General features: G+C 44.6%; 44 protein-coding genes (1 of these 44 only partly in view). 28 read left to right on the top strand and 16 right to left on the bottom strand.

What is annotated here, in order from left to right; all coding sequences use genetic code 11:
- The first annotated feature begins 537 nt into the window (after positions 1–537).
- From H6F77_RS19255 to H6F77_RS19240, 4 genes are all read left to right on the top strand, one after another.
- A complete protein-coding gene (locus tag H6F77_RS19255) occupies positions 538–696 on the top strand; it encodes a hypothetical protein (protein ID WP_190490159.1) in 159 nt (52 codons plus the stop codon).
- A 529-nt stretch (positions 697–1,225) separates the two neighbouring features.
- Positions 1,226–1,852: a GNAT family N-acetyltransferase gene (locus H6F77_RS19250; protein WP_309228881.1), complete on the top strand. Its 627-nt coding sequence runs from the start codon at positions 1,226–1,228 to the stop codon at positions 1,850–1,852.
- 385 nt (positions 1,853–2,237) lie between these two features.
- Complete coding sequence (locus H6F77_RS19245) at positions 2,238–2,696, top strand: hypothetical protein (protein ID WP_190490158.1); 459 nt, start codon at positions 2,238–2,240, stop codon at positions 2,694–2,696.
- Between the two features lie 42 nt (positions 2,697–2,738).
- Complete coding sequence (locus H6F77_RS19240; RefSeq protein ID WP_190490157.1) at positions 2,739–3,350, top strand: hypothetical protein; 612 nt, start codon at positions 2,739–2,741, stop codon at positions 3,348–3,350.
- Positions 3,351–3,357: 7 nt separating this feature from the next.
- On the opposite strand, the gene H6F77_RS19235 is transcribed toward H6F77_RS19240, so the two are convergent.
- The 3 genes from H6F77_RS19235 to H6F77_RS19225 all read right to left on the bottom strand — a co-directional run bounded on the left by H6F77_RS19235 (position 3,358) and on the right by H6F77_RS19225 (position 6,978).
- A complete protein-coding gene (locus H6F77_RS19235; protein WP_190490572.1) occupies positions 3,358–4,515 on the bottom strand; it encodes a histidinol-phosphate transaminase in 1,158 nt (385 codons plus the stop codon).
- A 109-nt stretch (positions 4,516–4,624) separates the two neighbouring features.
- Entirely contained in the window at positions 4,625–5,464 is an 840-nt protein-coding gene (locus H6F77_RS19230) for a metallophosphoesterase (RefSeq protein ID WP_190490156.1), read from the bottom strand.
- Between the two features lie 47 nt (positions 5,465–5,511).
- On the bottom strand, positions 5,512–6,978 hold the full coding sequence (locus tag H6F77_RS19225) for a dihydrolipoyl dehydrogenase family protein (protein ID WP_190490155.1): 1,467 nt from the start codon (positions 6,976–6,978) through the stop codon (positions 5,512–5,514).
- A gap of 448 nt (positions 6,979–7,426) precedes the next feature.
- On the opposite strand from H6F77_RS19225, the gene H6F77_RS19220 reads away from it, so the two are divergent.
- The 6 genes from H6F77_RS19220 (at position 7,427) to H6F77_RS19195 (ending at position 17,442) form a co-directional block, all read left to right on the top strand.
- On the top strand, positions 7,427–10,243 hold the full coding sequence (locus H6F77_RS19220) for a PAS domain-containing protein (RefSeq protein WP_309228880.1): 2,817 nt from the start codon (positions 7,427–7,429) through the stop codon (positions 10,241–10,243).
- A gap of 50 nt (positions 10,244–10,293) precedes the next feature.
- Positions 10,294–11,601 (top strand): ATP-binding protein, encoded by a 1,308-nt coding sequence (locus tag H6F77_RS19215; RefSeq protein WP_190490568.1) that lies wholly within the window; start codon positions 10,294–10,296, stop codon positions 11,599–11,601.
- Between the two features lie 189 nt (positions 11,602–11,790).
- The gene (locus H6F77_RS19210) at positions 11,791–12,936 is read left to right on the top strand and encodes a tellurite resistance TerB C-terminal domain-containing protein (RefSeq protein WP_190490154.1); all 1,146 of its coding nucleotides are present in this window, start codon (positions 11,791–11,793) and stop codon (positions 12,934–12,936) included.
- 245 nt (positions 12,937–13,181) lie between these two features.
- Positions 13,182–14,513 carry an ATP-binding protein gene (locus tag H6F77_RS19205; protein ID WP_190490153.1) on the top strand — a complete coding sequence of 444 codons (1,332 nt, stop codon included), beginning with the start codon at positions 13,182–13,184 and terminating at the stop codon, positions 14,511–14,513.
- Complete coding sequence (locus H6F77_RS19200; protein WP_199321423.1) at positions 14,510–16,681, top strand: DEAD/DEAH box helicase; 2,172 nt, start codon at positions 14,510–14,512, stop codon at positions 16,679–16,681. Before H6F77_RS19205 ends, H6F77_RS19200 begins: the two co-directional genes overlap by 4 nt.
- A 164-nt stretch (positions 16,682–16,845) precedes the next feature.
- The gene (locus H6F77_RS19195; protein WP_190490152.1) at positions 16,846–17,442 is read left to right on the top strand and encodes a hypothetical protein; all 597 of its coding nucleotides are present in this window, start codon (positions 16,846–16,848) and stop codon (positions 17,440–17,442) included.
- A gap of 132 nt (positions 17,443–17,574) precedes the next feature.
- On the opposite strand, the gene H6F77_RS19190 is transcribed toward H6F77_RS19195, so the two are convergent.
- A complete protein-coding gene (locus H6F77_RS19190; RefSeq protein WP_206753480.1) occupies positions 17,575–18,195 on the bottom strand; it encodes a cupin domain-containing protein in 621 nt (206 codons plus the stop codon).
- A 38-nt stretch (positions 18,196–18,233) separates the two neighbouring features.
- A complete protein-coding gene (locus tag H6F77_RS19185) occupies positions 18,234–18,800 on the bottom strand; it encodes a sigma-70 family RNA polymerase sigma factor (RefSeq protein WP_190490151.1) in 567 nt (188 codons plus the stop codon).
- Positions 18,801–18,875: 75 nt separating this feature from the next.
- Here H6F77_RS19185 and H6F77_RS19180 point away from each other — a divergent pair, with 75 nt between their 5' ends.
- Together H6F77_RS19180 and H6F77_RS19175 are read left to right on the top strand one after the other, a co-directional pair.
- On the top strand, positions 18,876–19,535 hold the full coding sequence (locus H6F77_RS19180) for a ferritin-like domain-containing protein (protein ID WP_190490150.1): 660 nt from the start codon (positions 18,876–18,878) through the stop codon (positions 19,533–19,535).
- Positions 19,536–19,628: 93 nt separating this feature from the next.
- Positions 19,629–20,051: an acyl-CoA thioesterase gene (locus tag H6F77_RS19175; RefSeq protein WP_190490149.1), complete on the top strand. Its 423-nt coding sequence runs from the start codon at positions 19,629–19,631 to the stop codon at positions 20,049–20,051.
- Between the two features lie 11 nt (positions 20,052–20,062).
- Here the strand turns inward: H6F77_RS19175 and H6F77_RS19170 are convergent, their stop codons facing one another.
- From H6F77_RS19170 to menA, 4 genes are read right to left on the bottom strand one after another with little or no spacing between them, the layout of a single operon-like run.
- Entirely contained in the window at positions 20,063–20,401 is a 339-nt protein-coding gene (locus tag H6F77_RS19170; protein ID WP_190490148.1) for a hypothetical protein, read from the bottom strand.
- A 56-nt stretch (positions 20,402–20,457) separates the two neighbouring features.
- Positions 20,458–21,822, bottom strand: coding sequence for a 2-succinylbenzoate--CoA ligase (locus H6F77_RS19165; RefSeq protein WP_190490147.1), 1,365 nt, complete (start codon positions 21,820–21,822; stop codon positions 20,458–20,460).
- Complete coding sequence (locus tag H6F77_RS19160) at positions 21,807–22,775, bottom strand: o-succinylbenzoate synthase (protein ID WP_190490562.1); 969 nt, start codon at positions 22,773–22,775, stop codon at positions 21,807–21,809. Before H6F77_RS19160 ends, H6F77_RS19165 begins: the two co-directional genes overlap by 16 nt.
- A complete protein-coding gene (menA, locus tag H6F77_RS19155) occupies positions 22,775–23,680 on the bottom strand; it encodes a 2-carboxy-1,4-naphthoquinone phytyltransferase (RefSeq protein ID WP_190490146.1) in 906 nt (301 codons plus the stop codon). The genes H6F77_RS19160 and menA overlap by 1 nt, the downstream gene beginning before the upstream one ends.
- 345 nt (positions 23,681–24,025) lie before the next feature.
- Between menA and H6F77_RS19150 the strand changes: the two genes are divergently transcribed.
- Together H6F77_RS19150 and H6F77_RS19145 are read left to right on the top strand one after the other, a co-directional pair.
- Positions 24,026–25,450, top strand: a complete 1,425-nt coding sequence (locus H6F77_RS19150; RefSeq protein ID WP_190490145.1) for an isochorismate synthase — start codon at positions 24,026–24,028, stop codon at positions 25,448–25,450.
- On the top strand, positions 25,447–26,829 hold the full coding sequence (locus tag H6F77_RS19145; protein ID WP_190490144.1) for a cytochrome P450: 1,383 nt from the start codon (positions 25,447–25,449) through the stop codon (positions 26,827–26,829). The genes H6F77_RS19150 and H6F77_RS19145 overlap by 4 nt, the downstream gene beginning before the upstream one ends.
- Positions 26,830–26,834: 5 nt before the next feature.
- On the opposite strand, the gene H6F77_RS19140 is transcribed toward H6F77_RS19145, so the two are convergent.
- A complete protein-coding gene (locus tag H6F77_RS19140; protein WP_190490143.1) occupies positions 26,835–27,122 on the bottom strand; it encodes an antibiotic biosynthesis monooxygenase family protein in 288 nt (95 codons plus the stop codon).
- A gap of 78 nt (positions 27,123–27,200) precedes the next feature.
- Between H6F77_RS19140 and menD the strand changes: the two genes are divergently transcribed.
- A complete protein-coding gene (gene menD, locus H6F77_RS19135) occupies positions 27,201–28,961 on the top strand; it encodes a 2-succinyl-5-enolpyruvyl-6-hydroxy-3-cyclohexene-1-carboxylic-acid synthase (RefSeq protein WP_190490142.1) in 1,761 nt (586 codons plus the stop codon).
- 160 nt (positions 28,962–29,121) lie between these two features.
- Here the strand turns inward: menD and H6F77_RS19130 are convergent, their stop codons facing one another.
- Entirely contained in the window at positions 29,122–29,340 is a 219-nt protein-coding gene (locus H6F77_RS19130) for a hypothetical protein (protein WP_190490141.1), read from the bottom strand.
- 154 nt (positions 29,341–29,494) lie between these two features.
- On the opposite strand from H6F77_RS19130, the gene menB reads away from it, so the two are divergent.
- The gene (gene menB / locus H6F77_RS19125; RefSeq protein WP_190490140.1) at positions 29,495–30,328 is read left to right on the top strand and encodes a 1,4-dihydroxy-2-naphthoyl-CoA synthase; all 834 of its coding nucleotides are present in this window, start codon (positions 29,495–29,497) and stop codon (positions 30,326–30,328) included.
- Between the two features lie 215 nt (positions 30,329–30,543).
- Here menB and H6F77_RS19120 read toward each other — a convergent pair whose 3' ends face one another.
- A complete protein-coding gene (locus H6F77_RS19120) occupies positions 30,544–30,861 on the bottom strand; it encodes a hypothetical protein (RefSeq protein ID WP_190490620.1) in 318 nt (105 codons plus the stop codon).
- 598 nt (positions 30,862–31,459) lie between these two features.
- Complete coding sequence (locus H6F77_RS19115) at positions 31,460–32,023, bottom strand: DciA family protein (protein WP_190490139.1); 564 nt, start codon at positions 32,021–32,023, stop codon at positions 31,460–31,462.
- A gap of 44 nt (positions 32,024–32,067) precedes the next feature.
- On the opposite strand from H6F77_RS19115, the gene H6F77_RS19110 reads away from it, so the two are divergent.
- The 6 genes from H6F77_RS19110 (at position 32,068) to H6F77_RS19085 (ending at position 39,029) form a co-directional block, all read left to right on the top strand.
- Positions 32,068–33,516, top strand: a complete 1,449-nt coding sequence (locus H6F77_RS19110; protein WP_190490138.1) for a hypothetical protein — start codon at positions 32,068–32,070, stop codon at positions 33,514–33,516.
- Between the two features lie 222 nt (positions 33,517–33,738).
- Positions 33,739–34,530, top strand: a complete 792-nt coding sequence (locus tag H6F77_RS19105) for a PspA/IM30 family protein (RefSeq protein WP_190490137.1) — start codon at positions 33,739–33,741, stop codon at positions 34,528–34,530.
- A gap of 237 nt (positions 34,531–34,767) precedes the next feature.
- Positions 34,768–35,538 (top strand): PspA/IM30 family protein, encoded by a 771-nt coding sequence (locus tag H6F77_RS19100; RefSeq protein ID WP_190490136.1) that lies wholly within the window; start codon positions 34,768–34,770, stop codon positions 35,536–35,538.
- Between the two features lie 145 nt (positions 35,539–35,683).
- Positions 35,684–36,016, top strand: a complete 333-nt coding sequence (locus tag H6F77_RS19095; protein WP_190490135.1) for a thioredoxin family protein — start codon at positions 35,684–35,686, stop codon at positions 36,014–36,016.
- A gap of 106 nt (positions 36,017–36,122) precedes the next feature.
- The gene (locus H6F77_RS19090; RefSeq protein WP_190490134.1) at positions 36,123–37,343 is read left to right on the top strand and encodes an LL-diaminopimelate aminotransferase; all 1,221 of its coding nucleotides are present in this window, start codon (positions 36,123–36,125) and stop codon (positions 37,341–37,343) included.
- Between the two features lie 792 nt (positions 37,344–38,135).
- Entirely contained in the window at positions 38,136–39,029 is an 894-nt protein-coding gene (locus tag H6F77_RS19085; protein WP_190490133.1) for an NF038130 family PEP-CTERM protein, read from the top strand.
- A 67-nt stretch (positions 39,030–39,096) separates the two neighbouring features.
- Here the strand turns inward: H6F77_RS19085 and H6F77_RS19080 are convergent, their stop codons facing one another.
- A complete protein-coding gene (locus H6F77_RS19080; protein WP_190490132.1) occupies positions 39,097–40,923 on the bottom strand; it encodes a M3 family oligoendopeptidase in 1,827 nt (608 codons plus the stop codon).
- Between the two features lie 61 nt (positions 40,924–40,984).
- On the opposite strand from H6F77_RS19080, the gene H6F77_RS19075 reads away from it, so the two are divergent.
- Complete coding sequence (locus tag H6F77_RS19075) at positions 40,985–41,392, top strand: response regulator (protein WP_190490131.1); 408 nt, start codon at positions 40,985–40,987, stop codon at positions 41,390–41,392.
- On the opposite strand, the gene H6F77_RS19070 is transcribed toward H6F77_RS19075, so the two are convergent.
- The gene (locus H6F77_RS19070) at positions 41,340–41,624 is read right to left on the bottom strand and encodes a hypothetical protein (protein ID WP_190490130.1); all 285 of its coding nucleotides are present in this window, start codon (positions 41,622–41,624) and stop codon (positions 41,340–41,342) included. The two genes, H6F77_RS19075 and H6F77_RS19070, sit on opposite strands and share 53 nt — an antisense overlap.
- Before the next feature lie 193 nt (positions 41,625–41,817).
- On the opposite strand from H6F77_RS19070, the gene uvrC reads away from it, so the two are divergent.
- The 5 genes from uvrC to H6F77_RS19045 all read left to right on the top strand — a co-directional run bounded on the left by uvrC (position 41,818) and on the right by H6F77_RS19045 (position 55,826).
- Positions 41,818–43,698, top strand: a complete 1,881-nt coding sequence (gene uvrC, locus H6F77_RS19065) for an excinuclease ABC subunit UvrC (protein ID WP_190490129.1) — start codon at positions 41,818–41,820, stop codon at positions 43,696–43,698.
- Positions 43,699–43,781: 83 nt separating this feature from the next.
- Positions 43,782–45,248 carry a serine/threonine-protein kinase gene (locus H6F77_RS19060; RefSeq protein ID WP_190490128.1) on the top strand — a complete coding sequence of 489 codons (1,467 nt, stop codon included), beginning with the start codon at positions 43,782–43,784 and terminating at the stop codon, positions 45,246–45,248.
- Positions 45,249–45,689: 441 nt separating this feature from the next.
- Complete coding sequence (locus H6F77_RS19055) at positions 45,690–51,773, top strand: hybrid sensor histidine kinase/response regulator (RefSeq protein ID WP_190490127.1); 6,084 nt, start codon at positions 45,690–45,692, stop codon at positions 51,771–51,773.
- Complete coding sequence (locus tag H6F77_RS19050; protein ID WP_190490126.1) at positions 51,763–54,102, top strand: hybrid sensor histidine kinase/response regulator; 2,340 nt, start codon at positions 51,763–51,765, stop codon at positions 54,100–54,102. The genes H6F77_RS19055 and H6F77_RS19050 overlap by 11 nt, the downstream gene beginning before the upstream one ends.
- A gap of 200 nt (positions 54,103–54,302) precedes the next feature.
- Entirely contained in the window at positions 54,303–55,826 is a 1,524-nt protein-coding gene (locus H6F77_RS19045; RefSeq protein WP_190490125.1) for a hybrid sensor histidine kinase/response regulator, read from the top strand.
- Between the two features lie 935 nt (positions 55,827–56,761).
- On the opposite strand, the gene rlmN is transcribed toward H6F77_RS19045, so the two are convergent.
- Positions 56,762–57,671 carry the 3' portion of a dual-specificity RNA methyltransferase RlmN gene (rlmN, locus tag H6F77_RS19040; RefSeq protein ID WP_190490124.1) on the bottom strand. It continues 161 nt past the right edge of the window, so only the last 910 of its 1,071 coding nucleotides appear in the window; the start codon falls outside the window, past its right edge; it ends in the stop codon at positions 56,762–56,764.

The raw sequence follows: 57,671 nt of genomic DNA, 5'->3' as shown, positions 1-57,671 counted from the left end.
ACGGATGAAAAACAGTCTCTCCAACGCATAGATTTTTCCAGCGATCGAGATGGCTTGTGTGGATCAAAAGATGAGGACGGTGGTGATTCCTGCCCCCCAGGAAAGGCTCGTAACAGCATGAGTGGGAACCTACGCTGGCGTCGCCTGCCTATTGCCGAAGACGGGTGTGGGAATCTCCCACACAAATGGTGCACCCCAATATATCTTAAATTTTGAGGAGGGGGCGGGTAGGACGGGGTTTAGGAGTTATGTGGCCGCATATTTGTTCAAAGAACCAAACCTGCCCCTAATGTAACCTCACGGGTGAGATTTTTGAGATGCACCGCTCTTTTACCTCAGAAGGGTCTAGTTAGGGCGGGGGTAGCGATCCAATTACAGAATTTTCAGACCTACAAACCCAACTTGCCCCCCTACTGCGGGCTGACCCACTAGGGCACTTGCCCAATCGGGGGTAATACACTTTTGATTTCCCATTGATATAAATTTACCCCCTCAAAACTGGGTTTACACAAAGCACCAGCAAAGCTCATCAATTGGGTGCGAACCACAATTATGACTGGTGTCGATAGCAAGTGTAAGTTTTGCAATGAATTGGTCAAAAAAATAGACTGTAAGACGAATACCCTGACGGGTGCTGCCAATCCGGAAGTTGGTTGGGAGCAAGTTCGGGGGTTAAACTGTGCCTGCGCTCCTTAAGGTGGATGCACTCCTCCTATAATCGTAATGCAGTCATCTAAGGCTAGCAGCTCTGACCAGGATAGCGTAGGAGCAGAAAGGCTGTTGATCTGAGGATATTCTAGGTTTGAATTAGTTCTTTCCCATCCCTAATAGGGATTTATACTTATTCTTGGAGTGAATTATACACTAATTTACACAATTGCCTAAAATGCATATTCTTATTGCGGCTTAAGTTTCAAGGCGCGATCGCTCCAGGCTAAAAGCAGCGCACCTATCTCGTCGGTTGGTTTGTGTCAACGTCGATGATATCCAGATCGCCAACTACTACGGGAATATAATTGCTATATTTTTTATACTTTTCTCCTCTATTCACTAAGTATTGTTAATAAATATTACGATATCTGGTTTTTCCTATAGTTGCGCGATCGCTGTAAACCCTCTAAGTAGCTTTTTCGTATGGGATTAACAGCATTTCTGATAACCATCTCGAAAAACTACCCAAAAATGGTTTAGGATCGACCCGGCCAGATATCTTATATGGATAGATGTGAACTTCGGCTTTCCTAACCTAACTCACCTCACGCCCGACCCAACCGCACAGCCAGAGCGTGTGTCCCACTTGATTATCCGTGCAGCCAGCCAAAGAGATCTAAGCAGCCTAGCACAGATACTAGCTGATAGCTTCCATCCTCAAAATGGAATCCTACGCTGGGCTTATCCCTTGCTAAGACTGGGAATTTACGAGGATTTACGCAGCCGTCTCCGCTCAATTTCTCCTCATACCATATGTTTAGTGGCCGTTGCTGCGTCTTCTAGCGAAGCCGGAGCGAGTGAATACATAGCAGGCACTGTAGAAATGGCGCTGCGCTCTCCATCTTACTGGCAACCGAAGGTACGAGAATATCCCTATATCTCCAACTTGGCGGTGCGGCGATCCTTTAGACGGCAAGGAGTGGCTATGCAACTACTTCATAGCTGCGAACAAACAGCTATTGAGTGGGGGTTTGGCGACCTATACCTTCACGTTTTGGAAAACAATCATCAGGCACGACAACTATATCTCAAGACTGGTTATCAACTGCATCAAGTCGATCGCAGCTTTGGTTCCTGTGTCTTGGGACAGCCCCGACGATTATTTTTGCGGAAATACTTGACTCCTGGCTCTACCGTCTAGAAGATATGTCCCCCATAAACAAAGCTGTACTTGACAGATTGGTAAAATTGAGGATAAAAAATATGTAATATTATCAATAAAAAAGCTTTTCAGCCATTAAATTTGGGTTAGTGATTAATTGTGTTTCTGAGTCTATCTTCACATTTACTTTAAAAAACTGGCTGTATTCTTTAGCGATACTTTAAAAATGGCCTGGAAATCTCTAATTTAGGGTCTACTGAGGGTAGTAATTAGTGAAGAGACCGCAGTATGCCATAAAATGTAACTACGAGATTACCGATCGGGGGCTTATACTGATATCGATTGTTTAAAAGGGTAATTAGTTGATACTCCCAATTCCCTGTAAGGGATAGGATTATTGGTTCAACGAGGCGAATTACAACTAATGCAGTTACCTACACCCAATCAGAGGCTCTCCTCTCCCCAAACTTCTGACCCCCTTGTTTCCTTGGGTGTTGTGGGTTGGGATGCCTTACCAAACCTAAGATTGGCCTATTGGAAATGGTGCTTTACCTTTAGTTTGGCAAGTGCAAAATCCTTGGGCTGGCTGGTTGTGCTACTACCCCAAAGGCAATTGTTAAAAAAATCTTGGGCAAGAGTTGTAGCAGGCGGATTGGCTCGATTAGTAAAAATTATCAATCTTGCTGGTCGGGCGGCGGGAGAAAGTAGCACACCAAAAGCTGTCAGCTCCTCCATTACCTGCCCCTACAGCCTAACTCGGGGCTGGTACTCTCTGTTGAAGACGCTAGGGGGGGTGCATAAGCATCTGCCTTGTTGGAATAGCTTATCAACAAACCTTGCGGACGCTTTATCCCGATCCGCTGTTGGTCTTCTTGAAGGCTAGGGTTGTGTATGGGTGTCACCGCGCCTTTTTATAAAAATTGAGATGGATAGTGACAATAGACAGTTCTACCAGACGGCTATTGCCGAAGCGGATGCCAAGGAGTGTGCCAATACATGGACTCACGACCAGCCATCGGTCAGCCGCAACTGTGTCGCCTACACGCACGGCTATAGCAGCCTGAAAATAGAAAGCCTGAACCAACGCGGCCAGAAAGGGATGGAGGAATCAACGACGTGTAAAATACTCGCGCAGCTGCAAAGTCAACAGTTGTTAATCGTCAATAGTCGTAAAAGAAATGGCTTGATTCTCTATAAGCGCTACCACGCGGAGTTTGCAGGGCCAGGAGCGGCTGTAGGAGGTTTGTTTGATAAAGATTGTCAGCGAGCGCTGCCTGTGGGAGATTTTTCGTTGGTTAGTCCTGAATCTACCAACGATCGGCAGCGGGCTTATTTGACTCGGCGACAGTGGATTAAACTGACTAAACAAATTACGGATAACCCTGCGCCGCTGCAACGAGCGCAGAAGATTATTGAACAATTTGAGCAGTTCTTTGGCGCAAAGACTGTTGCCCAGTTGCCAGACGAAGCCTTTGCGCTTTTAGTGGGCGTTTTCCCAGAAACAATCCGAATAGCTCGCTACACCGAAAAGGATTAGCCTCAGACTAGGAAAGAGGAATTGGGGACGCAGAGGGGCTAGCTTCTAGAAGTGTTTGGAGTCGTGAGAGCGATCGCGCATTTTCTTCAACACTGCCAACGGTAATTCGCAAACCCCCGGCAATATGGCGCACTAGGGTTCCCTGAGCTTTCAAGTTCTGGGCTAAGTGGGTAAGCGCGTCATCTTTGAAAGGCTCTACCAGCCGCAAATAAATAAAGTTGGCGTCGCTAGGCCAAACTTGTAAAGCTGGATGTCCGGATAAAGCTTGAATTAATTTATCGCGGTTAGCCCTAATTTCGGGAATAACTGCTAGCAACTGCTTGCGGTGAGTTAATGCTAATTGAGCCGCAGCTTGAGTGAAGCTGGGCAAATTATACGGAAGGCGGATTTTTTCTAAAGCAGCAATTAGTTCTGGGTGCGCGATCGCATATCCCACTCGATGCGCCGCCAACCGAAATGCCTTGGAAAACGTCCTCAGCACCACCCAGTTAGGATGCTGCGCTAATTCCCCAGCAACGCTTGTTTGGCTAAATTCAAAATAAGCCTCATCTATGACAACCAGAATTTCTTGAGGCAAACTCCGCAACCATTCCAACTCTTTAGCGGTTAAGGCGTTAGCCGTTGGAGAATTGGGGTGAACAACAAACACCACCCGGATTGGCGGATTCTGGCTTTGCTCAATAGCAGCTTGAGCAGCGGCCAAGTCTATTTCAAAATTAGCTTCAGAACGACCAACGCTGACAACTGGAATTCCCAATGTTTTAGCCAAAATCCCGTACATAGAAAAGGTGGGATTGGCAACGAGAATTGAACCTTCCCCACCCAAACACGTAGCAATCAGTAAAGAGCGAATTAGTTCATCCGAACCATTCCCGACGGAGATGTTTGCTGCGGTAAGTGGCTTATCCAGGGATTCATTGACATATTCCGCGATCGCTTCCCTAATCGCTTCATGTCCTCCATCAGGATATCGATTAGCCTCAATTAGCTGCTGATAAGTCCAAGCCAGCTTTTCTTTTAACTCGCTAGGCAAATCATAGGGACACTCATTAGTATCCAGCCGATCCATAGCAATTGAAGACAAGGCGGGACTCCCTGAAGCCCCACCCGGATGGGGTGTATAAGCGGTAAGTTGGGCGATATCTGACCTGATGAAAGAAAGCATGACTGTGGTAAGGGGTAATGGATAATGGCTAATGGGTAATTGGGCATCGGACATTGGGCACTGGGCATTAGTATTTTTTCTTATTCCCCATTCCCTATCCCCCTATCCCTTATTCCCTATTCCCCATTACCAAAGTAATTACAGTGACTTCGGGCGGACAAAATAAGCGTCCAGGGGGGTAGGTTCCCAAGCCTCGATTAATATACAGCTTGTTTGTGCCTACCTGATGGAATCCCTTAACCCATTCCCAATGCTTAACCACGTCATGATTTTCCTTCATAAAAGGTATCCAACGGCGCAATGGCTTGGGAATAAGCCGCCGCACCCTTGCAAGCAAAAGGGGTGCGGGTGGCAACCCTGGAATCAAAATTTGACCACCGTGAGTATGGCCTGATAGTTGTAAATCTACTCGCCATTGCTGCAAAACTTCTGCCGTATCTGGATTATGAGATAAAACGATGCGGGGTGTTGCGGCATCCAAGCTATCCATTACTGGATAGGGGTTGAAATCACGCGACCAATAATCAGCCAGCCCTACGAGGGGTAATGCCGAACCAAGGGGATAAGCGATTTCATTAGACAGGAGGCGAATGCCAATGCTAGTCAAAGCTGAGGTAATTTCGGCTGCTCCCGCCGGGTAAAAATTATCGTGGTTGCCGAGTACGGCGTAGATACCGAGGCGACTTTGCAGGTTTTTGAGCCGCAATACCAGGTCGTGAATCGGACTTGGGTCGTCGGTTACAAAGTCACCAGTTAAGAAGACTAAATCGGGTTCGGCTTGATTGCTGGCGGCGATCGCGGCAGCTAGCATTTTTTCAGATAGCCGCAGACCGTCGTAGTGGAAGTCCGATATCTGTACTAGCTTTGTGCCTTGTAACTCGGTCGGTAGATTAGCGATCGCAACCGTCAAATTGTCTACACTCAATGGCCCAGATAATATCCACTGCATGAAGCTGACCTCTATTGCCCATATCAGAAATACCAGCTTAACAAACACTAACCCAGCGACCTTCTGAAACGGAAGAACTTCTCCAGCGTTGTCTGAAGTAGCTGATTTTTAGCATATTTTTGCTTAGTTAGTTGTAACGCTGCTTTGCTGTTGACTTCTGCCAGAGTCGGGTAAATGTGAATGATACCGCTTAGAGCAGAAACTTTTAGACCATTGGACATCGCCAAAACAATTTCGTGAATTAACTCACCCGCACTCGCTCCAACCAAATGAGCGCCCAAAATTTCACCATTGCCCCGCACGATTATTTTGGCAAATCCAGCGGTTGCTGCTTCTGCTTGGGCGCGGTCAACATCAGCAAAATCCTGCTTCAAAATGTAAACATCATCGCCGTATTGCTCTCTAGCTTGCTGTTCGGTTAAACCAACACGCGCTAACTCTGGATCGGTGAATGTCGCCCAAGGAATCACCCGATAGTTAGCTTTGCTCAAGGGAAAGAACAGGGCATTTCTAATTACTACGCTGGCTTCATAGCTGGCGACGTGGGTGAATTGGTAGCCACCGATGACATCGCCACAGGCGTAGATGCGGGGATTGGTTGTCTGGAGTTTAGCGTTGACGCGAATCCCTGTTTTACCCTGAGAAGATGCGCCATAACCAGATTCGGCCTTTTGATGTGTCTGTACGCCAGCGGCATCTAAATTCAGGGATTCGACGTTGGGTTGACGCCCAGCAGCGATAAGGATTTCATCAACCTCAATTTTCTCGCCACCAGCCCACAAAAATTTCTTCTTATTGGCTAATTCAACTCGCTCGGCTCGTGTTTTTGTGAGAACGCGGATGCCTTCTGATTCAAATTGCTTTTGGACTACTTGAGCGGCTTCGGGGTCTTCTTTGGGTAAGAGGCGATCGCTACTGGCAACGATCGTAACTTTAGACCCCAGCCGCGAAAATGCTTGCCCCAGCTCGCAGCCAATCGGCCCCCCACCAATTACGGCGAGAGATTCAGGTTGCTCGGTTAAGGAAAATACTTGTTCGTTGGTGAGATAACCTGCTTCTGCCAATCCTGGGATGGGAGGAATTGCTGCTCTAGAACCTGTGGCAATGACGAAGGCGCGTGCTTTGAGGTGGCGGTTGTTGACTGCGAATGTTTTGCGGTCTAAGAAATTGCCTGTGCCAAATATAACCTCTACGCCCAATGATTCAAATCGTTCTGGGGAGTCGTTGGGCTGAATTGTGGATATTACGCGCTGGACGTAATTGGTGACTTTTGCAAAATCTATCTTAGGGGTGGTGCGATCGATGCTAAGATTCAATAACTCTTCTACCGCGTAAGCGATTCGCGAGGCATGGATAAGAGATTTGCTAGGGACGCATCCATACCAGAGACAGTCACCTCCGAGGCGATCGCGTTCTATAAGGGCGACTTTTGCTTTAAGCTGAGCCGCTGCGCTAGCAACGACTAGACCAGCAGAACCACCACCAATTATTACTAAATCGTATTCAACTGCCAAATTTCACCTGCCTTGACTGGGAATACTAAATATATAGCTGGGATGGAAATCGGGTGCGAGTGTTTCTCAGACTCCTAACGGCGAACAAGGAAGGGGTATATTGCACGCAGGCTGGTAAACACCAAGACTTTGAGGATACTTCAGGTATTTATTGCATTGGTCTATTTGTAATAATTTATACTGATGCTGCAAAGACATTAAGTAACTATGTATACAGTAATACAACACTTAATGATTTATATAAATTTTGGTATTAAAGGCTTTTAGATCTATTTTTGCCTAACTACGGATGGAACAAAAATGAATGTTAGTTATCAATAGCACAATAAATTAAATAATTATATTTACTCAGCTTCAATGTGGGCGAGAAGAAAAAGCTCTAATAGCTCTACTCGCTCAAAGTATTTTTTGACTAAGTAAACTTCGCAACATCTTTTAAGGTTAGAAAGTGGAAAATTATTATCAACTAGCCCAAATTTATTCAACTGCAACTTTTAGGAATGTAGAGACAGAATTAATAAAGTCTTTACATTCTTTTTCTAGAAAAGCCAGTATTGCGGTAACTGGAATTGGCTGCGTGGTTTTGCTGGGGTGGATGCTCGACATTCCCACCCTTAAAAGCATCTTCCCTGGACTGGTGAGCATGAAAACAAACACAAGTTTAGCGTTCATTATGAGTGGCTTATCTTTGTGGTTGTGGCATAAAGAAGGTAAAAGTAAAAACAGCCGCAAAAATAGGTATAACATTGCTCGCTCAGATATTGAGCAGGCAAAAGGCAAAATAAAAAATCCCTTATTTTTACATTTAGCTTTTAATTTTAGTCTGGCTGAAGTTTTCGCCAGTATTGTTCTGCTAATTGGTCTGCTCACATTAAGTCAATATTGCTTTGGCTGGAATTTGGGGATCGATCAACTTTTATTCGAGGAATCAATAACCGCAGTTGGGACGTTTGCTCCCAACCGGATGGCTCCCAATACCGCTGTAACCTTCGTATTGCTAGGCTGTGCTGGAGTGCTGCTAAATAGGCGCGATCGCAAAAACTATATTATCGCCCAGAGCCTAACTGTTGTAGCATTTTTAATTGCTTTAGTAGGTTTGCTTGGTTACGCTTATGGCATTGAATCTTTTTATGGCATTGGCCCTTATACGCGCATGGCGCTGCATACAGCAGGGTGCTTTTTGCTACTGTGTTTGGGAATGTTATTTGCCAGTCCAAACCAAGGCTTAATGTCTGTAGTAATCAAGGATAATGCAGGCGGGGTTTTGGCTCGGCGTTTATTTCCTGGCGCGATCGCTATTCCGCCTATATTAGGGTGGTTTATCGTAGGAGGCTACCGCTCTAATACTTATGATACTGAGGTGGGAATGTCCCTCCTGGCAGTTTTCAACGTTATCATTTTTGCGATTCTAACTTGGTGGAACGCTAACAAACTTGGTGCCATAGATATTCAGCGGCAGCGTGCAGAAAAAGGGCTTAAACAGGCTAACCAAGATTTAGAAAATAGAGTAGAAGAGCGTACTATTGAGCTGAAGCAAGTTAACAAAGAATTGCACCAGCGAATTACTGAGCGTATACAAATAGAAGAAGCACTACAAACAAGCTATAACCTTTTGAACGCGGTTCTTGAAAGCACGCCAGATGCCATTTTTGTGAAGGATCTTCAGGGAAAGCTAGTGATGGTTAACTCAGCGTGCGCCAACGTCTTAGGATATGCAGTAGAAGAACTTATCGGAAAAAAAGATGCCGACTTTTTGCCTCCTGAGATCGCGATTATCCTGACCGAAACCGACAAGAGAATTATGAGGACTGGTGAAGCTGAGACTATCGAGGAAATAATACCGTCGATGGGCACAGTTACAACGAATCTGGTCACGAAAAGTCCTTGGCGCGATCTGCAAGGAAATACCATAGGGTTGATTGGCATTGGGCGGAACATAAGCGATCGCAAGGCATTAGAAAGAGAAGTAGCGCGGCGGGAGCAGCTTTTAAACTCATTTGTGACTGTTGCACCTGTGGGAATTGCAATTTTGGACGACCAGATGCGATACTTGCAAGTCAACGAAGCACTGGCACAGATTAATGGTGTTGCTGTCGAACAACATTTGGGAAGATCTATTAGTGAAATTTTGCCCGATGCTGCACAAGTTATTGAACAGTCGTTACGCCAGGTATTGACGACAGGCGAAGCGGCTTTAAATATCGAGGCGTGCGGTGAATTACCTAGCCAACCGGGCACGGTACTTCACTGGATAACTTCTCAATTTCCCATACCTGGAACAAACGGCCAACCGATGGCTATTGGTGTCACAGTTCTAGATATCACGGCTCGCAAACAAGCGGAGGAAGCCCGCCGCGAGAAAGAAGCTCAATTGAAAGAAAAAAACCAGGAACTACAACATACTCTGCAAGAACTGCAACGCACTCAATCACAACTAATTCAGAGTGAAAAAATGTCTAGTTTAGGACAACTTGTTGCAGGGATTGCCCACGAAATTAATAACCCGGTTAACTTTATATATGGAAATCTCACTCATGTCAGGGAATACAGCCAAGATTTACTTGGATTAGTGGAACTATATCAGCAACATTACCCTACTGGCACAGCAGAAATTCAATCGAAAATGGAAGCAATTGACCTGGATTTTCTTATAAAAGATTTTCCTAATTTGCTCTCTTCAATGAGGGTAGGAGCAGACCGCATCCGCGAAATTGTCCTCTCGTTGCGTAACTTCTCGCGGATTGACGAAGCGGAAATGAAGGAAGTTAACATACACGAGGGGATTGATAGTACGCTGATGATTTTGCATAATCGCTTGAAAGCTAAAACAGATCATCCCAACATTCAGGTGATTAAAGAATACGGTAACTTACCCAAAGTTGAGTGCTATGCGGGACAGTTGAATCAGGTGTTTATGAACCTGGTGGCTAATGCCATTGATGCTTTAGATGAGTACAACCATCAACGTTCGTTAGAAGAAATTAAGAAAAATCCCAGTAAGATTTGGATTTGTACTGAAGCAATAGACAAAAATCGCGTAGTTATAAAAATTATAGATAACGGCAAAGGGATGATAGAGGAAGTAAGGCAACAGTTATTTAATCCCTTCTTTACTACCAAACCGATAGGCAAAGGAACTGGGCTGGGTTTGGCGATTAGCTATCAAATTGTGGTGGAAAAACACGGCGGTCGGTTGGAGTGTATATCAGCGCCAGGTGGAGGAGCGCAGTTTGTAATTGAAATTCCGATTCGGCAAATGATTTAGGGAATTTATATTTGAGTGTAGCAGGAGCGATCGCTGCTACCATACCTAAAATGGATGCTTCAACGATTGCTTCAATTCAATCCCTCCAACGCGAAGCCGCGTCACTGTTGCTTTATCAATCTGTCCTCAGTGGCGAAGTAGGCATCGCGTTTCTCGAACTGCTGCAAACCTTACGCCAGCCGGATCGCGATGGATTTAGTTATCTAGAGTCATACTCGCGTTGGTTTAAAGCCCAAGCTGCTAGCAATCAAAGCTGGCAAGAGTATTTGATCGCCCAAATCCTCAAAGACGATAACCCCTTTACTCAACAAGCCCAGAAGGCGTCGTTGTCAGATTTGCCCCCAGCTTTAGTAGACGCCGCACAGCGCGATTTACAAGCCTTGCAAAGTATCTATGATTGCCCTTCTGCCCAGATTAGTTGCTGGGTGCAAGAAGCTTGCCAAATACCGCTGATGCCAGTTGTTTGGCATCAAGAACCGGAGACTATATCTGAAAATGAATTGTTTATACGAGAGAAACTTGCAACGCTAGAAAGTTGGGCAGATGCGTTAGAAGATTTAGCCGCTCACTATCAGCAATTTGGCACGGGAATATTTGCTGAATATCGCGCTTTTCGCTGGCAATCTGGGCAGATGATTGGCATTCCACACGCCGATCCAGTGAAAGTTACAGAATTAGTCGGCTATGAGTCCCAGCGAGATGCTTTGCTGAAAAATACAGAATTTTTATTAGCAGGTTATCCAGCACTTCACGTATTACTTTATGGCAGTCGTGGTTCTGGTAAATCTTCTTTGGTGAAGGGATTGTTGAACCAGTATGAAGACAGCCAACTGCGTCTGATAGAAGTTGCTAAATCTGAATTAAAAGCTTTACCTGAGATTGTGGAAAAGTTGCGCGGCGTACCCCAAAAGTTCATTATATTTGTTGACGATCTTTCTTTTGAGGAAGATGATGATGCTTTTAAGGCGCTAAAAGTTGTTTTGGAGGGGAATATAACGGCACGTCCTCAAAATGTGGTGGTGTATGCGACTTCTAATCGACGACATTTGATTAGGGAGTTTTTTGCAGATAGACCCGCTCCCCGCGATGGTGATGAAGTCCATGCGTGGGATACTGTTCAGGAGAAATTATCGTTTAGCGATCGCTTCGGTCTTACTCTAACGTTTGAATCTGCCGATCAAAATACCTACTTAAACATTGTTCGACATCTCGCAGCGCAACAGGGAATTAACCTGAGCGAGGATGATTTAGATTATCGCGCCCTACAGTGGGCAACTCGTCACAACGGTCGCTCTGGGCGAACAGCACGACAATTTGTTGACTTCCTCCGAGCAGATTTGGCACTTTTTGGGTCATAAGCTCATATATTAAACACATAATTAGCAACAACCGTTACTGTGGAATAAGGCTTGGAGACTCGTGACTAAGCAAGAGCCAGCAAAAGAAGTTAAGCCAGCCGCAAAGCAGGCGATCGCTTCTGCTATATCAAAATCCTGCCTAGCTTCAGCTCATCTTTCAACAAGTTAATTCTGCTAACAATAAGCAATATGCAATCAGCCAAGGTAATCAATCGGATACTTCTCGGTTCAGTTGCCTTCAGTGTAAGCTGCGGTCTTGGGTTCCTTGTCAACCGAGACATTACACAAGCATTGCTCGCAGGTTTAATTACTGTACCTGCTACCTATGCAGGGGCTATAGTTGTAAGCATTAGACAAAAACAGCAAATAAATTCTTTAGAAAATGAAATTCAACTTATTGATGAAGAAAGAATAGATTTAGAAGACGAACTAGATTATTTAGAATCAACAATAATTCAGTTACAAAACCAAGTAGCAGAAACATATAGCCATAAAGAGGTATTGAATCGTGAGGTAGCAGTTTTAGGAGGCTACAAATATCAACTAGAAGAACAATCGCATACTTTAATAAGCGAAGTTCAGTTACTTGGACGACGGGAAACAGAATTGCAGCGATCGCTATCGACTATAACAGTAGAAAAACAAAAACTAGAATCTAGCCTTAATTCCCTAGAAAAAGAACTGAATAAAAAACAATCTAAAATTACACAGCAACAAAATGAAAAAGAAGCCCTAGAACAGGAAATAGCTAATTTTAAAAGACAAAAACGCGAAGGAGAAGCTGAATTATCCACATTAGAGGCCAGCATCGCAACCCTTAAGCAAGAAAGAGAGGATCTTAATAAATCGCTACTCTCAATAATGGCTGAAAGGCAAAATATTGAATCTAGCTTAAACTTGCTGCAACTAGAACGCAACCAAGTACGAGTAAAAGTCTCATCCGTGCGCGGTAAGCAGAATGAGATGCCAAACGAAGTTTCCAAAAGAGTGAAAGGAAAAGACAAATTAATTCAGGATATATCTGCACCAGAGAAACCCAAGGAAAAGCTACAAGAAGATTTACCACCTGAATTGAATAAATTTATCAAGCAACTACATAAATACGAAATTCAGATACTCAAAGCTATAGCAGAGGAAGATAATCCAGCGGCAACGATAAAAAAAATTGCTGAGGAGAATATAACAATGCCAGAACTATTGATTGATTCTATAAACGAACGTGCTATGAATATTATTGGAGATCTGATTCTCGAACCCGGTTCGGCATCAAAGCCTCCTATTATTACAGAGGAGTATATAACAACAGTCAAAAAGATGCTTCAAACCTATGCATAGATAAAATAATGGTTATTAAAGTACCTGCGGATGTTCGTAATAGCGGCTATACAGGCAAAACCCGCGAAGCAAGGGTTTAAGAAAATTTAATCCGCGCAGGCGGACTTTGTTTGTATAGCCCCAGACTTCCAGTTTGAGAGAACGGGGGTTTTTATAGCCGCGAATTGCATTCCCCAGGACATCGATATTAAAGGTCTGTTAATTGTTAACCTGATAGTATCTGCGAATAAATTAAGTTGAGTCAGATGGCAAAGCTAAAAATTCCTAAAAGAGTATCAACTGGCTTGATAAATGCCCTCGGTACAGGAGTTGTGCCGAAAGTTGGTATCGAACACGTTGCTGTAGGGCGCGAAAAAGAAACCGCAGCTTTATTACAAGATCTGGATAACATTGCTGAAGGCGGGGGGGCATTTCGGTTTATTGTGGGGCGTTACGGTTCAGGTAAAAGTTTTATGCTGCAACTGATTCGCAACCACGCTATGGAAAGAGATTTTGTAGTTGCTGATGCTGATTTGTCCCCCGAACGCCGATTAGCAGGAACCAATCGTCAAGGGGTTGCAACTTATCGTCAGTTGATGCAAAATCTTTCTACTAAAATTCGCCCTGAAGGAGGCGCACTACCGCCAATTTTGGAACGCTGGATTGCTGGAATTCAGACTCAAGTCGCACAAGATAGCGGCATGAATCCCAAAGATGAAGGTTTTGACGATCGAGTGGAATCGAGAATTAGGGAAGTAGTAGAGGGAATTGAGGGATTAGTTCACGGATTCGACTTTGCCAACGTAATTATTAGTTATTGGCGCGGTTATAGATTGGATGATAGCGATAAAAAAGATGCGGCGCTGCGTTGGTTGCGTGGGGAATTTGCTACTAAGACTGAGGCTAAGTCAGCCTTGGGCGATCGCGTCAGCATTATTGACGATGATAGCTGGTATGACTACATCAAATTGCTTGCTAAGTTTGTATCTGATATCGGCTACAAAGGGCTTCTAGTTCTGCTTGACGAAGCCGTTCATTTATTCAAGATTACTCATGCTGCTTCCCGCCAAAGTAATTACGACAAGTTGTTGGCTATGTTCAACGACACCATGCAAGGCGGTGTGGAAAATTTGGGCATTTTCTTAGGAGGAACTCCTCAATTTTTAGAAGACAAGCGACGAGGACTTTACAGCGATGAAGCTTGGCGGACTCGCTTGGCAAAAAGCCGCTTTGTTAGAGAGGGAATTCAAGATACTTCTGGAGCAGCCATCCAGTTAGATCCATTAACTTCTCAAGAATTAACAGAACTTTTGAAACGCTTATCCGACGTTCACGCCACTCATTTTAATTACGAAAAAACTCTCAAAGCTAAAGACTTCCAGGAATTCATGCAGGAGATTACAAGTCGTCTAGGTGCTGATAAATTGGCAACCCCGCGCGAAGTAGTACGCGACTTTATCAGCGTGTTAAATATTCTCAGAGAAAACCCAACTATTTCTTTGAGCGAATTAATACACGGTTCTGATTTCAAACTTACATCAGCCAGCAAAGATTCCGATGTGGATGCAGACGGTGAATTAGCAGAATTTACACTATGATTACACAGCCTTTCGACAGGCTAGCGCCATTTATTCAGGAATACATCTACAGCCAGAATTGGACTGAATTAAGAGCAGTTCAAGTGGAAGCTTGTCGGGTAATATTTGACACTGATGCTCATTTATTGCTGGCGGCGGCAACAGCTTCTGGTAAAACGGAAGCTGCTTTTTTACCTGTTTTGACTTTACTGCATCAAAACCCGTCTAAAAGTATCGGCGTACTGTATATTAGTCCCATAAAAGCGTTAATAAATGACCAATTCGATCGCTTAAACGACCTTTTGAAAGAAGCTGATATTCCTGTATGCCATTGGCATGGCGATGTTTCTCAAAGCCGTAAAAAGCAGTTAATAAAAAATCCGAAAGGTATCCTGCAAATTACGCCGGAATCTTTAGAAAGTCTGTTGATTAATAAGAATACCGAACTGGTACGTCTGTTCGGAGATTTGCGGTTTGTAATTATTGATGAAATCCATGCGTTTATGGGTTCTGAACGCGGATGCCAGATTCTTTGCCAGTTAGCACGTTTGTCGAGATTTGTGCAAACGCCGCCGCGTAGAATTGGGTTATCGGCTACGCTTGGCGATTATTCGCTGGCTGAAGAATGGTTGAGCGATCGCACTAGCAAACCCGTCATTACTCCTGATCTTAAAGGCGGACAACGCAAAGTTTACTTTTCTCTAGAACATTTTTACATTCCAGAAGCTGATAAACCCGACATAAATAATCCTTACTTTAGGTATATCTTCGACAATACCAAATTTAAAAAATGCCTAATTTTTGCTAATAATCGCTCTGCAACAGAATCAGTTATATCAAGCCTGCGTCAAATCGCCGAAACCCAAGGATTACCAGACATTTACCACGTCCATCACGGCAGCATTTCTGCTCATTTAAGAGAAGCCGCTGAGTATGAAATGCGCGAACTTGATACTGCATCAGTCACCGCTGCAACGCTGACGCTTGAATTAGGAATTGATATCGGGCAATTGGATCGCGTGATTCAATTAGAAGCACCATTCTCTGTATCCAGCTTCTTGCAAAGATTGGGACGTGCGGGGAGGCGTGGCGGTGCTGCGGATATGCGTTTTATTTGCGCTGAAGATGAGCCATTAGGAGAAGAACCGCTTCCCGATCAAATTCCTTGGCAACTTTTGCAGTGCATTGCTATTATCCAACTTTACTTAGAAGAACGGTGGATTGAGCCAATACATCCTGTTAAGTATCCCTTCAGCCTTTTATACCACCAAACAATGAGTATTCTGGCAGCTATGGGGGAACTTTCACCCGCTGCTTTAGCACAGCAAGTTCTAACTTTGCCACCTTTTGCTGCTATCTCTAAAGAAGATTTTAAACAATTGCTGCGCTATTTAATTGATATCGATCATATTCAGGAAACTGACCGGGGCAAACTGCTCTTAGGTTTGACAGGTGAAAAGCTTGTGAAGAAGTTTCAGTTTTATGCTGTGTTTCCTGACAATGTGGAGTATCTCGTCAGAGATGACCATATTGAAATTGGAAGTATTATCAAGCCACCGCCCGCTGGAAACAAATTTGCTTTGGCAGGTAGAACTTGGGAAGTTTTAAATGTGGATTTTAAAGCAAAAACAGTTTTTGTTAAGCGTTCTGAAGGCTCGGCTAATATTTCTTGGTATGGGGGCAGTATCACCATTCATACTAAAATTTTGCAACGGATGCGAAGAGTGCTTTTTGAGGATATTGAATATACCTACTTGCAGAGTAATGCTAAAAAGCGCCTGAATGCGGCTCGCCAGTTGGCTAAACTTGCTGGATTGGACAAAAGTAATATTATTCCCTTAGAAGGCAAGACTTGCTGTATTTTTCCTTGGATGGGTACTGTAGCTTACAACACGCTAGAAAGATTTTTGAATTCCTTGTGCAGGGAGTCTTTAGACATCAGAAGTATGGGAGGCCGTTCTCCATATTTTCTGAATGTTAAATTAGGCAAGGAAAACTTTAATGCACTTAAAGATGAAATAGTTGGTTTTGCGGCAAGAAGGCTTACAGCAGATGATTTAGTTAGTGCTGAAGAAGCCCCAAAACTGCAAAAGTATGATGAATTTGTTCCTAACAACCTGCTTCGCAAAGCATTTGCCCTAGATTGTCTGGATGTTGAGGAGGTGGCGAAATTAGTTAGAGGCTGGTAGAACTGGGGCTTTGATTTGACCGAATCACTTCTCAAAGCACCAAATTTTTGCATACCTCCCCAAGGCTCAGAGATATGAATGGTTAAGCAAGCCAAAGTCTAGTTACTCAGATGTAACCGCGATGGCTTGAATACCAGCTCTATCCCAAGCGTTCCCAAAAATTGATGCTTCAACTAGACGCTCTTCCTATCTGGACTCAGCCAGCAATCCTTGATAATTGGCCTACTCAAGCCGTCAAGAGCGATGCACTAAAATACGCTTTGCATCTGCGCCAGGGGTGGTCGAACACACCACAGGTAGAAGAAACAGCGATGCAGGTCGAACATATCTTTGCGGGTAGCCATCCTACAGAGTGGCTAATTGTTAGTTCTATGGACAATGTAAACCCTAGCTGCCCGCTTAGAGAATGGGTCGAAGCTATGGTTCTTGTCACGGGTTTCCCAATTTTGCCAATCTTGAGTTCTGTCGATCCGCACCCCCAGCTTCTGGAATGGGAGCATGATGGTAGCTGCGTGCCTTTAGCGCGACATCTATCAGTAGATGAAGTGTACTTGGTGCGGGGGGTTGCGGCTATAGAACCACCGAATTCATTCCCTGCCTTAGCTCGTTTTTATATACTATTAGCTAGGCGGGGAAAATTGGCCTGGAAGGTTACTTTGTCGTTTCTGACTGTTTGTTTGCCGGGAATGCCAACTTCCGCGATCGCGTCAAACGATCACGTCCGTGCGGGAGCAACTTTTGGCAATTTACGTTTTTTGTAATTATACCGTAGCTAGGTTGGGCATTCCTATAAAAAAAGGAGCGATCGCTCCTTTTTTTATGCCTATTCTACTTTTAAATTTGTCATCTGTTGACCGAACCAAAAAAGCAAAAAAAATTAACATTGCACCTGCTCAATTAAGCATTTCATCATCTATCGAGGTGCGGATAAAAAACATACAACCAGTAGAAGTATACGGACTGTGAATAGATCCTGGAGACGAGCGAATGTAGTCACCCCTGCCATAAACTTCGCCATCTACCTCTAAATCGCCTTCGAGCATAAAGATTTCTTCAACAGCAGCGTGGCGATGGGGGGGATAAGTTACACCAGGTTCGGCACGAAGCAGGCAGACAATTTCGCGTTTAGCTTTGTCTACATTGAGCCTAGCCATCGTCACGCCTGGAACTGGGTGATTTCTCCAGCGCACATCACCCGCACGCACGGTAAAAGGGGGTACGGGAGGCGCAATTGGCGGGGGAGCGATCGCGGTAGTATGTAGAGATGTTTCATCCAAAATATCTACATTGGCAATACGCTGGAACAGCCGATCTTTGACACACGGAGCGATCGCCACATCAGGAAGACTGTAGGGTATAGCAGCAACACCTAAGTGAAATTCTTCTAACTCAATCTCCAACTCTGGCAACTCCGCCATACATTGCTCAACCACACGACGAGCTTGCTCTTCGAGGATGTCGAGCGCGTACAAAGGTGCAAGTTCACAGAAACAACTGTCTGAGTGTTTCATCATATCTGGCTCTCATATAGTTTGATACTAGCGCGGCCCAACTACAGAGAGCCGAGGGCATCTCGCAGCTTTCTGAGTCCTAAGCGAATTCTGGTTTTTACCGTCCCCAGAGACTTACCAGTATAAGCGGCGATTTCTACATGGGTTAGTCCTTTGAAATATGCCAACTCTATAACCTCCCGTTGCTCGCATGGGAGTTGGTTAATAGCAGCTTGCACGCGATCGCGCCGCTCCTCAATTAACAAATCTTGTTCTGGAGACGTATATGCCTGGGGGAATTTTATTCCTTCTGCTTCTATTGAAGCATCTGCGGCCCGTGCAGTCCGCTTCAACGCACGCAGCCGATCCAGCGCCCTACTGCGGGTAAGCATGAACAACCAACCATCAACGCGCCCACGCTTGGAGTCGTAGTTTTTCGCTGTTCGCCATACCTGGGAGAAAACATCAAGAACTACTTCCTCAGCTTCTTCCGCAGACCCTACTATTTTCAAGGCAACAGCGTAGAGTACGCTGGCGTAGCGGTCGTAGAGTTCACCCAGCGCGGTTTGATCTTGCTGGGCGATCCTCTCCAAGATAGAGATTTCATCGATAAATGGCGGCGTCGTCATCAAAAAGATAGATCCAAGCTGAATGAGTCAGCGTATTTAAGTTTAGATTGCCTGTTTAGAAGAAGACACATCAACATGGATAACGAATTCGTCAACACATCCCCGCGCAGCCGCAGATCGTTCTCACGTCGCGGAATTATTATGACAGGGGCTGCGACTGGTGTTGCCAGTGCTTTGGGGCTGACGGCGATCGCCGATCGTGCTGGGGCTGCATCCAAGCAGGACATGAAAAATGATGCTGCCATTCTCAACAATGCCCTGTTTTACGAGCATCAAGCTATCTGGGCATACAGCTTTGCTGCGACTAAGCTGAGTGACACCGATGTTGGCAAGGCTGTTTTGGCGCTTGCACTACGCAACCAAGCCGATCACAAGAACCATCGCGATACTCTAGCAAAGGTGGTCAAAAGTTTGGGTGGAACCCCGGTGATGTCAAAATCCAGCTACGATCTTTCTTCCTATATCAAAGCGGGTGAAGGCAATATCGATTCAGATGTGAACGTAGCTAAGTTAGCACTCGCCTTAGAAGTTGACGCCGCGATCGCTTATGCACGTGAAGTTGGTAAATTGAAAACTCCAGCCCTAATCTCCGCAGGCGCAAGCATCGGCACCGTTGAGGCTTCCCACGCGACGGCGATTCGCGCCGCTTTCAAGTCGCTGGGAGTGAATATCGATTACGTTCCTGCTTCTTTTATCAGCGCTGACACCCGCAAGGATTGGGTGATTAAAGTCTAAATTTCGTCTGCGCCTAAACAAATTTGTTTAGGCGCTTCTTTTTTGATTGCCTGGGGTGTATTGTTGCTCTTAGCCAGGTATCTAAAACATTGAATGCCATTTACTTACACCCGAACTATTCGATTTCAAGATACCGATGCTGCTGGTGTCGTCTACTTTGCCAATGTCTTGGCACTATGTCACGAAGCCTATGAGGAATCGCTAGCAGCATCAGGACTTAATCTTAAGTCATTTTTTAGCAATCCAGCTGTTGCCATTCCTATTGTTCATGCCAGCGTAGATTTTTATCGCCCTATGTTTTGCGGCGATCGCACCGTCATTCAGCTAAAACCCCAACAGCTTAATGAGTCAAAGTTTGACACTGTTTATCAAATTTTTCCGGTTTCCTCAGAGCAAGTTATTGCTAAGGCAATTACCAAGCACGTCTGTATAGATTCAGTTAACAGAACTAAAACACCACTAACACAGGAAATAGTGCAATGGTTGAGACAGTGGAGTAACGAGATAGATTGCTAATTTTATATTTTCTATAAACGAGTCAAATCGTAACTTGTCTTGCGTTTTTTAATTATTATAATTTTCTTTTTCTTAGTTAATCTTTTTTGTAGTAATAAACCTATTATATAAAAACTTATAAAATTCAATACAAAAGATAATATATAGGCAACACCTAAAAGCCAGCCAGTCCCAGGTTTTAATATAAATATTAAAATTAATATCCAGGGGAAGACAGGCATAAACAGCATCAATCCGCCTGTTAAAACTTTAAAGTTACAGAAGATAGCAACATAAATTATTACAAATGCTGTAATGAGACTATAAATTGATGCAAATAGAAATCCTAATATTGGCTTTCGTCTAGTCATAAACTTAAATTTAAATAATTAACTGCAACTTATTAATAAATTTGGCAGGCTCCAAGCTATTTTTTGCTAGGAATTATACGGGATTTAACGATAATTTTGTTTAGCTCATCTTGGTTGAGTTTACCTCCAGCGTTGCGGGGCAAACTTTCAACCTGTAACCAATATTTAGGGTGCTTGTATTTAGTTAATTTAGAAGCGATCGCGGCTTGCAATATCTCAGCAGAAACAGCGGAAGTGTTAGCGACATAAACAGCCGTAACAGCTTGTCCCCACTGAAAATCCGGCACGCCAATCACGCAAACATCAGCAACCAGGTTAGTTTCTCTAATCGCAGCTTCCACTTCAGGCGGAAACACATTTTCACCCCCAGTAATGATTTTATTGCTGTTACGACCAACAACGTTTAAATAACCTCGATCGTCAATAAAGCCTAAATCATCTGTCTGAAAATGCTGCTGGTTGCTAAAAAATTCTGGATAATAACCAAGTGCTAGCGAATCAGCCGCAATATTAATAATCCCGGTTTTATTAGTGCCTAATATTTCGCCACTTTCACTGCGAATTGTTACTTTTGCATGGGGTAAAACGTGGCCAGCGCTATTATTGCCGTTGAGGAAATCTTCAGGTTTGAGAGTGACAATTTGTGATGCTGTTTCGGTCATACCGTAAGTAGGCGCTACCCTAATTTTGTGGCGCCTCGCGTCTTCCAGAAGTTCTCGCCAAGCTGGTGCGCCCCCCAGAAGCACTGTTTTAAATTTGGCTAACCAGGCGGTTAATTCTGGATTTTGTAAGAGACGTTGCAGCTGAGTTGGCACTAAGGATATGAAAAAATCTTCTGGATTAATGTCACATTTGACACCAAGCTCTAGTGTTTTTGACGGCATAATAACCAACTTGCCCCCGGTAGTGAAGGAGCGCATGAATTGCATTAAACCGCTGACGTGATAAGGCGGCAATACACAAAAGGAATTGATTTGAGATACCTGAAAATACTGTTGAAAGCCTTGCACCGATGCCATCAATGTTTCCCAAGTATGGATGGCAAAACGCATTTTCCCCGATGAACCACCAGTGGGAATCATAATCCAATTGTGGATATTTCTGAGATGGTGGTTTGATTCCACTAAATGAGTAACTTGTTCAATTTCACTTTTAGCCCAATTTGGATTCATTAAAAAAATTGGATTTCCAGCGGCACAAGCACCTATGAAATGCCCTAAAAATTTTACTTGGTCTGGCCAGGATAGTAAAGTTTTGTCGTTTATACGCGGTTTTTTAAATAGTGTTAACTGCTGAAAATTTTGGCAAGTAAAACGAATAAACTTTACAGAGGCGCGATGATATAAGTGTCCCTTGGTGTCATAAGCAATCAGCCAATCATCCTTAGCGCGTTTATTGATATAGTCTAGAGGCGATTCCATAAGTTCTCAAAGCTGGTTTCATCATCTTCGTCGAACCAGTGGTTGACGCCAAATCCTACTGCGCGATCGCGTCTCGACAGTTCAGCCGCCAACTGTAGCGCAGCCTGTCTGCCAATAGGAGTTTCAAATACAGAGGAAAAAACAGCATCAATTGTATGCTGTTGGCAGAATTGGCGCAACCTGGATGAGGAACCAGCGATCGCGGGCTTAATGACAAAAATACCGCGCCAACCCTGTTGATAGCAAGCTTGCAATTGCTCAATTGTAGCAACAGATTCATCCAAGGCTATGGGGGTAGAATGCTGGCCGGCCAATTCCAACATAGCCGCAAATTTATTTATGGGGAGGGGTTGTTCTATAAATTCGATATAGCTCGCGCGATCGCCAACGTTGAGCCATGCATTTGTCTCTTCCCAGCTTAGCCCCCCATTGGCATCTAATCGCAATTTCACCGATTCCGGGATTGACTGAATCAGTTGGTTGAAAATATTGAGTTCCTGTTGAATTGGGGCAACCCCAATCTTCCATTTAAAAGTACGATATCCCCGCTCCCAAAGTGGTTGCCATTGATTTAAAACTGCTTCCCCAGCAGGCAATAAGCCACTGTAAGTAATTTGAGCGTTTAGATTTTTGATTTTAGAGGGGGAATTATTAACTAATGCCAAATCTAAAGCTGATTCAAAGCCAAACTGACAAGCAGGGAGAGCCGCTGGAATAGAAAAAATTGTTTCCGCTGTAATTTTATTCGGCAGTTCGCGACAAAAATCCCAAGCATCTGCAAAAGTTTCCGAGCCAAACCAGGAAAGCGGGGCAATTTCTCCAAATCCGATTTTTTCATTCTCATCGGTAAGACGGAGGATAATGCCCTCGCGGATATCCCAGATGCCTTTGCTAATTTGTAGGGGACGCTTGAAGTGACGCCGATAAGGCCGAAAATCGAACCGATATTGCATCACCCCATCGGCAGAATAAAGCCCAACGCTAACAGCAACCCGCTCCAAAAATGCAATTTTACGGCGATGAATTTGCAGTTACTAACGTCTTTTGGCTGATTGTGAAATTTCCCGACGTGCTGGCATAACTGCACGGCAAAGGGCAAACTTGCAAAAATGAGTAACGTCCAGATGGGGAAAAATCCTAATGACACAAATAGCACGGTCAGCGCGTAAATACTACCACAAAACCAGGGTAAGAGTTGGGCAGATTTTTCCGTCCCCAGCCGGACAATGGGAGATTTTTTTCCTGCTGCCAAATCATCAGCAACTTGGTGAAAATGGGAGCAAAACAAAATTAACGAGGTAGTAATTCCCACAATAACCGATGCTGCCAGACCGATTTTTGACCAAGTTGCGGTTTGACTGTAGTATGCCGCCGCAATAGCTATGGGACCAAAGCAGATAAAACAAATAATTTCCCCCAAACCCTGGTAGCCTAAACGAAAGGGAGGCCCTTGGTAGCTGTATCCCAAAGCACAAGACAGTAGAACTAGGGCAATTACAGTGAAGTCTTGCTGTAACCAGGCGATCGCCACTATACCCACTATGCCCAAAACTAGAAATAGATTGGCCAGCCAGAAAATTAAAGATTTGTTTCCTGTCAAGTTTACAAGCGAGTGGGCTTTATTCTTATCAATCCCAGTTTCGGAATCAAATACATCGTTGCTAAGATTCAGCCATGCAATAATCAAAATTGCTGACATTAAAAAGGTCGAAAATATTGCTGCGTGAAGTACTTTACTTTCTGCATAAGCCACAGCCGTACCCACCCAAATTGGAATAATGGCAACGCTGTACATAGGTGGCTTAATTGCTGCCATCCACAACTTACTATTTGGCTGTTCAATAAACCTTGTAGTCATCAGTCAAATTTGATTAAATTACAAAAACAAATGTTCTATGATTTCAATGTCGCTATCTAAAAAACCATCCGCGCTGACCCAACAACATGAAATGCAAGTGGTATGCCAACATGGCTTTGGGGGCATTGGCGACGACATGAGGTTCTAGACCCAGGCGACAGTCTAGGGATATGAGACTCGCGATCGCGTAGTAGAGAAGCCCCCAGCACTCGCGTCTCCCGCTTGGAAGGCGAGGGTAGGATGTTCCCCACTCCCACGCCTAAGCTCTACTAGCTATACCACGAACACCAATGTTTAATCAGATTTGAGCAACAAACGTAAGAAAAATTTGCTATCCTCATTTTTATGACAGTCACCCCCTACTGCGCTAATCTGTTTCAAGACTGCCAGGATCTGCGTCAGTTTCTTTTAACGTTTAAGCAGACCTGCGTTGAAAAAGACAATACCCAAATCGTCAGTATTTCTCAAAAAATTCCCTCCATAGATCCCCTAGCGGTTCTAGATGCGATCGCGCTGCCAGATCAATTGCATTTTTACTTTGAAAAACCAGCGCAAGGAGAAGCGATCGCTGCCATTGATACCGCAACATCGGTAAAATTATCGCATAGCGATCGCTTCTCACAAGCTCAAAAATTTATCAATTCTTGCCTCGCTAAAACTAGCAGCACGGGCACCTTAAACTTACCTTTTTCTGGGCCTCACTTCTTCTGTAGCTTCACGTTTTTTGATGACAATCTCCACGATGCTTCGCCATTTCCAGCTGCTACAATATTTCTACCCCGCTGGCAGATATCTTCTAAAAAAAATTCCTCTGTTGTAGTTGCCAATATCGTAATTGACTCTAACGTAAATTACGATTTGCTATCACAAAATATATGGGAAGAATTTCAAGCAATTAGTTCGGCTATCAGCAAAAATGTCAATAGTCCTGTCAGGCCGCGCCTACATAATTTTAAAAATTCCGATCTAAAAGCTAATAACAACTTTAAGGCATCAGTTGTATCTGCGTTAGAGTCAATTAACCGTAAACATATAAACAAAATTGTTTTATCAGACGCTATTGATGTAACGGCGAATGCTCCCTTTAACCTAGTACATTCTTTAAATAATTTACGAATAATGCATCCCGATTGCTATGTTTTTTCCACAAGCAATGGCAAGGGACAAAATTTTATAGGTGCCAGTCCAGAACGCTTAATTAAGATACACAATAGAGAATTAGAGACAGATGCCTTAGCTGGTTCAGCGCCGCGAGGGAAAACTGCAATAGAAGATGCATATTTTGCCGATGGTTTACTGACAAGCGAAAAAGAAAGGCACGAACATCGCGTCGTCAGCGATTTTATTATCCAACGCCTATCAAAACTCGGCTTGAACCCTCAACGAATGCCGCTACCTTTGCTTTTAAAACTATCTAACATCCAGCATTTATGGACGCCGATTAGAGCCAGCGTTCCTGCGGGCGTGCATCCCTTAGAAATAGTAGCGGAACTCCATCCCACCCCAGCAGTTGCAGGCGATACTAGAGAAATTGCCTGCAAGCAAATTCGCCGCTATGAAAGCTTCAACAGGTGTTTGTATGCTGCGCCTCTGGGTTGGGTAAATCATCGAGGCGACAGTGAATTTATAGTAGGAATTCGGTCGGCACTGATAGATAATTGTCGAGCCAGACTATATGCTGGAGCAGGTATAGTTGCAGGTTCCGATCCAGACAAAGAACTCGCAGAAATTCAACTAAAACTCCAAGCACTTCTCAAAGCCTTAGTATGAAATTGCCTAGTGGCCCACAACTGCCGTCTTTACTGCAAACGCTTCAAATCACCGCCCAGCCTATCCGATTTCTAGAGACGTGTGCCCAGCGTTACGGAGATACCTTTACCCTGCGCGTACTCGGCCCCAAGTCCCCACCAGTGGTATTTTTCAGCCACCCGCAGGCAATTCAATCAATTTTTACTACCCAGGCAGGAAAATTGGAACTGGGCAAGGTGACTCATATTTTCCGACCACTGACCGGAGAGCAATCCCTGATTATGCAAGATGGACAGCGCCACCAGCGCCAGCGCCAGTTGCTGATGCCCGCCCTGCATGGGGAACGACTGCATACTTATGGTAAGTTGATTTGCGCGATCGCCAGGGAAGCGATCCAGGAATGGAAACCAAACGCATCCCTCTCCATGCAAGAACCGATGTTAGAAATTTCGCTCGAAATAATCTTGCGAGTGGTTTTTGGCCTCAACCCCGGATGGCGTTACCAACAGTTAAAAGAACTGATCGGTAATATGCTGGAGTCAGTCACCTCTGACCTTTACTCCACCCAGTTTTTCTTCCCCCCACTACAGCAAGACTTAGGCGCTTGGAGTCCTTGGGGCAAGTTTGTACGACAGCAGCAGCAAATCAGAACCCTAATTTACGCTGAGATTAACGAACGCCGCGCCCAACCCAACCCCGACGCAAGGGACATCCTCTCGATGCTGATGTCTGCGCGTGACGATGCGGGAGAGATCATGACAGATGTTGAGTTAGTCGATCAATTAATTACTCTGCTACTGTTAGGCCATGAAACCACTGCGTCGGGTCTAAATTGGGCTTTCTACTGGGTTCATCGGCATCCACAAGTGCTGGACAAGTTGCTAAAGGAATTAGACCCCCTCGGTAGCAATGCCGATCCGGTAGCTATTACTCAACTGCCCTATCTCACTGCTGTGTGTAAAGAAGCGCTGCGGGTTTATCCAATTGCCCTAATTTCCCAGCCGCGCTTGGTGAAAGAATCGGTGCAATTGGAGGGTTATGAATTTGAGCCAGGGGCGATACTGGTTCCCTGCATTTATTTAGCTCACCGCCGCCCGGAAGTTTATCCAGAGCCAGACCAGTTTAAACCAGAACGCTTTTTAAACCAGAAGTTTTCGCCCTATGAGTATCTACCATTTGGAGGCGGAACCCGCAGTTGCATTGGTATGGCGCTTTCAATGTTTGAAATGAAGTTAGTGCTGGCAACTGTCGTGTCGCGCTATCAGTTGGCGATCGCCCACGATCGACCAGTGCGAGCAGTGCGTCGTGGAATCACCTTTGTCCCTTCCAGCGACTTTCAGCTAACAGTCATTGGCTCGCGATCGCTCTCGATCGCGAGCAACCCGTTGGGGGCGAGATGATTTAGTTAAACTTCTTCAAAATGTTCAACGATGGGAAATGGCTCGTAAAAATGGTGAAGAAGTTTTTTCCACTCTTGATACTCGGGAGAGCTTCTAAATCCAATTGTATGAGCTTCTAAACTCTCCCATCTAACAAGTAATAAATATTTCCCATGAACTTCAATACATCTATGAAGTTCGTGGGATAAATAGCCGTCCATAGAAGATATAATATTAGATGCTTTCTTAAAAGCCGTCTCAAAATCCACCTCCAATCCATTTTTTACGTTTAACATAACCGCTTCAAGAATCATAAAATGTTTTCAACTAATAAATTTTGTCTAACAGCTTTAGTAGCGGAAAATTAAAACACCGATACTCTAGAGTTAGCAATGCAAATTAATTTTAGCAACACGAATACAATTTGGGCTTCAGTTTTAGCAGAGACTTTAAAACAACTGGGATTAACCACAGCGGTTATCTGTCCCGGTTCGCGTTCCACACCTCTGGCGATCGCCTTTGCCCAACAAGTTCCGCATATTGATGCCATACCAGTGCTGGATGAACGTTCCGCCGCCTTCTTTGCTCTGGGAATTGCCAAACGTTCTGGTTTACCAGTAGCCTTGGTTTGCACTTCTGGAACCGCTGGCGCTAACTTTTATCCAGCTATAATTGAGGCCAGAGAAAGCCGAGTACCGCTGTTGATATTAACAGCAGATCGTCCCCCAGAATTGCGCGATTGTCATTCTGGGCAAACAATAGATCAGGTGAAATTATATGGCAATTATCCTAACTGGCAAACAGAGTTAGCAGCGCCATCTTTGGAAATGGGAATGCTGCGTTATTTGCGACAGACGATTATTCATGCGTGGGAGCGATCGCTCTTCCCTACCCCCGGATCGGTTCATCTTAATATACCCTTTCGCGACCCCCTCGCACCCATTCCAGAAGCCGCCGCATTAGAACTGCGATCGCACTTTCAAATAGAAGATTTCTTTGCTGGAGTACGCACATTTACCCCTAATGTTTCTCCCTTGCTAGGAGAAGCAACCAGCACCCTAGACTCCGCAATAGAAGAATGGCAACAATGCGACAGAGGAATTATTATTGCTGGTACGCAATCGCCGAGATTTCCTAAAGAATATTGTAGTGCGATCGCGCAACTCTCCCAAACCTTAAAATGGCCTGTTCTAGCTGAGGGATTATCGCCCTTAAGAAACTATGTTGAACTAAACCCTTATCTAATTTCCAGTTACGATCTAATCCTGCGTAACCAAAAACTAGCACAACAACTAACACCAAAAATAGTAATTCAAATAGGCGAATTGCCCACAAGCAAACAACTGCGAACCTGGCTAGACGACACCCAACCGCAACGTTGGATAATCGACCCCAGCCACCACAATTTAGATCCGCTTCACGGCAAAACCACCCACTTACGCCTATCTATTGTAGAGACGCGATTCATCGCATCTCCCCACCCTGCGCCTTCTAGCCAAAACGATTATCTACAGTTGTGGTGTGAAATTGAAGGCAAAGTTAGGCAAGCAATTGATAATAAAATGATTGCAATAAATCACCTACTTGAAAGCAAAACAGCTTGGTTAATTTCCCATACTTTACCGCCAGAGACACCTATATTTATTGCCAATAGTATGCCCGTGCGAGATGTAGAGTTTTTCTGGACAAGTAATAACTTTGGACTTCAACCTTTTTTCAATCGTGGTGCGAATGGCATTGATGGAACCTTATCAACTGCTTTGGGAATTGCCCATCGCCATCAAAGTAGCGTGATGCTGACGGGAGATTTAGCATTATTGCACGACACCAACGGTTTTTTGTTGCGAAACAAGTTTGTAGGACATATGACAATTATCTTAATTAATAATAACGGTGGCGGTATATTTGAAAACTTACCCATTGCCAAATTCGAGCCACCCTTCGAGGAATTTTTTGCCACGCCACAAGATATTAACTTTGACCAACTTTGTGCCACTTATAATCTAGAACATGAATTGATTGATTCTTGGGAGCATCTGAAGCAACGCTTGAACCCACTACCAACTAAAGGAATTAGGGTATTGGAAATAAGGACAGATCGCAAGGCAGATGCAAAGTGGCGACAGGATAACTTAGGGAAATTCGCACTATAGCTACTATAAATAAAACTTCGCCATATTAAATCTATATTAATTCTTCTGGCCGAAGAGCCATCTGCCAGCGATCGCCCTCATTATTCCCTAAAAATTAACAACCCCCAGCAACGGCTTGAGGGTTAAAAAATATTACGCCATATTTAACTAAAAACACCTGCTAAAAAGTATCCGCTTGCTGATAAACCGCACTCAAGGTAGGGCTCGTATAAGCCGTTACCACCTTGCTAAATCCACCCAATATAATTAATGCCAATATTGCTAGCGCACCCGACTTCTGCCACCAGTTAAAACTGCGCGAAGCTATCATTGGCTGGACATCAATATTAGCATTCTCCTCGTAGGCCAGAGCCATAAGAATATATGCAAGAGTTTCCATGTTTTTAACCCAAAAACACTTTTAGACACTCCATTATGCATGAATATTACAGCAAATCTGGAAATTATTTCCACGCAAACTTAATTTCTACTTGAAGTAGCTAGCTACCTACTGCGTTAAAATTCTCAAGCTGAAAGTAGGGCACTCTATCCTCATGCAAATTAACTGGCAAACCGCCAAAACTTACGAAGACATCTTATACCACAAAACAGACGGCATCGCTAAAATTACCATCAATCGTCCGCACAAGCGCAACGCCTTCCGTCCTAAAACCGTCTTTGAACTCTATGATGCTTTCAGCAATGCCCGCGAAGATACCCGCATCGGCGTCGTCCTCTTCACGGGTGCTGGCCCTCACACCGATGGCAAATATGCCTTCTGTTCTGGTGGCGACCAAAGCGTGCGCGGTGAAGCTGGATATATAGACGAAGATGGCACCCCGCGCCTCAACGTCCTGGATTTGCAACGCTTAATCCGTTCCATGCCCAAAGTCGTAATAGCCCTTGTCGCTGGTTACGCTATCGGCGGCGGTCACGTTCTGCACCTAATATGCGATCTCACAATTGCCGCAGATAATGCAATTTTTGGACAAACTGGCCCCAAAGTCGGCAGTTTTGACGGGGGGTTTGGTGCCAGCTACCTTGCCCGCATCGTCGGTCAAAAAAAGGCGCGAGAAATTTGGTATCTCTGCCGCCAGTACAACGCACAGCAAGCCTTAGAAATGGGCTTAGTTAATTGTGTCGTCCCTGTCGAACAGCTAGAACAAGAAGGCGTCCAGTGGGCTAGCGAAATTTTAGAAAAAAGTCCCATTGCAATTCGTTGCTTGAAAGCTGCCTTCAATGCCGACTGCGACGGTCAAGCTGGACTGCAAGAACTGGCAGGTAACGCCACTTTACTCTATTACATGACTGAGGAAGGAGCTGAAGGGAAACAGGCATTTTTAGAAAAACGTCCCCCCGATTTTCGCCAATACCCTTGGCTACCTTAAAAACAAGAAGATGTGGGGGCGTGGCAACGCCCCCGCTGTGAGATTGGTTAGCCTCCCCAAAGCGGGTATTTTCCCCTAAATAAATTTGCGTAAGCCTAAAATCTCTAACTGTAGACAAAATATTGCCAATAATAAAAAAATCGCACCTTTGATTAAAGGTGCGATCGCCTAGACACTTGTATTTTTTGGAAATTTCGGAGAAAATTTTTATTGTTTTATAAAACCCGCGCGGGCGAAACTGCCATATCTTTATAAGCAGGTGCAATCTTTTCTTCTGAAGCGTTTGAATTTGAGTAGCCCGAGGCACATTCTGCCGAAACCGCTTGTTGTATCTTTAACGTTTCTTCTGGCCAAACGACGATCCCTTCTAGTTTTTCCCATGAAGGCGCAAACGGCGGTAATGCCAAAGAACAGGCACTCCAACTGCCTCTAACAGGTACGCCGAGTTGTTGGCAAAGACCACCGCGCCGTCCCTCTGGCCTGTAATGCCGACAAGAGCGGCAGGCAGAAGTTAAAAAATTCAGTGTCTTCATGGGAGTACCTTTTGGGATAATCTTTATCTGACATTCATCTTAGATTTCCCCCATAATGGCAAAAGAGCATTTAAGCGAAGCTGGCAATTATCCTGTATAGGTTCTAGCGATCCCCAGCTAAAAATGGCTTTAATAATTTCTTAAGTCTTCTGTTATAGATAGATACATTTTGGGATTAATTACACACATTTTATTTTTCCCTGCAAAATCAGCTAATAAGCTGATTTTTTATAAAAACCAATGGGGATCAAGGGAAACGTTAAACAGCAGGCGCAAGCAGAGACGCGATTTTAACCCAATAATCAGACTTTGAACGATTTATGTTAGCAGGAATTTGTTAAAAGATTTGGAAGATAAGATTAAAGCTTACAAAGTTTAAATTAAAGTGATTGCTCACTTTCATAGAGATAGCGAAGAAAAATAATAGGTCGATCGTCTGCCATAAGATAGATATTTGACAAAAGGAGAAAAAAATAAGACTACGCTGGGGCGATCGCCCCAGCAGGCTGTTCAAATTTAATTTGCCTATAGGCAGTGGGCAAAAGTCTTGAAGCACATAGCTTTTCTTCCTTTTGCCTTTTAAGTTTTGATTTACTTACTAAGGCTGCCGATCTTGCCACTGGCGAGTAGCACATAGAGAACAGACATTCCAGCGCTGGAGTTCGCCAGGTGGCGTCGGGCACTCGCAAGCTGGGCAAAGGGGTAAGTGTTGCGATCGCGATCGCACCAAAGCCGCCCACTGTTCAAAAGCCGCAGTTGCACTAACACCGCCTAGAACCTGACTGACTGGAGTTGCAGAACGTTCCTCAACAACACGACTGGGATGCTTTTCCCACAAAACCGATGCTTGCCTATCAACGGGAGCCTTGTTCTGCCACTGAGCAGTAGAAAAACGCATGTCAGTTAATTGCTCCCCCAAGACAGCATTCAACTTTTTGAGTATGCTAGGGCGTCTTAAAGTAAGTTCTTGCGTCCAAACAGAGCTGGATGCAGCCACCTGCAAAACACCCCGCTGAATCGCCAGGGGTCGAGTCTGAGAAGACGCCGCCGCGCCCACAACATCAGGCCAACACTTAAGCAAACGTTGAAATTCCCTCACGCTTTGCCACGAGGGCTGATTTTCCAAAGCGCCTAAGATATTATTAAAAGATTTGAAAGACATCCTGCTAATCTCTATTTAACTGGCTTCGATCGTAACCAAATGATATGAGTCAAGCTTCCTCTGTTGATACCCAAGATCGCACATCTCCAAATCCGTCCATCAAACCAGCTTTGCAAGCTGCCCTGAGCAGTCTTGACGTGCAACTGGACGAAGAATTATCCCGCTATCGGCGTCAAAAATCCGGGCGTCCGGTGATGGCTCCTCGCGGGCTTGGGCGGAACCAGGCTCGCAAATCCATAGATTTGATGTCGGTTAGCAGCAAAGGCAGTAAAACGAATGCAGTGCCAGCTACGCTAGCTACCACCGCACTAGCAAGCACTGCCCAAGCAGCATCGGCAAGCCAGACCCCAGAAGCCCCGAATTTTTTAGCGACACAAAGCGATAAGTTGGCGTCTCCACAACAGCCAAGAGTCGAGGCGGCAATGCTGGATACCCCTGAGCCAAATTCAGCCTCAGAACCATTGTCCTTTACACTGGCTAAACCCGCTGGCGCTGCCCAAGAAGCCAACAATAAGACGGGCGCAAAGATTGCCGAAGAGTCAAAAGAAGGTGGTTCGCAAGGTAATGCAGGAGGAAATCTAGTGTACGCGCCTCCGACCCGTCAGCCAGATGATTATCTAGCCTCTTCAGAACAACTGCTGCGGAGTCTGTCTGAGGAAGAAGCAGAAGTTCGGGCAGAACGCAAGTTCCTAGACAACGTGCTGACGCCGCTAGGAGTAGGCTCGATGTTGCTTTTGCTGCTGTCGAGTGCAACGGTGGGTTACATAGCGATGAATCCGTCTAGCCTCGATGGGTTAGGGCTGAAGAAATTCTGGAAGCCAAGCACGCCCACCGTCGCGCAAAGTCCCTCGGCGCCGACCCCCAGCACTCCTAAACCTGCGATCGCGTCAACGGTTGCCCAAGGCCCCAACCTCGCTTCCGGAGAATTTCAAGAACTGAGTTTGGATAACCTTAGTAGCGTCAGCGCTAAACCTAGCATTGCACCAGCGCCAGTTACCCCCCAGCAAAATTTACCCAGAGCGGCGGCGATCGCAGTCCCCAGCCCGTCGAGTCCCCCTCAAGCAGACCCCGGACGCTCGTCCAATATAGCCTCTGCTCTCCTACCCCAGGTGCTAGAGTCGGCGCCCCTACCGCCGCCAAGGGCTGTGCCGCAGGTAAAAACAGCTCTCGTGCCCCCTGCAACAAATACGCTGCCCAGTTTGGCACCAGGAGCGGCTGTTAATCCATCCCCTGCGCCCACCACGTCTGCTGCTACAGCAAAAGTACTTGCGAAACCTGCGCCGGGTCAAAAGGATTTTTATTACGTGGTAACGAACTACGAGAGCGATCGCACCCTTGAGGAAATGCGAAAAGTAGCTAAGGACGCCTATGTGGTTAACATTCCACAGGGGCCGAGGATCGCCTTGGGTGCTTTCACAAATCCTGCCGAGGCTGAAACAAGAGTTCAACAGCTACAGAAAACAGGAATTGCTGCGGAGGTTTATCATCCTTAAAATGAATAAAAACTATGCCTGTTGCCCTAGTTTGCAGGTCAATTGTTCTTGGTTGTGCGCCTGTGTACCTGGTTAGGGCTAAGGTTAGTTTTTTGTCATTAGAGGGTTAGTGAACTAAAACGCTAAGATACGATGAGGCAAAAGTTGCCCTACTAATTTTTTGGCTAGCGAGAAATCGCACAGCCCAGTCACCCTGCTTACCGCTGTAAATGGAGATGCGATATGGGATTTACGAACCGCATCCTGCGAGTGATTCGAGCCAAGCTCAATAAGATGATCGGTCGCTCTGAAGATCCGGAAAAAATCCTGGAAAAAGCGGTAGCTCAAATGCAGGAAAATTTGATTCAACTGCGACAGGCTGTAGCGAACGCGATCGCTACCAAAAAACGAACTCAACGACAACTCGACGGGGCAAAAGCCAAGGGTGACGAGTGCTACGCCCGCTCCCAACTAAACTGGCAAAAAGGTGATGAAAAATTAGCACGAGAAGCCCTGATTAAGCGCAGAGCGTACCAGGGAATAGCCGTTGCAATGGAAGCCCATCTAGCAACTCAAAAGACGGTAATCGAGCAGCTAAAGAAGGATATGCGGAAGCTCGAAGCCAAAATTTCCGAGCTGAAAACGCAAAAAGACCTGTACATAGCCCGCGTCCGCGAAGCGGAAACTTCTGCAATAATCAAGGAAATGCTGGATATAGATACCAGCACTTCCTTGGATGCCTTCAAGAAGATAGAAGAGAAACTTCTAGAGCTAGAAGCGCAGACAGAAGCGATCGCCGAACTGGAAATCGATGAACTAGCTGAGAAATTTGTCTCACCCGAAGCTACAAAACAGATTGACGATGAATTAACAGCAATAAAAGCCCAACTTATAAATAGGGAAAACCTACCGCCGCACCTCCCGACAACGGACACCCAGACTGTCGGATTAACGTCATCTGAACCTATAGCAGCGATCGATCCTAGCCTAGAGGTAGATAGATCGAAGCTACCCTCACAATTAAATGGTTCTTGAGTCCCCATCTACCGTTTTTGCCTACAAATTTCTAAACTGGATTAAGAAGCCTAGTGTCCTTAACGTTTCCTAAAGGCTTTCCGAAGTTGCTCAAAGTCTGGCCGTAGACTTGAGGAGAATGGCTGATAGACGGAACCGATGAACAGTCCGCAAAAATAGCTAAATTAAACTTATAGGCTCCAAACCAAAAGCCTGTCAAATACTTACCTAGTACATTCCAAGAGGATAAACAGCGTCATGGGATTATTCGATCGCATTAGCCGAGTCGTCAAAGCCAATATGAACGACCTGGTGAGCAAGGCTGAAGACCCAGAAAAAATTCTGGAGCAGTCCATCATGGATATGGGAGAAGACCTGGTGCAGTTGCGTCAGGCGGTTGCCAGAGCCATTGCCACCCAAAAACGGACGCAGCAACAGTACAACCAAGCTCAAACCGAGGCAAATAACTGGCAGCAACGCGCCCAGTTAGCCTTGCAAAAAGGTGATGAAAATCTAGCTCGCGAAGCTCTAGTCCGCAAGAAGAGTCATGCTGACACGGCGGCGACGCTGAAAACATCGCTTGATGGGCAAACGGGTCAGGTGGATACTCTCAAGCGCAACCTGATTGCTCTAGAAAGTAAGATTTCTGAAGCCAAGACCAAGAAGGATATGCTCAAGGCGCGGGTGCAAGCTGCCAAAGCTCAGGAGCAACTGCAAAACACGATTGGTTCGCTCAACACCAATAGCGCTATGGGTGCCTTCGAGCGTATGGAAGAGAAAGTCTTGATGATGGAAGCTCGTTCCCAAGCAGCGCAGGAGATAGCAGGTTCTAGTCTGGAAGAACAATTTCTGGCGCTCGAAGGTGGCAGCGACGTTGATGATGAATTGGCGGCGATGAAAGCTCAGATGCTACCAGGAACCTCCCAGCCAACTCAAGCCTTACCCGCAGCTAGCCCAACGTCGTCCAACAAACCCAATTCAGCGGTCGATGCGGAGTTGGAAGAACTACGAAATAAGCTCAACCAGTAGGTATCGCTGCTTTCACAACCTTTTATTGGCCGAGACTAGGCGCGCTGGGGCATCTGTCGTTTTGACTGGTTCCAGATAAACTATCTTGGCCTAAATTTTTTGGTAATCTTAGTTTGTTGATAAATGGCGGTTAACAGAGGGGGGCATGAGCAGCGTTATTACCATTACCGATGCTGAATTTGAAACAGAGGTTTTGAAATCCTCGCATCCGGTATTAGTGTATTTTTGGGCTTCATGGTGCGGCCCTTGCCGCCTAGTGTCGCCGTCGGTGGCTTGGGCAGCCGAAAATTATGGCGATCGCCTCAAGGTCGTCAAGATAGAGGTAGATGCCAATCGCGAAACTGTCGCTAAATATAAGGTGGAAGGAGTCCCCGCACTGCGTTTGATTAAAGACAATCAAGAGATTGCATCCTACGAGGGGGCGATCGCTAAACCAAAACTAGCCAGCTTCTTGGACACTCACCTCAGCAGTTGTTAATTGCCACTGTTCATGGTTCGTTGTCCTTTGTTCCTGGTTTATTGCCATCAACTACGAACAATGAACAACGGACACGGGACAGCGGAAAACAGACAAAGGATAGAATATGCAATTTGCCAAGCGTTTACAACCATTGCAATCCAATGTCTTTGCCGATATGGATCGAGCCAAGGCTGCATCTAGGGCATCTGGAAAGGACATAATTGACCTGTCACTGGGGTCTTCTGATTTACCAACATCGCCTCATGTTATTGATGCGATCGCCCAATCCTTATCTGACCCCAGCACTCACGGCTATTTGCTGTTTAACGCTACTAAAGATTTCCGTATTGCTGCGGCAAACTGGTATACCCAGAAGTACGGCATCCCTGTCGATCCAGAAACTGAGGTGCTTCCCCTGATTGGTTCTCAGGAAGGGACAGCCCATTTACCATTAGCCGTGTTAAATCCGGGAGATTTTGCCCTGCTGCTCGATCCGGGCTATCCTTCGCATGTGGGTGGCGTTTATTTGGCTAGCGGTCAGATATACCCGATGCCAATAGTGGCTGAGAATAAATTTTTGCCTGTTTTTGAAGATATACCAGCACCAGTCTTAGCCCAATCGCGGATGATGGTGCTAAGTTATCCCCACAACCCCACAGCCGCGATCGCTCCTTTATCTTTTTTCAAAGAAGCTGTTGCTTTTTGCCAGCAACACAATATAGTTTTAGTTCACGATTTTCCTTACGTTGATTTGGTATTTCCCCAAGACGGAAACGAACACACCCCGGAAGCAGGGCTAATCTCTAATCCAACATCTCTAGCCCCTTCCATTCTCCAAGCCGACCCCGATAAAAGCGTTTCCATTGAGTTTTTTACTCTTTCCAAGTCTTACAACATGGGTGGCTTTCGGGTGGGATATGCTATTGGAAATGCCGACCTAATCAGGGCATTGCGGCAGGTAAAAGCCGCAGTAGATTTTAATCAGTATAAGGGTATTTTCAACGGCGCGATCGCCGCCCTGAGCGGGCCGCAAGAAGGTGTCAAGGCGATGGTAGATACTTTTCGCAGTCGCCGGGATGCCTTTATCAATGCGCTGCATCGCATTGGCTGGCACGTAAATACCCCAGACGCCACCATGTATGTGTGGGCAAAGCTGCCAGAAAATTGGGCAGAAAATTCCGTTGAATTTTGTACGAAGCTAGTTGAAAATACTGGTGTTGCTGCATCGCCTGGGGCTGGGTTTGGCAAATCTGGTGAAGGATATGTCCGATTTGCCTTAGTGCATGAGCCACATATTTTGGAAGCCGCTGTTGATAGGATATCAGTGTTTCTGCGCTCGTATTAATACTGACGGTTCTTGCACAAAAAGCCTTAAGCTTTAACTTGCAATTGCCCCATTCCACATTAAGGGTTTGTACAAAAAGCTTATAAAAACAGACCGAGCTAATCGGTTAAGCCCAATACAAGTGCAACACAAGCTCTATCAAATGCGTTAGCTTGTTCTATCAAAGCATAATTATATTAACTATTATTACAAAATTTTTCGGTGTCGTAAAACAGCCTAGATTGCAGAAAATACCCTGGATATAGCAACTGTCTTGTAAGGGGCAATTAAGACCGTATCAGTGTTTTTACGGTCGTATTAATACGGATGACGTTAGGGCAAAAAAGCTATAAAAGTAGAAGGCAAAATTTCCCTAGTGTGGTGTTTACAATTTAGGCACTAAGGACAAAATTTAAAATAATTAACCCGCAGAAACGCGATCGCATAGCGCTCTTCGCAGCAGCATAAGTACAAGGCAAACGCTATCAAGGCGGTCAGATGGCTCTAGGGATCGCGGGAAACGCCAAGCAAGATGGCCAACCTGTTGGGGCAAAGCAGCAGCAGAAAGATAAACGTGGTTATTGTCTATTCTTTACCTCAGCCTAACGGTAAATTCACGATAACTTTATTAGTTGAGTTGAAGAGTCGCATATATTGGAACTAAAGAAATCTTGGGGTTGATAAGAGTAAACAAATAGAAAAACTCAGGTTGCAAAAAAAATTGTAGTATTCGCAGAATCAATTAATAAAGCGGACAATCCCAAGAGCGATCGCGCACTTAAAGTTAACCCTAGAAATTACGGAGAAACAGAAATGGTAGGAATCGTTAAAAAATTTTTGATAGGTGCATCTGTAGCGGCTGGAATGAGCGCGATCGCCACCGCCCCTGCCTTTGCTGGAACTCTAACAGGGGCTACCATTGGCGGAACAGCAGCCAGCGACTATTACGTTTATGATTCCGATGGTACTAATACCTTTCTAGTGCCAAATAATGCAGCAAACGTGCAAAAAGCCCTAAGTGGCAACGCCGCAAGCCCTACAGGGAACGTAGAGTTAAGACGTAGCAGCGAACAAGCTAATTTTGACTTCACAAAGAACACCACCTTGACAGGTCAAATTGGCGGTAAAGACATCACCTTAAGCAGCCTGACCGAATCTGACTGGTTTGGAGCCGGACCAAAAACATACGGACAGACAAACCTTGCTAACAAGTGGTTTAACGATTTCATCACCAAGGCTGGTTACGGTGGTGTTGTTGGAAGCGGTATTGCTGCAAATATGTATACTTCCTTTTTCGGCCTTGGGGGATTCCAAGCAAGCAGCGACCCTAACATCTCTTACGTCAACCAAAATGACAGCACTGGCGAGATCAGCATTGGGCTGGCGGGTCACTTCAATTTAAAAGAGGCTTATGCTAATTCGCCAAAATTTGCCAGCTTTGCAAGCTTGTTGCCAAACGGATTCCAAGCTAGCGAAGTCGTCAAGTACACTTACGATGGCAAGACTGACTACCTCTACAGCTTCCTTGCAACAAATTCTGGCTTAGTCAACGGTGCAGGACAAGGAGCTGATGGCAAGTCTCACAACGGCAACTATGAGGTTAAGATGCCTGGTTCAAAAGCAGTGCCAGAACCATCATCAGTGCTAGCACTTATGGCTCTGGGTGGAATCTTGGCATCCAAGCGCAAGCTGATGAAACAAGCTTAAGTTTCTAACCTTCCAAAATCTCAGCCTAAAAAGTCAGGGAGCAATTAGCTCCCTTTTTTTATTGCGCTTAAAGCGTCGCTTGCAGCTGCGAAATCAGATTTTCCACATAATCCAAAGCGCTGCTTATAGTAGATGGATCTTCGATATCTATGCCCACATACTTGCGTAACGCTTCCACTTGATTCATACTTCCCCCAGCTGCGAGTAACTCAAAATAACCGGGTATGAAGTCGCGCCCCACTTGGCGATATTTCTGATAACAGGCAAGGCTGACAATATTAGAAGCCGTGTACTGGTAGCAATAGAACGGCTTAAAGTAGATGTGACCAATCCGCGCCCAGTCGTACTGGTGTTCTGGCAGCATTTCTACCGCATCGCCACAAAGTTCCTGGTAGAGTTCAGTCCATTTTTCATTAACAAAAAGGCGATCGAAACTACTTTGCGCGGCGCGATCGTGAATGGCCAACTCTAAGCGGCTGATGGTGCTTTGACGGAATAGCAGATTTAGCTGATCTTCTAGTTGCCGAGTTAACAGAGATTTTCCTAGTTTTTTGTCATCGGCGGCTGTTTTAAGCAAGTAATCGAGTAGCAGCAGTTCGTTGAAAGTAGAAGCAATTTCTGCCAGCACCATCGGCGGATTGCTGTTGAAATAGGTTTGGCGATCGCCTATCCACGCAAAATGCAACCCGTGCCCCATCTCGTGCGCTAAAGTAAACAGCGAGTTGTAATCCTCGGTGTAAGACAGCAAGAGATAACTGTGCTTACCGTGAGTGTAAGAACAAAACGCACCGCCGCGTTTACCAGGACGCAACTTCGCATCCACCCAGTTGTTCACAAAGAATTCTTCTGCACGACGAGCATAATTAACATCAAACTGCTCCAACGCAGATAGCAGAGTTTCCACCCCAGCCTTATAGTTGACTGGCGCAGTAGGTTCGTCGCCAATTGTCCAAGGTGCATAAATATCGCAGATGCGGATTTTTTGCCCCAGTGCTTCTCCCTTCAACCGGTAATAGCGTTGAAACAAGTCAAACCGGCTGCGCGTCCCCTCCATGATTGCCCGGAAAACGGGTTCAGACACTTCATCTGCTAACAGTTGCTTGTGCAGAGTTGAAGTGTAACCCCGCATTTGACTTTCAATGCGATGATCTTGCGAAACCGTATTCAGAATGAAGCCGTACAATGAATTGTGCTGCTGCATCACCTGTCGCACAGACTTATAGGCGTCGTAGCGCACGGCGGACTCTGGGTGAAACAGTAGCGCACCCAATTCAGCTTCTGTATTCGCAGATTTTCCGTCAGGCGTAGTGACTGGTTGATATTCCTGTTCGCCTAAATGAACTGACCGCAACTGAATAAACGCCTGTCGTCCAGTAAGATTACTTTGGTTGCGGGTTTGCTCCACTTCCTCAGAAAGCTTGTGAGGGCGAAACTCAGCGATACGCTCTATATAGTGGCTGTAAGTTTGCAATAAGGGTGACGACTGCAAATCCGAGAATTTCTCTGAGTTGAGATTTTGCAGTTCTAAGTCGAAAAACAGCAACTGGTTTTCAATTCCCGTGAGCGCTTCCATCACCTTGTCGAGAAATTGCTTCGCTTGGGTATTGCGAGTATCTGCTGAGAAGACAAGCGAGGGGAAGGCGTAGAGATAACCAGCTTTTTCGTTAATCGCTTCTAGCTGTTGCAGACATTGCGCCACTTGTTCGGGGGTCAGTTCTGCTACCTTTCCCCGGTAGTTTCCACGAAACTCGGTCGCCGTCTGCTGGAGTGCTTCGAGATCCAGCTTTAGCTGGGGGTCGTCAAAACCCTGGTAAAGGTCTGAGAGGTTCCATTCCTGCGGACTGTCCAGCTGGGTCAAACCAGCGCCAGCTGGGTTTTCTGATGTTTGAACCAAAATCAAACTCCCGTATCAAAATGAGGTTTAGAGACTGGGTTATGATGTTAGCAAAAACTTTATGAGTGATTCATCAGCGTCAAGAACAGTGTCAGCCTTACGAATTTTGCTGGTTGAAGACAACGATACGAATCGAGAAATGCTGAGTGACTACCTCAGCTACTTTGGCTATGAGGTCTTTAAATTGGCCGATGGCTATAAGTTTTTTCAGACCCAGGCGCAATTCCAGCCTCACTTAGTTTTGCTAGACTTAAAGTTACCAGAGATTGATGGCTACACTCTCTTAGAGCAAATCAAACAGAGGTCAGATTGGCCGCAGGTCCCCGTGATTGTAGTCTCAGCTTTTGCTTTTGAAGCCGATAAACAACGAGCTATTAGTTTGGGCGCTCGTCGATACTTCGTTAAACCCGTAAATCTCAACGCTCTGAGTCAGGCGATTCAGGAAGAATTGGCCAATCTGACTCGCTAACTTCGGCTTGGTTGGGCTGAATTTCGCTAACTTCGGCTTGGTTGGGCTGAATTTCTTGACTTCTGTTTACGGTGATGAATTCTTCAACCGTAAGGCTGAGTTTCTGCACAGAATTGCCAATTTCTGAAATCTTAGTTTCGGCTCGTGCTACCACGAGAGTTAATGTTTGAAGTTGATTAAGGATTTCATCTATGGCGTCCCGATACTTGGACTCAAAATCTTCCATATTCATGACTTATTTCCAGTAGGGGACAATTTGTTTACTACACATTTATAAATTTAACAACTATCTTTAGACAGAGTAATCAGCAAATTGGCTGATTGCTAGAGAAAAACCGCAAATTCACAGAAATTTTACAGAAAAAACCTTATTTTTAACCAAAAGTTAATAGTTTAGTTATCCTCATAAAGTTGAACTGCTGCTTGTGACAACATCTGCTCAAACCCTAACTCTCGTTAAAGATCCAGAACGCTTGGAAAAACGCCTCAAGGAGATTCCGCCGGAACCGGGGGTATATTTCATGCGGGACGCAAGCGATCGCATCCTATATATAGGCAAATCTAAGAAACTGCGATCGCGCGTGCGTTCTTACTTCCGCGACAAACAAAAACTAAGCGATCGCATCGCCATGATGGTACGCCAAGTGGCTGAGATCGAGTTCATCGTCACCGACACCGAAGCCGAAGCATTAGCGCTAGAAGCCAATTTAGTCAAGCAACACCAACCCTACTTCAACGTACTCCTCAAAGATGACAAAAAATATCCCTATGTTTTAGTTACCTGGTCAGAAGATTATCCGCGTATTTTCATCACCCGCAACCGCAGGATAGGAAAGAAAGGAGACAAATATTACGGGCCTTTTGTAGATGCTCATCTGTTGAGAACAACTCTCAGACTGGCTAAAAGGCTTTTTCCTATGCGCCAGCGTCCTCAACCGTTGTTTAAAGATCGTGCTTGTCTAAACTACGATCTGGGGCGTTGTCCTGGCGTGTGTCAAGGATTAATTTCCCCAGAAGAATACCGCAAAACCATCCAAAAAATAGCGATGGTTTTTCAGGGAAGGACGGGGGAATTGATTGATACTCTCAAGTCGAATATGGAAAAAGCTGCTGAAGAATTAAACTTTGAGGCAGCAGCGAGGATGCGCGATCAAATTGGTGGCTTGAAGTCGCTGAGTGCCGATCAAAAAGTATCTTTACCTGACGATACAGTATCGCGGGATGCGATCGCTCTAGCCGCTGACGACCAACACGCCTGCATTCAATTATTCCAAATTCGCGCTGGGCGGTTAGTAGGTAGATTAGGATTCGTAGCAGACGCGCAATCGGGTACGCCTGGGGCTATTTTACAACGGGTGTTAGAAGAACATTATCAAAACGCCGATTCGGTAGAAATTCCAACTGAAATTCTGGTACAACATGAGTTACCAGAAGGTGAAATGCTGGCAGAATTTTTAACCAGTCGCAAAGGGCGTAAAGTTACAATTTTGGCTCCGCAACGACAGACAAAAGCAGAACTAATTGAAATGGTGGAGCGCAACGCTCATTACGAACTAGAACGGACGCAAAAAGTAGGCGATCGCAACTCCGAGGCGATGCAAGATTTAGCCGCCATTCTCGATTTGCCGGAATTACCTCATCGCATTGAAGGTTACGACATTTCCCACATTCAAGGTTCAAATGCCGTAGCATCGCAAGTAGTATTTATTGACGGACTACCAGCTAAACAACACTATCGCCACTACAAAATTAAAAATCCCGAAGTAAAATCGGGTCACTCTGACGACTTTGCCAGTTTAGCTGAAGTAATTAGCCGCCGCTTCCGCAAGTATGCAGAAGATCCGCAAATGCAGCGCGTCGGGAACTCAGATTGGCCAGATTTGGTGATGATTGATGGTGGAAAAGGTCAACTTTCATCTGTTGTGGCAGTCTTGCAAGAGATGAACTTAATGGAAGATTTGCGAGTAGTAAGTTTAGCCAAACAGAGAGAGGAGATATTCTTACCAGGTGAGTCTTCCCCGTTGGAGACAGATGCAGAACAACCGGGAGTGCAACTATTGCGAAGATTGCGGGATGAAGCGCACCGATTTGCTGTTACTTTCCACAGACAACAGAGGAGCGATAAATTAAGGCGATCGCGCTTAGATGAAATTCCAGGACTGGGATTCCATCGACAAAAGCTACTATTAGCGCATTTTCACTCCATCGACTACATCCGTGAAGCCTCACCAAAACAGCTATCTGAAGTGTCTGGAATTGGCCCGCGTTTAGCTCAGGAAATATACGATTATTTCCATCCTGCTTGAGCCTTACTATAGCCGCTTTTATTCTTCGCGGATGGTCTTGGTAACAATTAACATAGACTAATCGCTCTGTGTGTTCCCCAGATATGCTTTACTGCCTCAATCCCAACTGTAGCGATCGCCTTAATGCCGATTGTGTATATTTCTGTAAAAATTGCGGTTCCCAACTACTACTCAGAAACCGTTACCGCGTCATCAAACCTATTGGCGGCGGCGGCTTTGGCAAAACATACGAAGCAGTAGATCAAGACTGCATGAACGCCCCGTGCGTTGTCAAACAGTTCGCACCCTCAGCCGAAATTCAAGCAAATCCAGCAGCACTCCAGAAAGCAACGGAACTGTTTAACCAAGAGGGTGTGCGACTGTTTGAATTGGGAGAGCATTCGCAAATTCCCAGGCTGCTAGCCCATTTTGAACAAAACAAGTGCCTGTATTTAGTGCAAGAGTTGATCGATGGGCAAACTTTACGCCAAGAATTAGCCATTCAGGGAGCTTTTAGCGAAGAAAAAATTGTGCAGTTGTTGAGCGATCTGCTGCCAGTTCTCAAGTTTATTCACGAAAATGGCATAATTCACCGAGACATTAAACCAGAAAATATTATGCGCCGCCGCAAGGATGGCAAATTAGTGTTAATTGATTTCGGCGTCTCTAAACAGGCGACTGTGACAGCTTTAGGTCAAGTGGGTACAACAGTTTGCACGGCAGGATATACACCTATAGAACAAATGCGCGGCATGGCTTACCCAGCTAGCGATATCTATAGTTTAGCCGTGACTTGTATTCGTCTAATAACTCAATGTTTGCCAAAAGCAGACGGTTCTGATGAGCTTTTCGATCCGCTTGAAGGTCGATGGTTATGGCGCGATCGCGTGCCAAAAAACGCAACCATTAGCGCGACTTTGGAGCAAGTTTTAGACAAAATGCTCGCCGAATTACCAAAAAATCGCTATCAATCTGCGGCGGAGATACTCCAAGAGATCGCTCCCCATGATTTTGAACAACCTGAAGCATCTGAAACATTATTACCTGCTGGCGCAAATCCAATTTATACTGCCACAACATCGGCACCTGTTATAACTTCTCCTCCTATTAATTTGAGTCTGGAGGTGGAGAAAGTTTACAGCAAATTGGAGGAACTACTAGCAGCAGGAAAATGGCGAGAGGCTGATGAAGAAACTAGAAATGTTGTACTTAGAGTAGCCGGACAAAAACCAGGGTGGATAACTCAAGAAGATGTAGATAAATTTCCTTGCGAAGCACTACGCATCATCGATCATCTGTGGTCAAAATATAGCAATGCTCGCTTTGGCCTAATTATACAAAAGCGTATTTGGGATGATGTTGGCGGGACTGCTAACCCAGATTATGAAAGTTGGTGTCGCTTTGGCGATCGCATCGGTTGGCGCGACAAAGGGCGTTGGCGCGGCTATCGCAATCTTATTTTTAGTCTCGATGCTCCCGTTGGACATCTGCCAGGGGCGGGATTTGGGGGCGCTCCTTCTTGGATTACCCCTGCTTTTGCAGCGAGACTAGCAATTTGTAACCTCAATTAATTACTCACAGCCGCAACGCAAGATTGAGGATAAATAACACAAACGTGTTTGCTTCAATCTCCATAAAGCAACTTGTAAAAATTGCAATTTTATGAAGATGCAGATCGCAGTTGCTTGTTTTGTGCTGTTTAACTCTAATAAGTAATAGATAGGAGTCGGTTCGTCTCGACCCTAAGAATATTTTTGCGGGGTAGCCTAGCGAAGCGCGTTAGTGGTAAGCGATCGCCCTGCTTTCGATCGTTCCAGCGCCCGTTAACAATTTTTAATTTGTTTATTTATAAAAAGTTTCTATTTTTCAAGGCTATCGGGGAACTATAAGAAAGTTAAGGCAACAGCCGAACCCCCGCCTGACTAATCTTGCATTCCCTTACTCGCACAAGCCCCATACTAAACCGCTTTTAAGATACCGCTCATTAACCTTATATAAGCAGGATTCAGACAATGAACATCACCCTTTCCGGTTACACTCTCATCGAAGCCATCCATGAAGGCAATAATACTGTCATTTATCGGGCGCAACGCGAACTTGATGCCACACAGGTGATTATTAAAACCCTGCAAGCTGAGTATCCCACGTTAGAAGAAATTACCCGCTTGAGGCATGAATATATAATTTTACAACCCCTGGATATAGAGGGGCTTATTAAAGTTTATGGATTAGAGAACAATCAGCACGGGCTAGCGTTAATATTGGAAGATTTTGGGGGAGAATCCCTGAAACAATGGCTGGGCGATCGCGCCTTACCATTAACCCAATTTCTAGAAATAGCTATTAAGCTAGTATCAACTCTTGCCCAACTGCATCAAAACAAAATTATTCATAAAGATATTAAACCCCAGAATATTGTAATTAACCCAAAATCCAGACAAGTTAAATTCATCGACTTTAGCATTGCATCGCGCCTAGAGAGAGAAAATCAAACGCTCGGCAATCCAACCTTACTAGAAGGCACTCTTGCCTATATGTCCCCAGAACAAACTGGAAGGATGAACCGTTCAATTGACTACCGCACCGACTTCTATTCTCTAGGAGTTACCTTCTATGAAATGCTCGCAGGACAGTTGCCATTTAATGCTAGCGAACCAATGGAATTGGTACACAGCCATATAGCTAAAATCCCGTTTCCTCTTCACCAACTAAATCCGGAAATCCCAGAAGCCGTTTCATCTATTGTGATGAAATTATTAGCTAAAAATGCTGAATACCGTTACCAAAGCGCCGAGGGTCTAAAGTTCGATCTTGAAACTTGTCTGCTCAAACTACAGACTAGCGGCACTATTACTAACTTTATTACCGGTAGTGCCGACAAAGCAGGTCAATTAATTATCCCGCAGAAACTTTACGGTCGTCATGCAGAAGTTGCTAGGCTTCTGGAAACTTTCGATCGCGTTGCCGCTGGCACTACCGAAATGATGCTGGTATCGGGTTATTCCGGGATAGGCAAAACTGTTTTAGTGAATGAAGTTCACAAACCTATTGTGCGACAACGCGGCTATTTTATCGCCGGAAAATTTGACCAATTTAAACGTAATATTCCTTATGCTTCGCTAATTCAAGCTTTTGAATCCTTAATTCAACAGTTACTAACTGAAAGTGAAACGCAAATTAAAAGTTGGGAAGAAAAACTCTTATCTGCTTTGGGCGTTAACGGCAAAGTAATTATCGACGTTATTCCCGAAGTCGAATTAATTATTGGCAAACAGCCACCCGTAGCAGAACTAGGAGCAACTGAAGCTCAAAACCGTTTCAGTCGCGTCTTTAAACAATTCATTGGCGTATTTACGACTATTGACCATCCCTTAGTTATCTTCCTCGATGACTTGCAGTGGGCGGATTCGGCATCGTTAAAATTAATTGAATTGCTAATAACTGATTCTGATAGCAAGTATTTATTGCTGATTGGGGCATACCGAGATAACGAAGTTTCTCCAACTCATCCGACGATTCAAACAATTGACAAGATTCGCCAAACTGGTGCGACGGTGAATAATATTGTCCTTCAACCATTACACCGGGTTCATGTCGAAGAATTAATTGCGGATACTTTAAATGAATCTGGCGGTTCGGAATCCCTTTCTGTAAAGACGCGAAATTTCGCGTCTCTACTTTTTAATAAAACGCAGGGCAATCCTTTCTTCTTAAGTCAACTCCTCAAAACTCTCTATCAAGAAGATTTGTTGACTTATAACTTCACCCCCCTAATCCCCCCTTACCAAGGGGGGACACAGGGGGGTTGGCAATGGAATATCGAGCAAATTCAAGCGATCGGCATCACTGATTACAATGTTGTCGAACTGATTGCTAGGAACATACGCAAATTGCCAGAAGATACACAAAAAGTATTAAAATTTGCTGCTTGTATTGGCAACACTTTTAACTTAGAAGTTTTGGCGATTGTCAATCAGGAATCATCCTTAGTCACGGCGGCGCAATTGTGGGCAGCACTTCAAGCTGGGTTGATTTTACCTTTGAGCAACGAATACAAAATTCCCCTCGTATTTAGTCAGGAAGAATCGGGCGGTTTTACCTTAACTGATGTGAAGGTTGACTACAAGTTTTTACATGACCGAGTGCAGCAAGCTGCCTATTCTTTGATTCCAGATGAGCAGAAAAAAGAGACCCACTTAAAAATCGGTCAACTGCTGCTGCAAAGTACAACGCCCGAAGACCGAAAAGAAAATATTTTCGCTTTAGTTAACCAACTCAATTATGGTACTGACTTACTTACCACTGAATCCCAAAAATATGAACTAGCCCAATTGAATCTGATTGCAGGTCAGAAAGCGAAAGCTGCTACAGCCCACGATTCCGCCGTCAAATATTTGCAAGTGGGTTTATCTCTGCTAGCGGTAGATAGTTGGGACAATCGGTATGAACTGACATTAAGGCTGCATGAGGAAGCAGCAGAGTCAGCATATTTGAGTGGTGATTTTGACGGAATGCAGAGATTCGTTGAGATAGTACAAAACTGCGCCAACACGCTATTGGACAAAGTAAAAGTGTACGAAGTCCAGATTCAAGCTTATATGGCGCAGAACAAGCTGGTCGAAGCATTGAATACGGGGCTGCAAGTCTTAAAGCAGTTGGAGGTAGAGTTTCCCGACTCGCCAAACCCATCTGATATTGGGCAGGCGCTGGGGGAAACTGCGGCAATTTTGAGCGGAACCCGAATTGAGGACTTAATCGATCTCCCTGAAATGACCGATCCTTATCAATTAGCAGCGATCAGGATTTTGTCAAGTATATTTTCTGCTTGCTATTCTGGGATGCCCGTACTGGTGCCTTTAACAGTGTGCAAACAGGTCAATTTATCCGTTCAATATGGCAATGCTTCTGTGTCTCCCTTTGCATATGCGGTATACAGTCTTCTTCTTTGCGGGGCGGTAGGAGATATTGAGCGGGGCTATGAGTTGGGCCAATTAGCTTTACGTCTAGTGTCAAAGTTAAATGCCAAAGAAATCGAAGTCAAGACTTGCCACTTAGTGTATGCAGCCGTTCAACATTGGAAAGAACACGTCCGAAATACCTTAGAACCTTTCCTGTCAGCTTTCTCTAGCGGGCTGGAAACTGGAGATTTAGAATATGCTGGCTATGCCGTCATGGTGTGGAGTCATTACTCGTTTTTTGTGGGCAAGCAACTAATGCAGCTCGAACGAGAGATAGCAACTTACACAGATGCCCTTCATAAAATCAGCCAAGAAACAGCGCTTAATAATACAAAAATCTGTTGGCAAGCCGTCTTAAACATGATGGGAAGAAGCGAAAATATATGCCAGTTAAAGGGGGAAATCTACGACGAAGAGAAAATGCTGCCGCTATATCAGCAAACCAACAATCAACTGGCAATTCATTACTTATACTTGCACAAACTTGCGCTTTGTTATGTGTTTGAGAATTACGCGGAAGCTTTAAAAAATATCCCTCAAGTAGAAAGTTCTTTCGGCTCATCTACAGGGCAGCTAACTGTTGTTATCTTCTATTTCTACGAGTCTCTAGTACGGCTAGCTGTGTATCCTGAAACTTCGCAGTCCGACCAACAGGACATTCTTAACCGAGTACAAGCTAATCAAGAGAAATTGCAAAAATGGGCGCATTATGCCCCAATGAATCATCTGCATAAATTCTATTTAGTAGAGGCAGAAAAACATCGTGTTTTAGGGGAAAAAGTAGAAGCGATCGAGATCTACGACAAAGCGATCGCTCTTGCTAAAGAAAACGAGTACATCAACGAAGAAGCACTAGCTCACGAACTCGCTGCTAAATTCTATTTGTCATGGGGTAAAGAAACTATTGCCCAAACTTACATGACAAAGGCTTACTACGCTTATATGCACTGGGGAGCAACAGCCAAACTTGAGGATTTAGCAAAACGCTACCCTCAATTACTCTCTCCTGTTCTTAACCAGAAAATGAACCAAAAGACGGGCGAAAGAATTACCCAGACGATTCAGGGAACCGTTACTTCTACCGGATCTGGAATTGACGAAATTCTGGACTTAGGTGCGGTGATGAAAGCCTCGCAAGCAATTTCTGGGGAAATTGTTCTGGCTAGCTTGCTCGACAAGTTGATGAAAATTTTAATAGAAAATGCTGGCGCTGAAACTGGGTTGCTCATTTTATCAAAGGACGATCAATTTGTTATAGAAGCCGCTGGAAATAAAGATGAGGTGCAAGTGCTGCAATCTTTACCAGTATCAAGCAACCAGCAAGTATCTGTATCCGTGCTTAATTACGTTGCTAGAACGCAGAAAGATGTCGTTTTAAATGATGCAAGCTGTGAGGAAATCTTTAAAGCTGACCCCTACATTAACCAATACAAACCAAAGTCAGTCTTGTGTGCGCCCATCCTTTATCAAGGCAAAATCACCGCAATTCTTTATCTAGAAAATAATTTGATTACAGGTGCATTTACGCCAAAGCGGGTGGAATTTTTGCGGATTTTATCGGCGCAAGCTGCGATTTCAATAGAAAATGCTCGTCTTTATACGGATTTAGAAGCTGCCAAAGTTAACCTCGAAACAAAAGTCGAAGAGCGCACCCTAGAGTTACAGGAAAAAAATCTAGTTCTGCAACAAGAGATAAGCGATCGCTTAAAAGCCGAAGAAGCAGCTAAATCCGCCAACCGAGCCAAAACTGAATTTCTCGCCAACATGAGCCACGAACTGAGAACACCACTCAACGGCATCTTAGGTTACGCACAAATCCTCAAGCGAGAACAATCTTTAACCGAGCGACAAAAAGACGGTCTGGGTATCATCAACCAATGCGGCGAACACCTGCTTACTCTAATAAATGATATTTTAGACCTTTCCAAAATCGAAGCTCGGAAAATGGAGCTTCACCTCACTAATTTTCATTTTCCAGAATTCCTAGAAGGCATCGCCGAAATTTGCCACCTTCGTGCCGAACAAAAGGGAATTTCCTTAATCTACGAACCTCTCACCCCACTTCCCATAGGTGTCCGGGGCGATGAAAAACGATTGCGCCAAGTTCTGATTAACTTACTCGGCAATGCAGTCAAATTTACCGAAACGGGGGGGGTAGCATTCAAAGTAGGCTATCAACAAGACGAGATCCGGTTTCAGGTAGAAGATACAGGCGTTGGCATGGCTACCGAGCAATTAGAAGAAATATTTTTACCCTTCCACCAGGTAGGAGAACACAATCGCAAAGCTGAAGGAACAGGCTTAGGACTAGCAATAAGCCGTCAATTAGTTCAGATGATGGGCGGCGAACTCAAGGTCAAAAGTACCTTGGGGAAAGGCAGCGTTTTCTTCTTTAGTTTAAATTTACCAGAAGTTTCCGAATGGGCAGATGTGGCCAAAGGAGATCAAGGCTTAATCGTAGGCTTCAAAGGTGAAAAAAGAAAAATTATCGTAGCAGACGATAAGGCGCAAAATCGTTCGCTTTTGGTCGCCATGCTGAAGCATTTAGGGTTTGAAATTATCGAAGCAACAGATGGTATTGACTGTTTAAACAAAGCCCGTGAACTTAAACCAGATTGTATCTTAATGGACTTGATGATGCCAATGATTAATGGCTTAGAAGCCACTCGTCGTATTCGTAAATTACCGAATCAGAACATAGTAATAATTGCTACCTCCGCCAGCGTTTTTGATTTCGATCAACAAAGAAGTTTGGAGGCTGGTTGCAACGACTTTCTTCCTAAACCCATTCGGGAACAGGAGCTTTTAAACAAGTTACAGATCTACTTAGGCTTGGAATGGATTTTTAATGAACCAGCCGAGGATAGGCCAGAGGTATTGCAAGCAAAGCCAAGCTTAGCAAAAGGGGAAAACCAAAACTCACAATTAATTACTCCGCCTGCGGAAGAACTAGCTACCTTATTCGATTTAGCGATGATGGGCGATCTTAGAGGCATTATCGACCGAGCTGAAACCCTTGAAAAGATGAATCAAGAATGGGTGCAGTTTACCAGTCATTTACGTCAATTAGCAAAAGGATTTGAAGAGAAGAAAATTATAGAATTTATTAAACAGTGCAGGGGAAACCATGAGCGTTAAAACACTAAATGAAGGCAGCATTTTAATCGTTGATGACACCCCCACTAATTTAGGAATACTGTTTGATTTTTTAGCTGCCAAGGGCTTTAAAGTCTTGGTAGCGCAAGATGGCGAAAGTGCTATCCAAAAAGTAAAGTATGCCGCACCCGACCTAATTTTGCTCGATGTGCTTATGCCTGGAATGGATGGCTTTGAAACTTGCCGCCTTCTGAAAGCTACCGAATCAACGAAAGACACCCCAGTAATTTTTATGACGGCGCTTTCTGACACCGTTGATAAAGTCAAAGGTTTGAATCTGGGAGCGGTCGATTACATTACCAAGCCGTTTCAGCATGAAGAAGTTTTAGCTCGTATTAAGCTCCACCTAAACCTGCGGAATTTAACCAAAAGACTCCAAGAGCAAAATGTGCATCTGCAACAAGAAATCGCCGAGCGCATATGGGTTGAAGAAGCACTGCGGCAAAGTGAGGAACGCTTCCGCAGGATAGTTGATACAGCTCAGGAAGGTATCTGGCTACTAGATGCCTATGCTAATACCACATATGTTAACCAGCGTATGAGCGAAATGCTGGGCTATAGCATCGAAGAAATGCTAGGTGATTCTCTTTTCAATTTCATGGATGATACTGGTCGTCTTGAAGCATCACAGCATTTTGCACGACAGCAACAAGGAATTAACGAACAGCATGATTTCCGGTTTATTCGGAAAGACGGTTCAGAACTCTGGACAATAATTTCTACCAGTACGCTATTTAATAAAAACAGAGAATTTCTCGGTGCGCTATGTATGCTCACTGATATTACCGAACGCAAGCGATCGGAACAGAAAATCCGCGAACAAGCTTCGCTGCTCGATGTCACAACTGACGCTATTCTCGTTAGAGACTTGGGAAACAAAATATTATTTTGGAACAAATCTGCTGAACGCTTATACGGGTGGAAGGTAGAAGAAGCTATTGGTAAGAACGCTAATCAGCTTTTGTACAGAGAAAATCCCCCTCACATAACACAAATTCAGGACATAATTATTGAGAAAGGAGTATGGCAGGGTGAATTGAATCAAGTCACAAAAGACGGCAAAGAAATCATTGTTGCAAGTTGCTGGACGCTGGTACGGGATGATGCGGGGCAACCAAAATCAATACTAACAATCAACACCGACATTAAAGAGAAAAAGCAATTAGAAAAACAGTTTCTTCGCGCCCAGCGGATGGAAAGCTTAGGCACGCTCGCTGGTGGTATCGCCCACGATCTCAACAATGTTCTAGCGCCAATTTTAATGGCAATTCAACTATTGCAAATGAAAATTGACGACGCTCGCAGCCAGCAGTGGCTGGATCTTCTAGAACTCAATGTTAAACGTGGTGCTGACTTGGTAAAGCAAGTTTTGTCATTTGCACGCGGTTGTGAAGGAGAGCGATCGCTTCTTGAAGTAACACACTTAATTTTAGAAACTGAGCAGATCGTCAAAGAGACATTTCCTAAATCCATCGAAGTCCATACCAATATATCCCCGGACCTTTTACCTGTCTCTGGAGATAACACACAACTGCACCAAGTTCTAATCAACCTCTGTGTCAATGCTAGGGATGCTATGCCAGATGGCGGTACTTTAACTCTTTCTGCTTACAATCTTTGTATTGATGAAAATTATGCTCGAATGCATATTGAGGCTACAGTTGGTTCTTACATTGTTATTAAAGTTTCCGATACAGGAACTGGCATCCCGACGGAAATGTTGGAGCGAATCTTTGAGCCATTTTTCACCACAAAAGAACTGGGTAAAGGTACAGGATTAGGTCTTTCAACAGTCATCGGCATCATTAAAGGACACGGCGGTTTTGTTGACGTATACAGTGAACTGGGACAAGGTACGCAATTTAAAGTGTACTTACCTGCAACTGAGATAACTACCCACGGTTACACCACACCAACTCGTGACCTTGTACCTGTAGGACATGGAGAATTGATTCTCGTTGTTGATGATGAATATTCAATCCGTGAAATCACAAAAAGCTCGCTAGAAAACTATGCTTACAATGTTATAAGTGCAAGTGATGGTATTGAAGCGATCGCCCTTTATGCCGAACATAAGGAAGAAATTGATGTTGTATTAGTTGATATGATGATGCCCTGTATGGATGGCCCAACAACTATTCGTACCTTGCAAAAAATCAACCCGCAAGTGAAGATTATTGCTGTCAGCGGACTCGGACCAAACCATAAAATGGCTGACTTACTTGGTACTACCGTAAAAACATTCTTGCTAAAACCGTATACATCAGATGAATTATTACAACAACTCTATACAGTTCTTAATACAAACTAGATAAATTACTTTATTTAAGCTAAAAGCTGGCGAAATAGTAGTGAGCTAACATAACAATAGCTGTTACTTGTTTAATTGAAAAAAAAGCTATTTGTATGCCTATGAATTAATATAAGCAGCCCTTTTTACCACAATCACTTAAATAACATTCAGGCTTTAAACAAAAATATAAGTTTTCAGCAAAATGAAGAGGTAAATATATGAACCTTGAGATGAAACGAGAAGGGACTATATTAATAGTAGATGACAATCCCACAAACTTAGGAGTATTGTTCGATTTTTTAGCGAATGCTGGCTCCAAAGTCTTGGTAGCTAGAGATGGCGAAAGTGCCATACAAAAAGTCGAATATGCACCACCAGATCTCGTCTTATTAGACATAATCATGCCTGGAATGGATGGCTTTGAAACTTGCCGTTTATTAAAAGCCAACCCCTCAACTCAAGACATTCCAGTGATTTTCATGACCGCGCTTACCGAGACTGTAGATAAAGTCAGAGGTTTGAATTTGGGAGCAGTGGACTACATTACAAAACCGTTTCAGCATGAAGAGGTTTTAGCCCGCGTGAAGCTCCATCTGAATATCAGGAACCTGACCAAGAAACTCCAAGAGCAAAATGTGCGTTTGGAACAAGAGATCCAAGAGCGTGCGGGGGTAGAGGAAGCGCTATTGACGCTTACATCAGAGTTAGAAAGACGAGTAGAACAACGGACTGCTACTATTTCCCAAGCCAACGAGCGCCTCAAACAGGAGATTCAAGAGCGCCTGCAAGCAGAGGCGGCATTGCAGCAGTCAGAAGCACGCTATCGAGAACAAGCAAATCAGTTAGAACTTGCCTTTCGCCAACTCCAACAAACCCAAGGTCAACTTGTTCACAGCGAAAAAATGTCGAGTTTGGGACAGCTAGTTGCTGGTGTCGCCCATGAAATTAACAATCCTGTTAACTTCATCTACGGCAATCTCATTCACGTCGCTCACTATACCCAAGATCTGCTCCACCTCGTTCACCTTTATCAGGAGTACAACCCTTCACCTAGTCCTGTAATTCAAGAGGAGTTAGAAGCTATGGATTTAGAGTTTATGATTTCAGACTTGCCCAAACTCTTGGCATCCATGAATGTAGGGGCTGAACGCATCCGCGAGATCGTTCAGTCGATGCGGAACTTTTCGCGCCTGGACGAGGCTGAGATGAAGCCAGTTAATGTCCACGATGGGCTAGATAGCGCCCTGCTGATTTTGCACAATCGCCTCAAGCCCACGTCTAATTATCCTGCAATTCAAGTAATCAAAGAGTATGGCAACCTGCCCAAAGTTGAATGCTTTGCAGGGCAACTGAATCAAGTGTTTATGAATCTTCTAGCCAATGGTATAGATGCATTAGAAGAGTATAACCGACAGCGATCGCACCCAGAAATTCTCTCTTGCCCCAGCACGATTTTCATTCGCACCGAAGTGATAGACGAAGAAACGGTGGCGATTCGGATTGCCGATAATGGCCCTGGCATAAGGGAGGAAGTACGTTCTAAACTATTTGACCCCTTCTTTACAACCAAACCCATCGGCAAAGGCACGGGCTTAGGATTATTTATTAGCTACCAGATTGTCGTGGACAAACATAGCGGTAAAATTCATTGTCTTTCAGCACCGGGGCAAGGAGCAGAGTTCGTTATTCAAATTCCCATTAGACAGCACAATCAGGAAAAGACCTTGCTCCAACAAACCTGATATGGGTAGTTAAATAGTGTCTACAAATTTCCTCTATTACCCTGCTACTCCCGCTGTGTTTGTAGTTATAGTCTTTAGCTATACATCCAAACTAAGTTCGATTTTCCAGATTAATCTATCTAGAGGGTGAGGCTAAAAATCCCGCTTTCCTTAAAATAATATAGATTTTTCTAAAGTATTAACCACTAAGCATTATTTTATAGCGATTACCCTTTTTATCAGTGTAAAAAAACAATACAAATAGGCACTGAAAATTTGTAAACTTTTACAATCTCTTTGGTTTTAGCCTGTAAGGATATCCAGGCAGACGTAAGCTAAAGCTACTTATTACCATGAATTAGCAGTGGGGATCAAAGCCAAAAGCCAAAGTATTCCTAAAGAATTAAACTATATACTTACCAAAGTTTAATTGCTAATTCACGTTAAGCCTGACATAATAGAACATAAGGTTAAATAATTTTTTGTTCCTAGATTTTAGTTACCCTGTTGATTTAGCTAAAGTTTTGGCAGAGCTTAGCCATAAGAAACCAGGTTTTTGTAAACCTGAAATTTAATGCGATCGCACGCATAAACACGGTTTTTCAAGACCGTAAAGGGTAAGTTTTTTGGCAATAGTGCCTCAGAATCCTAGTTTGTAATAAATTTGTTTAAAAACTGACTGAAATGAATACTTTGAATGTAAAAATCTCCCAAGCAGTGCGGTGTCCAAACTGCGGCAGCGAGGCTGAACGTTATTACCTTACCAGCAGCCTTCAGACTAGAACGCAATGCCCAGCCTGCGACTACTTAATGGTTACGTGTTCTAAAACGGGCAGAGTTATTGAAGCCTATGCCCCTGGTATCTACGCCCCCCGATAAAAAATAAAAAGCATTCCCAGGCGGGCGCCTGGGAACGAGGGCAAAAGAAAGAATTTTCTAGCTTGCTTTTTACTTTTTTACTTACTTGCCCGGAGTTGTCCGCAGGCTGCATCAGCTTCCAACCCACGAGAATAGCGGACGCTAACAGCAATATGCTGGTTTTTCAAAGCGGCTACAAAAGCTTGAATACCGTTGGGAGTAGGGCGTTGGTAATCAACTTCCTGAATGGGATTATAGGGAATTAAATTAACGTGACACTGGAAACCGCGCAGATGTCTAGCTAACTCATCGGCGTGTTCCGGACAGTCATTCACTCCAGCCAGGAGGATGTATTCAAAAGAAACGCGACGCCCGGTAAGCTGAACATATTCCCGACATTCTGATATTAAATCATCCAAATCGTAGGCACGGGCGCTAGGAATTAACTGCTTACGCAAGGCTTGATTGGAAGCGTGGAGGCTAACAGCGAGAGTAACTTGCAATTGATGTTCAGCTAGTTCACGGATGCGATCGCGTATACCAACAGTTGATAGCGTCATCATCCGCTGACCGATACCCACATCCTCATTCAAACACTTAATCGCACCCAGAACATTGTCCACATTCAGCAAAGGTTCGCCCATACCCATAAACACAATATGGCTAACCCGGCGCTGGAAATCTTCCTGAACGGTCAACACCTGATCGACAATTTCATGGCGTGCTAAATTCCGAGTAAAACCACCCTTTCCCGTAGCGCAGAAATCGCAAGCCATCGGACAACCTACCTGAGAAGATACGCAAACAGTAAGGCGCTTATCTGTAGGAATACCAACAGCTTCAATAATCTGACCATCAGCCAGACGCAGCAAATATTTTATCGTCCCATCTGGAGCAACAGATCGATAGTGTATAGTTGACCGACAAATCGGAAAATCTGCAACAGACTCGCGCCATTGCTTAGGAAAAACAGTAATATCAGAGAGCGATCGCGCCCCCTTTTGATAA

Origin of the sequence: Microcoleus sp. FACHB-831, assembly GCF_014695585.1 — a bacterium.
GTDB lineage: Bacteria > Cyanobacteriota > Cyanobacteriia > Cyanobacteriales > FACHB-T130 > FACHB-831.
The sequence above is the reverse complement of the archived record's forward strand: the minus strand, read 5'-3'. Positions and strand labels throughout refer to the sequence as shown.

What these genes read in the sequence shown, in the direction of transcription:
- H6F77_RS19095 (WP_190490135.1), top strand. Translation starts at nt 35,684, where the DNA reads ATGAGCAGCGTTATTACCATTACCGATGCTGAATTTGAAACAGAGGTT.
- H6F77_RS19210 (WP_190490154.1), top strand. Translation starts at nt 11,791, where the DNA reads ATGCAATCAGCCAAGGTAATCAATCGGATACTTCTCGGTTCAGTTGCC.
- H6F77_RS19130 (WP_190490141.1), bottom strand. Translation starts at nt 29,340, where the DNA reads ATGGAAACTCTTGCATATATTCTTATGGCTCTGGCCTACGAGGAGAAT.
- H6F77_RS19055 (WP_190490127.1), top strand. Translation starts at nt 45,690, where the DNA reads ATGAACATCACCCTTTCCGGTTACACTCTCATCGAAGCCATCCATGAA.
- H6F77_RS19190 (WP_206753480.1), bottom strand. Translation starts at nt 18,195, where the DNA reads ATGATGAAACACTCAGACAGTTGTTTCTGTGAACTTGCACCTTTGTAC.
- H6F77_RS19235 (WP_190490572.1), bottom strand. Translation starts at nt 4,515, where the DNA reads ATGCTTTCTTTCATCAGGTCAGATATCGCCCAACTTACCGCTTATACA.
- H6F77_RS19205 (WP_190490153.1), top strand. Translation starts at nt 13,182, where the DNA reads ATGGCAAAGCTAAAAATTCCTAAAAGAGTATCAACTGGCTTGATAAAT.
- H6F77_RS19140 (WP_190490143.1), bottom strand. Translation starts at nt 27,122, where the DNA reads ATGATTCTTGAAGCGGTTATGTTAAACGTAAAAAATGGATTGGAGGTG.
- H6F77_RS19170 (WP_190490148.1), bottom strand. Translation starts at nt 20,401, where the DNA reads ATGACTAGACGAAAGCCAATATTAGGATTTCTATTTGCATCAATTTAT.
- H6F77_RS19145 (WP_190490144.1), top strand. Translation starts at nt 25,447, where the DNA reads ATGAAATTGCCTAGTGGCCCACAACTGCCGTCTTTACTGCAAACGCTT.
- H6F77_RS19195 (WP_190490152.1), top strand. Translation starts at nt 16,846, where the DNA reads ATGCTTCAACTAGACGCTCTTCCTATCTGGACTCAGCCAGCAATCCTT.
- menB (WP_190490140.1), top strand. Translation starts at nt 29,495, where the DNA reads ATGCAAATTAACTGGCAAACCGCCAAAACTTACGAAGACATCTTATAC.
- H6F77_RS19115 (WP_190490139.1), bottom strand. Translation starts at nt 32,023, where the DNA reads ATGTCTTTCAAATCTTTTAATAATATCTTAGGCGCTTTGGAAAATCAG.
- H6F77_RS19110 (WP_190490138.1), top strand. Translation starts at nt 32,068, where the DNA reads ATGAGTCAAGCTTCCTCTGTTGATACCCAAGATCGCACATCTCCAAAT.
- H6F77_RS19240 (WP_190490157.1), top strand. Translation starts at nt 2,739, where the DNA reads ATGGATAGTGACAATAGACAGTTCTACCAGACGGCTATTGCCGAAGCG.
- menA (WP_190490146.1), bottom strand. Translation starts at nt 23,680, where the DNA reads ATGACTACAAGGTTTATTGAACAGCCAAATAGTAAGTTGTGGATGGCA.
- H6F77_RS19105 (WP_190490137.1), top strand. Translation starts at nt 33,739, where the DNA reads ATGGGATTTACGAACCGCATCCTGCGAGTGATTCGAGCCAAGCTCAAT.
- H6F77_RS19200 (WP_199321423.1), top strand. Translation starts at nt 14,510, where the DNA reads ATGATTACACAGCCTTTCGACAGGCTAGCGCCATTTATTCAGGAATAC.
- H6F77_RS19070 (WP_190490130.1), bottom strand. Translation starts at nt 41,624, where the DNA reads ATGAATATGGAAGATTTTGAGTCCAAGTATCGGGACGCCATAGATGAA.
- H6F77_RS19120 (WP_190490620.1), bottom strand. Translation starts at nt 30,861, where the DNA reads ATGAAGACACTGAATTTTTTAACTTCTGCCTGCCGCTCTTGTCGGCAT.
- H6F77_RS19045 (WP_190490125.1), top strand. Translation starts at nt 54,303, where the DNA reads ATGAACCTTGAGATGAAACGAGAAGGGACTATATTAATAGTAGATGAC.
- H6F77_RS19075 (WP_190490131.1), top strand. Translation starts at nt 40,985, where the DNA reads ATGAGTGATTCATCAGCGTCAAGAACAGTGTCAGCCTTACGAATTTTG.
- H6F77_RS19050 (WP_190490126.1), top strand. Translation starts at nt 51,763, where the DNA reads ATGAGCGTTAAAACACTAAATGAAGGCAGCATTTTAATCGTTGATGAC.
- H6F77_RS19100 (WP_190490136.1), top strand. Translation starts at nt 34,768, where the DNA reads ATGGGATTATTCGATCGCATTAGCCGAGTCGTCAAAGCCAATATGAAC.
- H6F77_RS19090 (WP_190490134.1), top strand. Translation starts at nt 36,123, where the DNA reads ATGCAATTTGCCAAGCGTTTACAACCATTGCAATCCAATGTCTTTGCC.
- menD (WP_190490142.1), top strand. Translation starts at nt 27,201, where the DNA reads ATGCAAATTAATTTTAGCAACACGAATACAATTTGGGCTTCAGTTTTA.
- H6F77_RS19150 (WP_190490145.1), top strand. Translation starts at nt 24,026, where the DNA reads ATGACAGTCACCCCCTACTGCGCTAATCTGTTTCAAGACTGCCAGGAT.
- H6F77_RS19215 (WP_190490568.1), top strand. Translation starts at nt 10,294, where the DNA reads ATGGATGCTTCAACGATTGCTTCAATTCAATCCCTCCAACGCGAAGCC.
- H6F77_RS19160 (WP_190490562.1), bottom strand. Translation starts at nt 22,775, where the DNA reads ATGCAATATCGGTTCGATTTTCGGCCTTATCGGCGTCACTTCAAGCGT.
- H6F77_RS19180 (WP_190490150.1), top strand. Translation starts at nt 18,876, where the DNA reads ATGGATAACGAATTCGTCAACACATCCCCGCGCAGCCGCAGATCGTTC.
- H6F77_RS19185 (WP_190490151.1), bottom strand. Translation starts at nt 18,800, where the DNA reads ATGACGACGCCGCCATTTATCGATGAAATCTCTATCTTGGAGAGGATC.
- H6F77_RS19245 (WP_190490158.1), top strand. Translation starts at nt 2,238, where the DNA reads ATGCAGTTACCTACACCCAATCAGAGGCTCTCCTCTCCCCAAACTTCT.
- H6F77_RS19175 (WP_190490149.1), top strand. Translation starts at nt 19,629, where the DNA reads ATGCCATTTACTTACACCCGAACTATTCGATTTCAAGATACCGATGCT.
- H6F77_RS19060 (WP_190490128.1), top strand. Translation starts at nt 43,782, where the DNA reads ATGCTTTACTGCCTCAATCCCAACTGTAGCGATCGCCTTAATGCCGAT.
- H6F77_RS19085 (WP_190490133.1), top strand. Translation starts at nt 38,136, where the DNA reads ATGGTAGGAATCGTTAAAAAATTTTTGATAGGTGCATCTGTAGCGGCT.
- H6F77_RS19230 (WP_190490156.1), bottom strand. Translation starts at nt 5,464, where the DNA reads ATGCAGTGGATATTATCTGGGCCATTGAGTGTAGACAATTTGACGGTT.
- H6F77_RS19165 (WP_190490147.1), bottom strand. Translation starts at nt 21,822, where the DNA reads ATGGAATCGCCTCTAGACTATATCAATAAACGCGCTAAGGATGATTGG.